Raw genomic sequence first — 57,671 nt, 5'->3', positions numbered from 1 at the left:
TGCACCACCCGAACCTCAGACCAAGGGGGACCCCTGATGACCGCCGCCGGCATCCCGGTGTTCGACGCCGACAACCACCTCTACGAGACCCGTGACGCGCTCACGAAGTTCCTCCCCGACCGCTACAAGGGCGCGGTCGACTACGTCGACGTGCGGGGCCGCACGAAGATCGTCGTGCGGGGCCGGATCAGCGACTACATCCCCAACCCCACCTTCGACGTGGTGGCCCGGCCCGGGGCGATGGAGGACTACTACCGCAAGGGCAACCCCGACGGCCTCAGCCGGCGGGAGCTGTTCGGCGATCCGATCAAGTCCCTCCCCGCCTTCCGGGCACCCGAGCCCCGGATCGAGCTCATGGACGAGCAGGGCCTCGACCGCACCCTCATGTTCCCCACGCTGGCCAGCGTCATCGAGGAGCGCATGCGGGACGCGCCCGAGCTCACCCACGCCGTCATCCACTCGTTGAACGAGTGGCTCTACGAGACGTGGACCTTCGACTACGAGTCGCGCATCTACACGACCCCGGTGATCACGCTCCCGATCGTCGACAAGGCCATCGAGGAGCTCGAGTGGGTGGTCGAGCGCGGCGCCAAGGTCGTCCTGATCCGGCCGGCGCCGGCGTTCGGCCTCAAGGGTCCTCGCTCGTTCGCCCTGCCCGAGTTCGACCCGTTCTGGGAGAAGGTGGTCGAGCACGACCTGCTCGTCGCCCTGCACTCGTCCGACTCCGGCTACGAGCGCTTCGCCAACGAGTGGGTCGGCGGCGACTCCGAGATGCTGCCCTTCAAACCCGAGGCCTTCCGGATGCTGTCGGCGTGGCGCCCCATCGAGGACGCGGTGTCGTCGCTCGTCTGCCACGGGGCGCTGTCGCGCTTCCCCACCCTGAAGATCGCCGCCATCGAGAACGGCGCCAGCTGGATCGGCCCGCTCCTCGACCGCATGCGCGACCTGTACAAGAAGATGCCCCAGGACTTCCCCGAGGACCCGGTGGCGGCGGTGAAGCGCAACATCCACATCTCGCCGTTCTGGGAGGAGGACCTCGGCCACCTCGCCGACGTGCTCGGCCCCACCCAGGTGCTGTTCGGGTCGGACTACCCGCACCCCGAGGGCCTCGGGAACCCGACGAGCTACCTCGACGAGCTCACCCACCTCGACGACGGCCTCGTCCGCCAGATCATGGGCGGCAACCTCGCCCGCCTCATGAACGTCGACCTCACCCCGGCGGCGTGATGCCGTCGGGCGGCGGCGCCGGCGGCGCCACATCTCCGACCGTGTGCCCGCCGCTGTCGGACGTCACTGCGGATCGCTCTGCTCGTCGGACACGGCGGGCTCGAACGGTGGCCACACGGTGAGCGGCGGGACGACCGTGGCGCCCGCCAGCATCCCGGCGCTGCTGGCGGCCACCGTCGCCGCCGGCGGCGACCGTCCCGCGGTGGTCACCGGCGACGGGCCGGTCACGTGGGCCGATCTCGACGCCCGGTCGCGTGAGTTCGCCGGCGCCCTCGTCGCCGCCGGCATCGGCGCCGGCGACCGGGTGGCGATCTGGTCGCCCAACGGCATCGAGTGGATCGTCGCCGTGCTCGGCCTGTTCCGGGCCGGCGCCGTGCTGGTGCCCATCAACACCCGGTTCAAGGGCACCGAGGCGGCGGTCCTGCTCGAGCGCAGCGGCGCCAAGGCGCTCATCACCGCCACCGACTTCCTCGACACCGACTACGTCGCCCTGCTGGCGGCGGCCGACGCGGACCTGCCCGACCTCGAGCTCACGATCGTCGCCCGGGGCCCCGCCCCCGACGGCACCGTCGGCTGGGACGACTTCCTCGCCGGGTCCAACGGGGCGGCGCAGGCCGAGGCCGACGCCCGAGCCGCGGCGCTCACCCGGGACGACCCGTCCGACATCCTCTTCACGTCGGGCACCACCGGCGTCCCCAAGGGCGTGGTGATGACCCACGGACGCACCCTCGGCGTGGCCACCGACTGGGTCGCCATGACCGGGCTCTCCGCCGACGACCGCTACCTGATGGTGAACCCGTACTTCCACATGTTCGGGCTGAAGGCGGGCATCCTCGCCTCGGTCGCGGCCGGCACCACGATGTACCCCGAGGCCGTCTTCGACGTCGACCGCGCCCTGGCCCGGGTCGCCGCCGAGAGCATCACCGTGCTCCCGGGCGCGCCGACGATCTACCAGGCGATCCTCGACCATCCCGACCGCGCCGGCCACGACCTGTCCTCCCTGCGGGTGGCGGTGACCGGCGCCGCCGACATCCCCGTCGAGCTCATCCGCCGGGTCTTCGAGGAACTGCCGTTCTCGGTGGTCGTCACCGGCTACGGGCTCACCGAGGCGGGCACCGCGTCGGCCACCGTCCCCGGCGACGACGCCGAGACGGTCGCCACCACGGTCGGCCGAGCCCGACCCGGGTTCGAGGTGCGCATCCTCGGCGAGGGCGATCGGGAGATGCCCGCCGGCGAGCCCGGCGAGATCGTCCTGCGGGGCCCGACCGTGATGCTCGGCTACCTCGACGACCCCGACGCCACTGCGGCGACCCTGTCGGCGGACGGCTGGCTGCGCACCGGCGACCTGGGCGTGGTCGACGAACGCGGCAACCTCCGCATCGTCGGCCGCTCGAAGGACATGTTCATCGTCGGCGGCTTCAACGCCTATCCCGCCGAGATCGAGAACCTCCTGCTCGCCCACCCGGGCATCGGCCAGGCCGCGGTCATCGGCATCCCCGACGCCCGCCTCGGCGAGGTGGGCATGGCCTTCCTCGTGCCGGCGCCCGGCGCCACCCTCGACCCCGACGAGGTCGTGGCGTGGTCCCGCGAGCACATGGCCAACTACAAGGCGCCCCGCAAGGTCGAGATCGTCGACGCCCTCCCCATCAACGCCACCGGCAAGGTGGTCAAGGACGACCTCCGCGCCCGGGCGGCGTCCGCCGGCGTCACCGGCCCCGGCTGACGCACGGTCAGTGCTTCAGAAGACGCTCGGCATCGGCCCGCAGCTGAGCGAGGAGGACAGGCCTCAGGGATCGAGGGGGCGCCGGCCTGACTGCACGGCATCGACCACCAGCGCCGCCACCCAGGACGCGCCGGCGGCGACGTCGGCGGCGCTCAGGTCCCAGTCGGCGGCGAGGCGCTCGTAGGTGGCGAGGCCCCAGAGGACGTCGAGCACCCCCGCGGCGACGGTGCGGTCCCGGTCGGACCAGCCCTCCGTGTGCGGGGCGAGCGCCGAGCGCAGCGCCTCGTGCTGGCGCCGGCTGGCGTCGGACAGGGTCGGGTCGAGCGGCGCTCTCGGCGGCAGGGGGTGGGCGGCGATGGCTTCGATGGCCCGGGCCACCACCCGCGGGATGTCATCCGCTTCGAGCTGGCCGAGGTCGACCCCGGCCTGCTCCTCGAGTCGACGCATGACCGCGTCGCGCAGACCACGCTCGTTCTCGAAGTGGCGGAACACGGTGCGCTCGCTCACGCCCGCGCGCTCGGCGACGGCGCGCACGGTGAGGCCCTGCCAGTCCCGGATCGACGAGCCCTCGGTCAGCAGGTCGCAGGCGGCGTCGATGATGCGCCGGCGGGTGGCGTTGGCCTGCTCGCGCCGCACCGGGCTGTCGTAGCGGCGCTTCCCCGTGTCCACGCTCGCCTCCACCACCGACTCGACCGACGTCTCCGACGTCGCCGCGGTCACGGCAGTCGGATCGGCAGCCTCTCCCATCCCCGCACCGTAGAGGTCGGGGCGAGGTTGGCTCCCGCCATGTCGACCTCCCACTCGGGGAAGCGCTGGAGCATCTCGTCGAGCACGATCCGGCCCTGGAGGCGGGCCAGCGCGGCGCCGAGGCAGAAGTGGGCGCCGTAGCCGAAGGTGATGTGGGGGCCGTCGTCGCGGCGCACGTCGAAGCGCTCGGCGTCGGGGAAACGGGTGTCGTCGCGGTTGGCGGCGCCGACGAGGCAGAGGATGGCGCTGCCGGCGGGCACGGTCTGGCCGTGGAACTCGGCGTCCTTGGCCACGTAGCGGGCCACGGCCGGGCCCGGCGGCTGGAAGCGGAGCACCTCCTCGATGGTGCTGGTCACGAGCGAGCGGTCCTCGACCACGGCCCGACGCTGGTCGGGGTGGTCGGCCAGGAGCTTGGTGAACCAGCCGATGAGCTTGGTGGTGGTCTCGTTGCCGGCGCCGGCCACGACGGTCAGATAGGTGAGGAGCTCCTCACGGGAGAGGCGGCGATGGACGCCGTGCTCGTCATCGAACTCGACGTTGAGCATCTCGGTCATGATGTCGTCGGAGGGGTGCTCGGCCCGCCAGTCGATGTACTCGCCGAACTGGTTGGACTCGATGAAGTCGTCGCCCACCTCCATGGGCTTGCCCGCCTCCGTGCGCAGGTGGGCGTCGGTGCGGGCCTTCACCGCGGCCTGGTCCTCCTCGGGGATGCCGAGGAGCATGCCGATGACCCGCGTGGGGACGATGGCACCGATCTCGGCGATGACGTCGAAGCCGTCGCTGCCGACGAGCGGGTCCATGCTGCGGGCGCAGAGCTCGCGGATCTGGGGTTCGAGCGACGCCACCTTCTTGGGCGTGAACATCCGGGCCATCAGGCTGCGGTGCATGCCATGGGTGGGTGGGTCCTCGAAGATGACCAGCCCGGGCGGCATCTCCACGCCGGCCTTGATGACCTCGAGGATGCCGCCGCGGCCGGAGATGAAGGTGTCCCTGTCCCGCAGGCCCCGCTCGACGTCGTCGGCCCGGCTCACGGCGTAGAAGTCGTACGGCTCGTTGTAGTAGAGCGGCGCCTCCTCCCGGAGGCGGCGGTACACCGGGTACGGGTCGGCGTTGATCTCGACGTCGTACGGGTCGTAGTAGACGTCGCTGTCGGTCGTGACCGTCACGTGGCGCTCCCCCTGTGCGATTTGATGGCAGCACCGTGACACGAATATCCGCCTCGGTCAATCGGACTGCGGCTCGCGCTCGCCCGGTCCGGGAGGCGCCCTTCGTTGACGGATCGACAGCGCCATGTGCCGTCGATCCGTCATTGAATCGAGCCCAGAGGACGGAGTTGCCCTTCGGCAACCCGTCGCCCGGACGCGGGTCGGCGCCGCACTACCGTCCCGGCGTGCTCTCGCCGGACCGCCGCCGCCCCGCCCGCGTCATCGGGCTCGCTGCCATCGCCGTCGTGCTTGCCCTGGTCGCCGCCTGCAGCGCCGACACGTCGGACGACGCCGCGCCCCGGGAGGAGTCGGCCGCCAACACGTCGACCACCACTGAGGCGCCCCCGGCGGGCACGCCGGCCGAGCTGGTCGAGCACGCCGCCGACTGGCCCACCGCCGGCCAGGACCTGCTCAACACGAGAGCGGCGGCGGCGTCGGGCATCACCGCCGAAAGCGTCGACCAGCTGGAGGAGACCTGGCGGGCCGGACTGGAGGGCGCCGGCGCGCTGACCACCACGCCGATCATCCAGGGCGACACGGCCTACCTCCAGGCCGGCTTCGGCTCGGTGTTCGCCATCGACCGGGCGACCGGCGACCAGCGGTGGGCCAGCGAGGCGCGGGGGCTGAACATCGGGCCCTTCGGCGTGGCCGTGGGCGACGGGCAGGTGTACGGCATGGACGCCGCGACCGGCGTGGTCGCGCTCGATGCCGCCGACGGGGCCGAGGTGTGGGCCACCGACATCACCGCCACCGACACGACCGGCGTCGACATCCAGTCGGTGATCGCCGACGGCACCATCCTCGCCAGCTCGGTCCCCATCAGCATCGGCGGCATCTACGCCCCCGGGGACCGCGGCGTGGTCAGCGCCCTCGACGCCGTCACCGGTGAGGTCCTCTGGACCTTCGACACCGTCAAGGGCGACCTCTGGGGCCACCCGGATGTCAACTCCGGCGGCGGGGTCTGGTACTCCCCGGTCGTCGACCTCGAGCGCCGCATCGTCTACGCCGGCGTGGCCAACCCTGCGCCCTTTCCCGGCACACCCGAGTTCCCCAACGGCACCAGTCGGCCTGGGCCGAACCTGTACACGAACTCGATCGTCGCCTTGGACCTCGACACCGGCGAGCTCCTGTGGTTCCACCAGGTGACCCCGCACGACATCTTCGACCGGGACCAGGTCCACACCCTCATGGCCCGCCTGGACGACGGCACCGACGTGATCGTCAGCGCCGGCAAGTCCGGCGTAGTGGTCGGCCTCGACCCCGACGAAGGCACCGTCCGCTGGACCACCGAGGTCGGCCACCACGAGAACGACGACCTCACCGAACTCGACGGCCCCACCGTCGTCTCCCCCGGCACCTACGGCGGTGTGCTCACCCCGCCCTCGACCGCCGACGGCGTCGTCTACCTCGCCACCGTCGACGCGCCCACCGAGCTGAGGCCCGACGAGACCGCCTACTTCGGAGCGCCCCTCGGCAGCGAGGACGGCGAGGTCACCGCGGTGTCGGCCGACACCGGCGAGGTGCTCTGGGCCACCGAGGTCCCCGGCGATCCCCTCGGCGCCACCACCGTCGTCAACGACCTCGTGTTCACGGCGCTGCTCGACGGCACTCTCTTGGCGCTCGACCGCGACACCGGCGAGATCGTCTGGACCGGCGACGCCGGCGGCGGCGTCAACGGCTGGATGGCCGTCGCCGGCGACGAGCTCTTCGTCCCCGTCGGCAACGCCGACCCGCCGGCGCTCCTCCACCTCTCCCTCGAGTAGCCGCCCACCCTCTCCTGCCACCCACTTCTCGCGTTCTGGGTACTCGTCTGTGTTCTGGAGAACACATACGACTACCCGGAAGCGGCCGATCGCAGGCCCGCCGCCGCCGGCTCAGGTCATGAGCGAGGTGACCGTCGGGAGGTCGGCGTAGGTGGCGATGCCGGGCGCCGCCGCCACCACCGCGGGGATGGCGTTGACCGCCGGCGTGGCGGTGATGCGCATGCCGATGCTGCGGAAGTCGTCGACGTCCATCGTCGTCATGTCCTCGTCGGGCCAGAGGTCGAGCTTGATGCGCAGGTTCGGGTCGCCCTCGACCTCGACCACGTAACCGAACTCGACGGGCAGCGGCGGGTCGATCTTGTCGCCGATGGCCCAGCGCTGGTGGACGCCGATGCGCACCGTCCCGTCGACCACGCCGTCCCAGTTGACGTCCATGCCGGCGACGTGGCCGGCGGGGATGGTCATGCCGGGGATCTCGAGGTCCTCGGTGGCGTGGGCAAAGGTGACGGTGCAGCGGCGCTCGTCGAGGGTGAGGCCCATCAGGCCGGCGAGCTCTTCGAGGGCGTCGCCGAAGACGATGGTGGCCTGCTCGACGTCGGCGGCGTGGCCGGGGTCGCCGCCGGGGCGGTTCCAGCCGACGCCGGTGAAGTTGGGGTCGTTGGCGAAGAGGGTGACGTCGGCGGACTCGCTCAGGGTGAGCTTGCGGATGTTGCGGCTGATACCCGCACCCACGGCGGCGAACAGCTCGGCGAAGCCGGGGTTCACGCCCGTGCCGAGGATGGTGGCGCCGCCCGCCTCCGCCCCGGCGGCGATCTTCGCGGTGGCCTCGGGCCCGGTGCCGTACCCGGTGAGGAATTCGGAGGTGGTCACGACGTTGACGCCGGCGGCCAGGATGCGGGCGACCTCGTCGGCGTCGATGTGGAGGCGGTTGTAGGAGACGCAGTCGGGGGCGAGCGCCAGCAGCGCGGCCTCGTCGTCCGTGGCGAGCACGCCGGTCGGCTCGTCGAGCCCGCAGAGCTCGGCGGCGTCCTGACCGACCTTGCCCGGGTCGTGGGCGAACACGCCGACGAGCTCGAGGTCGGGCCGGCGCACGATCTCCTTCACGGCCTGCTGGCCGACGTACCCGGTCGTCCACTGCACCACGCGAAGCGGCTGGCTCCCCATCGTTCCCCCTCGTTCCCCGGTCCCCCCGGTGCGCCGGCCGTCCCGACGCCAGCCCATCCTAGGCCACGACGGATCGTTGCTCTCGTCCGCGAAGAGCCTCGTTCTCCGAGCACCACGTGGAAACCGATTCCGTGGCCGGCGGGACGGAGCACCTCGACCGAAACGCGTAGTGGACGCGCTCTTGCAGGGACGCCCGGGCCTGGCCGACCAGGAGGCGCAGACCGAGGTCGCGGCGCCGTCGGCTACTCGGCGGGGTCGGGCTCCGCCGGGCGGAAGGCCGACCAGCCGAGCTTCGCCACGAGGGCGACGGCGACGACGTCGTCGGTCAGACCGAGGGGCCCGAGGAGCACCTCGGGGATCACGTCCACCGGGGAGAGGATGTACACCAGCGCGAGGACGAGCGCGACCCACTCCGGGGCGCGCAGCCCGCGGCGCTTGCGGGGGGCGGCGGCGGACTCGGACGCCGCCAGGAAGTCGTCGGATTTCGTGCTCAGGGCCACGATCGCTCCTCGTCCCGCCTCGTCGTGAGGCGTTACCACTCACAACGCTAGCGGCGCGCCTTTCGTGCCCGCCCCGAAGGTGTCACCCGTCACGCCGTGGCGCCCCGGAAGCAACCCATGAAATACGGGAACTCGTAGGTGGCCGAGTAGTGGTAGGTCTCGACGACCTCGCCGTCGAGAAGGATCGAGGAGGTCCGGCCGTGGCACTCGTCGAGGTCGGCGTTGGTGGGAAGGTTCCCGTCGGCGTCGCGCTCGACCACGATCGGGAAGCCGTCGTAGGCGAAGCCGACCACGGTGGACGGGCCGGTCGAGGCGTCCAGCACGCACGACGGGACGTCGTGGTGGTGGTACGTGCTCGTCTGCTGCGGGTGGCCGTCGCACTCGTCCTGCGTCTCGTAGGCCACGGCGTCGCGGTTGCGCTCGTCGACCGGGGCGAAGATGGCGACGCCGTTGCGCAGCACCCCGATGACGCCCTTGCCGAGGCAGGTCGGCGTGTCCGCCACCGTCGGCGACGCCGGCAGGGTGACCGAGAGATCGGTCTCGGCGATCGAGTTCGGGTTGCGGTCGTAGGAGTAGGCCGGGTCGTCGGCCGCCACCGGGAATGTGCCGGTCACCATGTCTACGGGCAGGCCGTTGCTGTTGATGGTGCGGACGTCGCCGTCCACCTGCTCGTCGTACTGGGCCATCGGCCAGGACACCTCGCCCTGCACCGCCACTTTCTCGGTGCGGTCCCACGTGCCGGCGGCCTCGTCGATCCACGGACCGACCGCGAAGGCGCCCCCACCGTTGGGGTTGCCGGCGTCACAGGCGAAGAGGTCGCCTACGGCGGCACCCGTAGTCGAGACGTGCGCCGTGCCGATGGGCAGCGCAGTCAGGTCCGCCGCCGGCCCCTCCCAGACGTTCACGATCTCGTCGCCGGCGGTCGTGGCGGTCGATGCCGCGGTGGTCGAGGTGGTGGCGCCCGCGTCCGACGTCGCGGTCGAGGCGGCGCCGGTCTCCTCCGTCGACGAGCTACCGCAGGCGGCGGCCACCAGCGCCAGCGCCAGCACGGTCACCGCGGTCAACGAGAGCCGACGATGGGTCCGCCGCCTCCGGGGCGTGAGCGAAGCGATGTCAGGTCGAGCAGCTGCGGGGTTCACGCCGGCGAATCTACGAACCCTTCCTGAGGATCTCCTGAGCTGACGGCCCGACCGGCGTCCCACGGCGACTCCCGTGGCGGGCAGGACCACCCGTGTCGGATCAGCACGGGCGAGTCTCAGCGACGCATGCGACTACGGCGCTGTCTGGCGCGTCGGATCCATCCCACCGTCGTGCCCACCGCGGTGAACGAAATGAACAGCCAGGGGACCAGGCACAGCGCAGCCAGCCACCACTGCGCGGGTCGGACGCCAGACCAGACCCACACGCCGAGCAGGAGGCTGAGCCAGAACGCCCAGTCCCGGTGCAACGGCCACCGCATCCCGAGTCGCGTGTACTGCTGCACGGTGTTCGACGCTCCGACGGACCGGGGTCTGCCAACGGCCGCTCAGCCGCGCTTGCGGGCGAGGGTAAGGCCGTCGCCGATGGGCAGGATCAGCGACTCGAGCTCGGGGTGAGCGGCGACGTGGTCGTTGCAGCGGCGGATGGCCTCGGTGTTGTCGTCGGTCATCTCGGCGTTGACGACGTTGCCGCTCCACAGGACGTTGTCGATGAGCAGCAGGCCGCCGGCCCGGAGGCGGGGCACGAGCTCGTCGACGTAGCGGACGTAGCTGGGCTTGTCGGCGTCGACGAAGGCGAGGTCGAACTGCGGCTCGGCCCGCAGCGCCGCCAAGGTGTCGGCGCCGGGCCCGATGCGCAGCTCGATCTTGTCGCCGACGCCGGCCCGGTCCCAGTGCTCACGCCCGATGGCGGTCCACTCCTCGCTGACGTCGCAGCACAGCAGGTGCCCGTCGTCGGGCAACCCCCGGGCGATGCACAGCGCCGAGTAGCCGGTGAACGTGCCGACCTCGATGGCCCGCCGGGCGCCGACGATCCGCACCAGCAGCGTGAGCAGGTTCCCCTGGTCGATGGCGATCTGCATCCCGGAGATGTCCCCGAGCGCCTGGGTGGCGTCGATCAACGACCGCTGCACCTCGTCCGCCGCCGTCGTGTGCGCCAGCAGGTAGTCGTTCAGGACGTCGTCGATGAGGAAGCTCCGCGGGGCCATCCCCCGAGCCTCACACCATCGGGCAGCGCGCGCCACCGCCGCCGTCTGAGGCCGCGTGGCCCGACGAACCAAGCGGAAACGGCGCTCACGCCGACGTGTTGACAGCGATCTCCTCAGGCGAGAACAATGTTTCCGATGCCGGGGGCCATGCACGGGGGGCTGGAGCGGGCCGCGGCGCGCCTCGGTGACCGTCCCGCCGTGCTCGCCGGCGACGAGGTCTGGACGTTCGCCGAGCTCGACGGCCTCAGCAACGCCTTCGCCCATCACCTCGCCGCCGCCGGCGTGGGGCCGGGCGACCGGGTGGCGGTGATGTCCTCCAACCGGGTCGAGCTGGTCCTCGCCGTTCAGGGCGCCAGCCGCCTCGGCGCCGCCGCGGTCATGGTGAGCCCGGCGTGGAAGGCCACCGAGGTCGCGAACGCCGTCGCCCTCACCGAGCCGGTCCACGCCGTGGCCGACGGCGCCGGGGTCGCCCTCCTCGCCGAGGCGATGAGCCCCGACCGGGTCACCGACCTCGACGACCCCGACACCCAGAGGGCCATCACGGCGGGGCCGACCCACCGACCCGGGGCGATTCGACCGGGCACCGATCCCGACGCCAACTCCCGGGTCGCTCCTGGCGCCGCCGCTGCTCGCGCCTCATCGCCGGGGTCTGCCGACGACTCGTCCGACCACCGGGGCGCCGCCGCCCCCGAACCGGGCCCCGACGCCGACGCCGTCCTGGTCTTCTCGTCGGGTACCACGGGCATGCCCAAGGCCGTCCGCCACACGCACGCCTCCATGGGCGTCGCCACCGACCACTGGGTCCACTGCCTCGGCCTCACCGACGCCGACCGCTTCCAGGTCGCCACGCCACCCACCCACATCCTCGGGCTGCTCAACCTGCTCGCCGCCGCCGAGGCCGGCGCCACCGTCCGCCTCCACGCCCGCTTCGACCTCGACGATGTCCTGCGCAGCATCGAGGCCGACCGCCTCACCCTCGAGATGGCCGTCGCACCCATCGCCCTGGCCATGGCCAACCACCCCGACCTCGAGCGCTACGACCTCTCCTCGCTGCGCTACGTCATGTGGGGCGCCACCCCGGTCACCGCCAGCGTGGCCGAGACCGTCACCGCCCGCACCGGCGTGCGCTGGCTGCCCGCCTACGGCGCCAGCGAGCTGCCCGTCATCACCTGCAACCCCGTCGACCGCCCCGACGAGTGGCGCCTCGACTCGGCGGGGCTGCCAGCGCCCGGCGTCGAGCTGCGGGTGGTCGACCTCGACACGGGCGACGTCCTGCCCGCCGGCGCCACCGGCGAGATCCAGGCCCGCAGCGCCTCGGTCATGGCCGGCTACCTCCCCGCCGAGGCCACCGCCGACGCCTTCGACGGCGACTGGTACCGCACCGGCGACATCGGCTGGCTCGAGCCCGACGGCTGGGTCCACCTGACCGACCGCTCCAAGGAGATGATCAAGGTCAAGGGCTTCCAGGTGGCGCCGGCCGAGGTCGAGGCCGTTCTGCTCGGCCACCCGTCGGTGGTCGACTGCGCCGTGTTCGGCGTGCCCGACGAGGCCGCCGGCGAGGTGCCCGTCGCCGCCGTCGTTCTCGACCCGGCCCACCCCGTTGAGCCCGACGCCCTGCGCGCCCTCGTGGCCGACACCCTCGCCACTTACAAGCAGCTCCGCCAGGTCGAGGTCGTCGACACCATCCCCCGCCTCCCCTCGGGCAAGGCCCTCCGTCGGGTCCTCCGCGACCAGTGGCTCGCCGGCGCCGAGGTCCCCGCCTGATGCCCAGCCCCGACGTTGACCTGAACGCCCCCTGCACCACTTACGTCCTGGCTCCCGATTCGACCGTCCTGGCGATCGAATCGGGAGCCAGTTCGGCTCGGCTGGCACGTCCAGCGCAGTCGGACGCTCCTGGTGCGATGGACGGTCGCGGCGTTCAGCTGAACGCTGCCCGCCAAGTCGCGGGTTGCTCCGAGTCGTCATCCGATGGGCCACGCCGGCACAACGGCCGACCCGTCGTCCGCCCCACCTCGGCGGGCGCCGCCCCGATCGCCGCAGGGGTGCGCTGATGGACGTCCGACTCGACGCCGAGCAGAAGGCGCTGCGGGACGCCGCCGCCCAGGTCGTGCGCGACCTCGGGCCCAAGGCGGTCGGCGACCTCGACGACGACGGCCGCGCCGCCAAGCTCGACGCCGCCGTCGCTGCGGCCGGGTGGCGGGAGCTCCGCCTGCCCGCCGAGGACCCGGCCGGCCCGGGCGCCGCCCCCCTCGCCTCCGCGGTCGAGGTCGGGATCGTGGCCGAGGCGCTCGGGTGGGGGGTCGCCGACGCCGCCTTCGTCGGGCCCACCCTCGCCGCCGAGCTGCGCCGCCTCGCCGGCGCCCCACCGGCGGACGTCCACGAGACCGTCGCCCTCGCCCCTGACCTTTCGGCCCTGGCCGTGCTCGCCGTCGGCGGGGTCGCGGCATCCGAACTGGCACCCGATCTCGGTGTCAGGGCACCGAGATCCGGTGCCAGTACCGCGAACGGGGGCGGTCTCGTCGCGATCGACGCCGCCGGCGCCACCCAGGCGCTCGTGCTCTCCCCCGTCGCCAGCGGCCAGGCCCTGGCGACGGTCGAGCTGCCCGACCCGAGCGCGACGAGCAGCGCCGCCGTCGACCTCACCCGGCCGTCCGTCGCCCTCGCCCCCGGCGCCACCGTGGCCCCCGTCGCCGGCGCCGCCCCCCTCGACGACGACGCCCTCGCCCGCTGGACCGCCCTCGCCCTCGCCGTCACCGCCGCCGACCTCGTCGGCACCATGGCGGGCGCCACCGAGCTGGCCCGGGCCTACGCCGCCGAGCGCCAGCAGTACGGCGTGGCGGTTGGCTCGTTCCAGGCCGTCCAGCACCTGCTGGCCGACGCCTTCACCGTCGCCGAGGGCGCCCGGAGCGCGGCCCTCCACGCCGCCTGGGCGGTCGACACCCTCCCGCCCGACGAGGCGGTCGTCGCCGGCGCCGTGGCCAAGGCCTACGCCAGCGCCGCCGCCCGCACGGCCTGCGAGACCGCCATCCAGGTCCACGGCGGCATCGGCAACACGTGGGAGTGCCTGGCCCACGTCCACCTGCGCCGGGCCCTCGTGTCCACCGAGATCGCCGGCGGCGAGGGCCCAAACCTCGACCGGGTCCTCACCCACCTCGGCCTCGGAGCCGACGCATGACCCCGGTCGGCACCCAGATCCCGCGGCGCTCGGCGCTTGTCCCCTGGCTCGACAACCCGGGCCGGGACTCGAGCCATGCCGCCGCCACCCAGCGTGACGAGCACGCCGTTCGACGGACTCGTTGGAGGAAATACCTCGCCCAGAGCGGGGCTATTTCCTCCAACGATCCGCTTCGCGGGGACGTGGACCCACAGCCGGCCACGGTCCGTGGCGAGACGGGTGAAGCGAGCGAACGATCGACGCTGCACCCCCTCCGTTGCGGCAGTTCCTCGAGCAGCGCCGCCCTCGTCGGGTCGACGGCGGTCCCACACCACCGACCCCACGCGCCCAAGAGCCCGCCCGCCGCCGCCGGACACACGAAGGAGCGCCGCCGTGGACTTCGGTGACTCGCCGGCCGAGGCCGAGTTCCGGGCCCGCCTCCGGGCCTGGCTGGTCGACCACAACCCGCACCTGCCCGCCTCCTCCACGTCGGACGAGTACTGGGAGGGCCAGCCCGCCTGGCACCAGGCGCTCTACGACGGCGGGTTCTTCGGACTGTCATGGCCGGAGGAGGTCGGCGGCAAGGGGCTGCCCAGCGTCTACGACGTGATCGTCGACGACGAGCTCGCCGCCGCCGGCGCCCCGCCCCGGCCGAGCCTCGGCTACCTCGTGCTCGGCATCCTCCACCACGGCAACGAGGACGTCCGCCGCCGCTTCCTGCCCGGCATCGTCAACGGCCGGGACCGCTGGTGCCAGGGCTTCAGCGAGCCCGACGCCGGCTCCGACCTCGCCTCCCTCCGCACCCGCGCGGTCCGCGACGGCGACGACCTTGTGATCACCGGCCACAAGGTCTGGACCAGCTACTCCGACCTCGCCGACTGGTGCCTCGTCCTCGCCCGCACCGACGCCGACGTCCCCAAGCACAAGGGCATCTCCGCCTTCGCCATCCGCATGGACCAGCCGGGCATCGAGCAGCGCCCGCTGAAGATGATCAACGGGATCACCCGGGAGTTCGGCGAGGTGATCTTCGACGAGGCGCGGGTGCCCGCCGCCAACATGATCGGCGAGCCCGGCGAGGGCTGGCCCCTCGCCATGACCGTGGTCAGCCACGAGCGCGAGCCCGGCGAGCTGGGCTACGTCGCCCGCTACCGCAAGGTGGTCAAGGAGCTGGCCGGCCGGGTCGCCGCCGACCCCGAGCGCCACGGCGTCGACGCCCGCCGCGACCTGGCCCGGGCCTACGTCGGCGCCGAGATGCTGCGCAGCCACGTGGCCCGCCGCCTGTCCGACCGCTACGACGGCGTCACCCACGGCCCCGAGGGCTCGGTCGACAAGCTGCTGATGACGTGGACCGAGCAGGCCGTCGGCCACGCCGCCCTCGCCGTCGGCGGCCTCCCCACCGGCGGCGCCGCACAGGGACAAGGAGGAGTGGACGACGACACCTGGCTGGCCGTCTACCTCTACTCCCGGGCCCAGTCCGTGATGGGCGGCACGTCCCAGATCCAGCGCAACCTGATCGCCACCCGCATCATGGGCCTCCCCCGGTGACCCGTACCCTCGGCCCGGCACAGCCCGCCCGGCGGGACGATCGCCCCGCCGTCCGCGATCCGGCGCCGGCCTGCAGCACGACAGCCCCGCGGGCCCTACTGCAAAGGTGTCAGACACCGCTGCAGTTGGCTCGCCACCCCGACGCCCGTCCCGCCGCCGCCCTTCCAGCGGCCATCCTGTGATGGCGCCGCCCCCGTCGTACGACCCGCCGCCGACCCGATGAGCGAGACCCCGTGAGCGACTACGACCTGCCCGACGAGATCCAGGTGACGGCCGACGGGCCGCTGCGGATCATCACCCTCAACCGGCCGGACGACCTCAACGCCACCAACCACGCCCTCCACCAGGGCCTGGCCGAGCTGTGGCCCCAGCTCGACGCCGACGCCGACGCCCGGGCGGCGGTGCTCACCGGCGCCGGCCGGGCCTTCTCCGCCGGCGGCGACTTCGCCTACCTCGACGAGCTCACGAAGGACGACGAGCTCCGCCGCATCACCCTGGTCCATGGCCGAGCGATCGTCACCGGGATGATCCGCTGCCGCGTGCCCATCGTCGCCGCGGTGAACGGGCCGGCGGTCGGCCTCGGCTGCAGCCTCGTGGCCCTGTCCGACATCGCCTTCATGGCCGAGAGCGCCCACCTCGCCGACCCCCACGTCCTCATGGGCCTGGTGGCGGCCGACGGCGGCCCCATCACGTGGCCGCTCCTCACCAGCCTCATGCTGGCCAAGGAGTACGCCCTCACCGGCGACCGCATCCCCGCCGAGCGGGCGGCGCAGATCGGCCTGGTCAACCACGTGGTCCCCGACGACGAGGTGCTCGACGCCGCCCTCGCCTGCGCCCAGCGCATCGCCGCCCTCCCCCAGGGCGCGGTCGAGGACACCAAGCGGGTCATCAACCTCCACATGGAGCGGGCCGTGCTCGCCACCCTCGACTACGCGCTGACCGCCGAGCACCGCTCGTTCGACTCCCCCGAGCTCCGTGCCAACCTCGACCGCCTCTTGCCGCGAGACTGAACGCTCACCCACCTTCACCACGACGCCCACCGCCGGCCACCCCACTCCGCCGCACCTGCCCAGAAACCGAGAAGGAGCTTCCGTGGACTTCGAGCTCACCGATGAACAGCACGCGCTGCAGGAGGTCGTCCACGACCTCGTCGAGCGTGACTGCCCCGCCACCCTGCTGCGGGCCGTGTTCGAGGGCAGGGACGACGGCTCGTCGTTCTGGAAGACCCTCGTCGCCAACGACTGGCCCGGCCTGGCCGTCGCCGAGGCCGACGGGGGCAGCGGCGCCTCCGCCGTCGAGCTGATCATCGCCATCGAGCAGCTCGGCTGGGGCGGCGACCCCACCCCCTTCCTGGCCACGACCACGCAGTACGTGCCGCTGGTCCAGGAGTGCGGCACCGAGGCCCAGCGCCAGTCGTTGCTCGGTGCGATCTGCGCCGGCGGGACGGGCGCGGCCGCCTTCAGCGCCGACACCGTCTCGGCCACCGCCGACGGCGACGGCTGGGTGCTCTCGGGCACCGCCGCCCACGTCGTCGACGGCGACCGGGCCGACCGCATCGCCGTGGTGGCGTCCACGGGCGACGGCGGCGGTGACGACGGGCAGGGCGGGCTCGGCGTGTTCGTCGTCCCCACCGACGCCGTGACCGCCACCCGCCAACCCTCGTTCGACCCGGCGCTGCACGTCGCCACCGTCGACTTCGGCGGGGCCCGGGTCGGCGCCGACGGGGCCCTCACCGGCACCGACGACGTGGCTGCCGCCGTGGTCCGGGCCGGCGAGCTCGCCGTCACCGGCCTGTCGGCCCAGATGGTGGGCGCCTGCCAGCGGGCCTTCGAGATCGTGCTCGAGCACATCAAGTCCCGCCACCAGTTCGGCGTGCCCATCGGCTCGTTCCAGGCGGTGAAGCACATGGCCGTCGACGTCTACGTGGTCATCGAGCGGGCCCGGGCCCTCGCCCAGTTCGCCGCCCTGGCCATCGCCGAGGACGACGAGCGCCGCAACCTCGCCCCGTCGCTGGCCAAGGCGGCGGCGGGCGACTGCCAGCGCCTGACCGCCAAGCACGGCATCCAGCTCTTCGGCGGGCTCGGGTACACGTGGGAGAACGACGTGCAGCTCTACGTGAAGCGGGCCAAGGCCGGCGAGCTGCTGTTCGGCACCACCAAGGACCACCGGGCCCAGGCGGGCCGGACCGTGATCGCCCAATCGCTCGCTGCGGCGGGCGCGACCGGGGAGGTCGCCCGATGAAGCTCGCCTTCGACGCCGAGACCGAGGCCTTCCGGGCCGAGTTCGCCGCCTGGCTCGACGCCAACGCCCCCGACCCGTCCGAGGTGACCGAGCCCTCGCTGTCGAGCGCCCACGCCCCCCAGTGGGCGCGGGACTGGCAGCGGAAGCTGTTCGAGGCGGGCTGGCTCGTGCCGGGCAACCCGCCCGAGTACGGCGGCCGCAACGCCACCCTGGTCGAGCAGTTCGTCCACCAGGAGGAGCTGACCAGCCGGGGCATCGACGTCACCCAGAACCCCCAGGGCCTCACCATCATCGGCCCCTCGCTACTCGGGTTCGGCACCGAGGAGCAGAAGCAGAAGTGGGCCGTACCGCTGCTGCGGGGCGACATCACCGCCGCGCTCGGCATGTCCGAGCCCGACGCCGGCTCCGACCTCGCCGGCCTGCGCACCCGCGCCGTGCTCGACGGCGACCACTTCGTGGTCAACGGCCAGAAGGTGTGGACCTCCGGCGCCCACGACGCCGACTTCATCCTCGCCTTCGTGCGCACCGACCCCGACGTCCCCAAGCACAAGGGCATCAGCGTCCTGATCATCCCGACCGACTCCCCCGGCCTCACCCGCCGGCCGTTCGGCTCGTTCATCTCCCCCGACGACCTCGACTTCAACGAGGTGTTCTTCGACGACGTCCACGTCCCCGCCGAGAACCTCGTCGGCGAGCTCAACCGGGGCTGGGGTGTTGCCAACGGCTCCCTCGGCCACGAACGGGCCATGCTCTGGCTCGGCTTCGCCACCCGCCTCGAGTCCATGGTCCAGTGGGGCCCGGTCACCCTCGAGCGGGCCGGCGCCGCCCACGACCCCATCGTCGAGGACTGGTTCGGCAACCTCGTCGTCGACGCCTACGCCATGCGCCTCCTCGGCTACCGCACCCTCGCCAAGGCCCGCAAAGGCATGGAAGCCGCCGAGCAGTCCATCCTCAAACTCATGGGCTCAGAGGCCGGCCAGGCCGCCAACCTCGCCCTCGTCGAGTCCCTCGGCCCCGCCGCCCTTGACCCCGACCTCCCCGGCGCCCCCCGCTCCGCCCTCCAATCCCAGTTCGTCAGCGCCAGCTGGTGGGACCTCTACCTCCGCAGCTTCGCCGGCACCATCGCCGGCGGCACCAGCCAGATCCAACGCAACATCATCGCCGAGCGGGTCCTCGGGTTGCCGAGGTAGCTCAACCCGGCTGACCTCGAGCGCCCACTGGGCGTCCGCCGTCTCGATCGGCCAGATCGACCACCCGTCCGCAGCATGAGTATTGACTCATGATGAGGGATAGCTCATGCTGGGTCGGTGTGGGACGTCGAGGTCACCGACGAGTTCGAGGAGTGGTGGCAGTCGCTCACGTCCGACCAGCAGGAAGCGCTCACGGACCGCGTCGACCTCTTGGCCGAGCGGGGCCCGGATCTCGGACGTCCGGTGGTGGATCGCATCCAGAGCTCCCGTCACCACAACATGAAGGAGCTCCGGGCGGCGCAAGGTGGCGCCCTGCGCGTGTTGTTCATGTTCGATCCTCGTCGGCAGGCCATCCTGCTGCTGGGTGGCGACAAGAGCGGCGAATGGACGGCGTGGTACGAGTGGGCGGTCCCTGCGGCTGACGACCTCTACGACGTCTACCTCGATGAGTTGAAGGAGGAGGGACTGATCTGATGGCACGAACCAAGTTCTCCGAGCTGCGCAAGGAGGTGGAGGCACGCCCCGGCGCCCGAGAGCGTCTCGCCGCGGCACGGGCCGAGACGCTCGAGGAGATCCGGCTCTACGAGCTGCGCCACACCGAGGCCGTGAGCCAGGCCGAGCTCGCCGGCCGGCTCGACGTCACCCAGGGTGCGATCTCGAAGCTCGAGCACTCCGAGGACGTCCGGGTCTCCACCCTTCGCCAGTACCTCGACGCCCTCGGGGCGCGCCTGGAGCTCGTCGCCGTGTTCGACGACGAGGATCGGCGGGTCCCCATCCACCTCGGCAAGGACTCCGCCGCCTGACGCATCGCCGCCGCCAGCCTGACGGCCTCAGTGCCAGTCGTCGAAGGCGGTGAGCTGCTGGTTGCGGAGGTTGGTCTCGAAGTCGCCGGCCTCGAAGGCATCGGGGTCGAAGGGACGGCCGAGCCACTCCAGGCGCTCGGTGTGCTCGGGGTGGGATGGGTCGGCGAGGATGGCCAGCAGCTCCTCGTAGCCCCAGGGGCCGCCGCAGTCCTCGGGCGGGCAGGCCCGGCGGCCGTCGACGCACGCCGGCACCGTGACCGGGGCCCCACCGTCCGCCGGCAGCACCTTCTCGACCACGATCCGGTGGCGCCAGTCGTCACCGAAGTCGTAGGCGTAGTCGAACTTCGATCCCTCGCCGGCAACCGAGTCGAGGCGGACCAGGCCCTCGTCGATCGTCGGCGGGCCGAAGTCGTACTCCGGGTTGTAGTCCTCGTCGGGGACGCCGTAGCGGTCGTCGCCCACCTCGAACTCGTGCAGGTGGTAGTTCCACCACCCGAACGCCGCCTGGATCACCTCGTGGACCTGGTCGAGCGTGCTGGCGCCGTCGACCAGCACCCGACGCCACACGGGCGGCTTGATCCCCAGGAGGGTGACCTTCAGCTGGAACACGTCACCGCGGGCAGCCCCCGTCAGCGGACCGCTCGGAGCCGGCGCCTGGTCCCCAAGGTCCGGGCGGAGCGAGATGACCTCGGCGAGCGGGCCGGCGCCGCCCACGAGCGCCGCCAGCGCCCGGTCCGGCGACCCGGGCCCGTCCCCCTTCATCAGCGGCCCGAGGAGCATGGTCGCCAGGCGCCGCGACAGGTCGTCCAGATCGGTGGGGCGCTTCTCACGGGCCCACCCGGCGTGGAGGCCGAACTCGGTCATGACGCCGACCACGCTGCGATCGTTCGTCGGCGCGATGCGCACCTCGCCCATCGCCGCCCGCTCGGTGGCGATGAACGCCTCGTCGACCCCCTGCCGGCGCAGCGCCGCCTCGACGGCCGCAGGGATCCGGTCGAGCAGCGTCGCCGCCGGCGCCAGCTCCATGAACACCGGCAGGAACGTCCGCTGGTTCACCAGCAACGCGACCTGCGGCTTCCAGAACAGCGCCGTGGCGAACCAGTCCCCCAACGCCGTGGCCGACACCTCGTCGGCGGCGGCCACCGGCCCCTTCACCCGGTCCCGCAGCTTCTTGGTGCCCCGCACGACCAGCATCCCCAGATCCTCGCATCAGTCCCCTGACGGCGGAGGGGATTCGACCGGTGCCGACGTCTCCGCCGAGATCCTCGTCGGCGAGCTCAACCGGGGCTGGGGCGTCGCCAACGGCTCCCTCGGCCACGAACGGGCCATGCTCTGGCTCGGCTTCGCCACCCGCCTCGAGTCCATGGTCCAGTGGGGCCCCGTCACCCTCGAGCGGGCCGGCGCCGCCCACGACCCCATCGTCGAGGACTGGTTCGGCAACCTCGTCGTCGACGCCTACGCCATGCGCCTCCTCGGCTACCGCACCCTGGCCAAGGCCCGTAAGGGCATGGAGGCCGCCGAGCAGTCCATCCTCAAGCTCATGGGATCGGAGGCCGGCCAGGCCGCCAACCTCGCCCTCGTCGAGTCCCTCGGCCCCGCCGCGCTCGACCCCGACCTCCCCGGCGCCCCCAAGTCCGCCCTCCAGTCCCAGTTCGTCAGCGCCAGCTGGTGGGACCTCTACCTCCGCAGCTTCGCCGGCACCATCGCCGGCGGCACCAGCCAGATCCAACGCAACATCATCGCCGAGAGGGTCCTCGGGCTGCCGAGGTAAGCAGAAATCGTTCGCCCACATCGGTGTCGAACCTAGGCGAGGCTGGAGTATCGCTGCAGCTAGAGCGCTCTTCCTCCGTCAACGAGGAATCCGCTGCCAAGAAATGCACCTCGTGCGAGCCGTCGTACACACCCGAGTCGACGTACAGGCTCGTGACCGGACTCGTTGCGCAAGCGCAGGGAGCTAGAGACTCACTCGGTCACTTGGAGTACCTTCTGCGCATGGCCCTGTCCCAGGAGCACGTGTCCGGCTTCACCTCGTTGCCATGGCTCCCCCAGGCATTTATCAACGTCGTCGCTGGCTCAGGCAATGATGTCGCCGCCATCCTTCAACAGTTAGCAGACAGTGACAGTTTCTGGGACAGCTGGGATCAGGTCATTCGAAATGCTGAACCTGTACCGATCGAGATCTTGGACGACAACACTTTCCTCGCGCAGGAAATCGAGCTCGTGCACGATTTGGCGCCGAACCTAAGTCCAGCAGCGACGACGGTATTGCAGATGGTCATCGAGCAAGCGGCTGAGGCAGCTAGCCGCGTGAACCGGTTTCCTGACGGTCAAGCGGTGAGAGCCAGGATCCGAGATCTCGCCGAACAACTGGATGCAGAGCAAGTTGCCGGTGAACCCAACTCACCCAGTTGGCTGCGCAGCTTTGGGCGCGCTGTGTCTGTATTGGCCGGCGCCACCATCGTCATGGCAGACGTACCAGCGGTTGCTGGGGGCGGCATTCCCGCTCTCGCCTCGTTCCCTGTGGGAATGGCCGGAATCGCGGCAGGAACATTCGACGATCCCGCCGCAGCGCGCGATTTCTTGCGCGCCCGGAGACCCAGGTAGACACTCTTTCGAGGCATCTCGTCCCACGGCCGACTGTCGTGGGACGAGTCGCCGAAGGACAACGGAGGGCGACATGGCCGCAGTGGCAGCAGATGTGCATGCGGTCTAGCCAGCGCACCTATGTCGAGGTGGCCATCGCAAGGCAGTCCCGCTGTTCGCGACTATGTTTGGCAAGTTCTTTCCAGAAGCCGACCCTCCCGCCCACCCTTGACCGCGGCACATTCGGTGTGGCCGGCGGCCTTGCGCCATGTCGCCGTGGATACGGTTTGCAGACGATGCAAGCAGCGGAGGCGGCATGGCCCGCCTTGGAAACGATCGCGCGTAGCTGCGCCGGAGGACAGGCGGCCGTGAGGCCGGGGCCGGAGCTATGCGAGAGCAAGCCGGTCCCCGTCGCACCGAGGCCGTCGTAGGACTTCCGTGGCGATCGCGGGGCTCACGCTGCCGGAGCTGTCGGCCTACGACCCGCCGGTCGCCGGAGAGGGAAGCCTCGACCCGATCGGGTTGGCGGCGATCTCGGACCGCCTGGCCGACCGTCTCGTGCCGGGCATCCGATCGCGGATGCAGCGGATGCGGTTCGTCACGGCGACGGCGGTGGGCGCTCTCGCCTGCGACGGGCTGGGTGAGGTCCCAGCGGCCGACCAGGTATCGACGCCACCGATCTGCTTCGAGTGGGTCGTGTTGGAGGCGTTCGTCCGCCGGCTGCGCCCCAATGAGATCCCTCCCGGGGTCCCGGGCGTCAACAAGGCCCGGAACGTCGTCGCCCGGCAGCAGCGACTGTCGGCCCCGACCTATCTGAAGGGCCCGAAGGTGTTCGGCTTCAACGGTGTCTACAAGCCGTTCTCGGTCGACGCCGACATCGTCGATGCGAACCTCGAGCCAGCCGGTCGATGCGCCGAGCTGGTCCGCGAGTGGGAGCGGGAGAACGACGCGGAGGGCTTCACCGACGACGTGCCTCGCAGCAACGGAGCGACGCTCCGCCGGGATATCCGAGACGCCGTGCGCAGCGCGCTCGCCAACGACCACGTCACCACGAAGACGGGCTCCTGGCTCTTCGGGCGCCTGGCCGCCACCTTTCATCCGGACCACGCGCACGCCGCCGAGCGCCACCACCTCCGCATGCTCCTGCTGTCACCCCACCACGAGGGCCGTGCCGAGCTCGCTCGCCTCCTCGCGAACGTCGGCGAGATCGACGACGCTAGAGAGGCAGGCCTGCTGCTCGCGGTCCGACCCCAGTGCTCGCCGTCCCTCGGCGCGGTCGTGGACGCCGTCATCGCCTACGAGCGGTTCGCTGCGCTCGCCGACGCCGTGTTCCGGACGCTCTGCTCGATCTCCTACGCACTCGGCACCAAGCCCATGGCCCCTTCCAACGCGGCCACGCACAGGACGATCGTCCGTGGCGCCAAGGAGCTTCCGTCGCTGTTCGAACGAGCGATCGAGCAGATGGCTGCGATCGACGCCATCGGCCAGATGGAGCAAGACCTCGGAGAGCTCGCCATCCGACGCAGCCCCTCCGAGCTCGTCGAGGTCGTCATGGGCCATCACGAGCAGGTGCAGGCCCACAAGCCCCCCAACGGCAAGCGACCGTGGTTCGAGCCGCTTCGAGACGGGTGGGTCGTGCGTCCGTCTTACGGAACCCCCGACGAACCGGTGCTCGACGGCCGCTTCATCCACCCGGTGCGGGTCGCTGCCGTCCGGCGCTTCCTCTCCGACACCGCCCCATGAGCGCGCCCCGTCTCCTCGACTACTGGTCACCACCGGAAGGCGCTGGCGAACCGGTCGCGGCCCTCGCCACCACCTTCACGTTCCAGGCCGACTTCTTCGACGAGGACTGCCTGTCCCGGTTCTTGTCGCTCTCGTCGGTGCCCAGCGAGGGCGACCGCATCTCGAGCATCGCCGCGGTCCTGGAGATGGAGGATCGACTCAGCGAGGTCCAGGTCAGTGTGCTCGCCGATCGCAGCACCGCCAGCGAGAAGCGGAACCTTCGCTGGGATCTCCTGCCCGTCGCGGCACCGGGCGGGCTACTGCACGCCAAGGTCGCGGTGCTGTTGTGGGAGCGGGCCGGGCGCGTCGTCGTCGGGTCGGCCAACCTCACCCCAGCCGGGTACCGCCAGCAGGTCGAGACGGCGATCGCCATCGACCTCGACTCGAACTGCTCCGTCCCGCGGAGTGTGCTCGACGACCTCGTCAGCGAGCTCCGAGTTCTCGTCGAGCTCGCACCCGACGACCCGGGACTGGCCGGCCCGAAGAGCCGCGCGTCGGCGACGCTCGACCTCCTTACCGAACGAGTGCAGGCGCTGTCGCTACCCATTACCGGTGACCGCAACCTGCGGCTCGCCGTCGCGCCGGCACGACCTGGTCGTAGCCCGCTGGACCAGCTCCGCGCGGTGTGGCGAGGCCCGCAACCCCTGTGGGCGACTGTGCTGTCGCCGTTCTGGGACGACGCCGCGCCTGCTCCCGCGCTCGACGCCATCGGTCAGCTGCTCACCGGACGGCCCGCCAGTCGGCGCGGCCTCGTTGCCGTCGCCGCCGTTGATCCGCGTACGGAGGCGGTCAAGGCGCCGGTGTCGATGGCGCGCCAGCGCGGGCTCGACCTCGTGGCGTTCGAACCCGACGACGCCGAACAGCGCCTGCTCCATGCCAAGGTGCTCGTCGTCGAGAGCGACGAGTGGGTGGCGGCGATGATCGGCTCCTCCAACGCCACCGAGGCCGGCTACAGGCTCCACCCGCGACGTGGGCACCACGAGCTCAACGTCTGGATCGGCTGCCCTGCAGGATCCAAGGAGGCCAAGGCCCTGCGTGCACTCACCCGGGCCGGCGCCCCGATCGATCTCGATGACGCCGTGTGGGACCCGGATCATGACGAGGACGAACCGACAGCGCCGACCCTCCCGCTCGGGTTCCAGTCCTGCGTCGTGCAGCCCGACCCGCCAGCGGTGACGCTCACCTTCTCACGGGACGACCTGCCAGTCCGATGGACGGTCAACACGCCGACCGACATCGAGCTCCTGGACGTCAGTGCATGGCGCGCCGAAGGCTCGCCGGAGACGGTCTCGATCCCGCTGCCGGACGCGATCCTCCCCGCGTTCCTGGCGGTCCGGTGGGCCGATGCCGAGGGGCAGGTGCGTGCCACCTGGACGGCGAACGTCGAGGATCGCGGTGCGCTCCCGCCACCCGAGGAGCTTCGTGACCTGCCCGTGGCGCTGCTGCTCGAGGCGCTTGCCTCCACCCGTCCCCTGCCCGAAGCTGTCGAGCGAGAGCTTCGACGGCAGGAGCGTGCGGCGGAGGCCAACGGTCGAGCCGAGCTCGACCCCCTCAAGCGGTTCGACGATCGGTCGCTCCTGCTGCAGCGCACCCGGCGGGTGTCCCTCGCCCTGATGCGCCTCGAGGAGCGCCTGGCGCGCCCGGCATCCAGCCTGGACGCCCTCCGTTGGCGCCTCCAGGGGCCCTTCGGCCCGCTCGCCATCGCCGACGGGCTGCTCGCCGCCGACGGAGCCGGCGATCTGCTACCCGGCGAGCCGCACTTCCTGCTCGCTGAGCTCGCACTGACCGTCGCCGCCGTCGACTGGGAGGCCGCCGCCCCGAAGCTGCCCAAGACGACAGTCCGAAGAGTCGTGTCGGAGGCGATCCAGGCGATCGATCTCCATCGAGCCGAGCTCTCATCGTCCGCCGATGGCGCCATCGACCGGTACGTGACCGACGCCCTGAAGGCGGCTGCCCGATGAGGTGGCCCATCAGCCCGCGGATCTCGATGCGGAACGACCGCGTCGCCGACACCGACGCCGACCGCCAGACCGCCACAGCCACCGAGATCCTGCGCCGGCTCGACAGCCAGCCCGGGATCGTGCTGGCCGACGAGGTGGGCATGGGCAAGACCTACGTCGCCCTTGCCGTCGCTGTCTCGGTGCTCGAGGCCACACGGAGGCGTCGCCCGGTGGTGATCATGGTGCCTTCTGCCGTGGCGGAGAAGTGGCCGACCGAGTGGGCCGTGTTCTCCGAGCGGTGTCTGACCCCAGGGCACGGCTTGCGCGCCTCCGAGCCGGTCCGCAGCGGCAGCGACTTCCTCAAGCTGCTCGACGACCCGGCGCGCAGCCGGAAGCACCTGATCTTCGTCACCCACGGGGCGCTCACGAGGCAGCTCAACGACCCGTTCATCAAGCTCGCGATCATCCGCCAGGCAACGGCGAACCGGCCTGCGCTCGCCAACCGTCGCCGGGCGATCGCCCGCTACTCCAAGAAGCTGTTCAACGCGCCCTTCGGTCCCGACGTCGTCGAGGCGCTCCTCGCGGTGCCGCCGACCCGCTGGAAGGACACGTGGAACCGGTGGCGTCCCAACCACCCGCTCGATGACGACCCCGTCCCCTTCAGCGCCCTCCGGGCGATGAAGGCCGTGGACCTCGGTCCGGTGCGCGAGGTCGTCGCGTCGATGCCGGTGCACAACAACGCCTCGCTGGACCGCAAGTTGAAGGCGGTTCGGGCGCAGCTCCGGCGGACGATGACCGAGACCTGGAAGGAGTGCCTCGGCCACCTCGACGAGGCCCTGCCGCTGCTCATCCTCGACGAGGCCCACCACGTCAAGAACGCCAACCAGCTCTCGCGCCTGCTGACCAATGACGAGGCCGAGGCAGACGTCGTTGCGCTGCAGGGACCGCTCGGCGGCATGTTCGAGCGGATGTTGTTCCTGACTGCCACCCCCTTCCAGCTCGGCCACCACGAGCTCGTCAGCGTGCTCGACCGCTTTCACGGCATCCGATGGGCGAACAAGACCACGCGTGCCGCGTTCGACGAACAGCTGGACACCCTGCGTATCTCGCTCGACCGGGCGCAGGCGTCGGCGCTCCGCCTCGAACGGGCCTGGGCCCGTATTGCGCCCGAGGACGCGCCGGCGGTCGAGGCGCTCATGTCCTTCGAGCCCACACCCGAGCAGCCCGAGCCGGTTCGCACCGCGCTGGAGGTCGCCGCTCAGGCCGCCACCGAGCTGGACGACGCCGAGCTGCGCCTTCGTCCGTGGGTGATCCGCCATGCCCGGGCCGACAAGGCCCACCGGCGCCGGTACCTGCCAGGCGCCGGCATCACCGACGCGAGCCGCTCCGACAGCGGCCTCGCCGTCGACGGGCCAGCAACGCTTCCGTTCCTCCTGGCAGCGCGGGCGCAGGCCGTGTCGAGCCTGGTCCGCCCTGACGGCGCCGCAGCCGCACGGTCGTACTTCGCGTACGGACTCGCCTCCTCGTTCGAGGCCTACGCCGACACGCGGCGGAACCGTACGGCCGTCCTCGACGACGATGCCGGCGACGCGGTCGCCGACCGCGTTGCCGACTCTCCCCGCCTGCGCTGGTACCTCGATCGGATCAGTGCGGAGCTACCCGACGACACCACCGACGGCTGGGCATCGCATCCGAAGGTGCGGGCGGTGGTCGACCGGGTGACATCGCTCTGGCGGGATGGCGAGAAGGTGCTCGTGTTCTGCTTCTATGTCGAGACCGGCAAGGCGCTGCGAGCACACATCTCGCGCGCGCTCCCGCGCTGAGGTCCTCGAACGGAGCGGGCGTGCGTTCTCCATCGATCCCGCCGATGAGGACGCCGTCGTCGCGCAGCTCGACCGAACTGCTGAACGGCTTCTTCGCTCCGACAGCAGCGGCTTCCAGCGGTTCCGGTCTCGTGTCGCCTCCGTTGCCGGCGTGTCCGACGCCGAGTCGGCCGAAGCTGTCGCCGACGTCGTCATCCGGTTCATGCGAACCCCATCGTTCCTTGTGCGCTTCGTGGACCTCTCGTCGGCCACCACCCCCGACGACCTGCTCGATGGGCTCGAGCATCGTCTCCTCGGTGGGCTGACGCTCGCGGACCGGGTCCGAGCCTTCGCTGAGCTGCTCGCACAGAAGGTGGACACTGAACGCGACGACCTCCTCGACGCGCTCCACCGGATCCAGACCGGCAGCATCACCGCGGTCACCGAGGACTTCGACGAGTCCGAACGCTCGGCCCGGCGCGAGACGCTCCTGCCCAACGTCCGCCTCGCCAATGGTGGCGTGCAGGCGACGACCCGCCGGCGCCTGATGCTCGCGTTCAACACGCCGTTCTTCCCCGAGGTCCTCGTGGCCAGCTCGGTGATGGCGGAGGGAGTCGACCTGCACCGCGACTGCCACCACGTCATCCACCACGACCTGGACTGGAACCCGAGTACGCTGGAGCAGCGCACTGGACGGGTCGACCGCATCGCCTCGCTCGGCGAGCGCCTCGGGAAACCAGTCGTCGTCTACGAGCCGTACCTGGGCGGCACGCACGACGAAAAGATGTTCCGTGTCGTCAAGGACCGCGAGCGCTGGTTCGGCGTCGTGATGGGTGAGACCCCCGACTCAAGCGAGTGGGCGACCGAGCGCCAGGCCGAGCGCGTGCCGCTGCCGGCGAAACTTGCCGAGCAGCTCACGATGGACCTGTCGCTGCACAGTTGACAGGGGCGCCTCAACGTCCGGTCGGTCGGGGAGCTCGTTGGCCGATGAGCGGTCGGCCGCCCTGGGCGGTCCATGCCGTACAGTCGAGCGACCTCAACGACCATCGGGAAGCGCGGTGATGACGAAGGAAGCGCAGCGAGCCGACCTGCACAAGACGATCTGGCGGATCGCCAACGACCTCCGCGGCAGCGTCGACGGCTGGGACTTCAAGCAGTACGTGCTCGGGATGCTCTTCTACCGATATATCTCCGAGAACCTAACCGCGTACATCGACGAGCACGAGCACAGGTCGGGCGCCCCGGACTTCGCCTACACCGACCTCGACGATGAGGCCGCCGAGTCTGGCCGAGCGGACACCGTCGCCGAGAAGGGCTTCTACATCCCGCCGACCGAGCTGTTCGTCAACGTCCGCAAGCGAGCTCGGAACGACGAGAACCTCAACGAGACCCTCGAGCAGGTGTTCAACCACATCGAAGGTTCGGCCCTCGGCACGCCCAGCGAACACGACCTCAAGGGCCTGTTCGACGACCTCGACCTCAACAGCTCCAAGCTCGGCCCGACTGTTGCCAAGCGCAACGAGAAGCTCGTGAAGCTGCTCGACGCGGTCGGAGACCTCGGGCTCGGCTCCTATGCCGACAACTCGATCGACGCGTTCGGCGACGCCTACGAGTACCTGATGACGATGTACGCTTCGGGTGCCGGCAAGTCGGGCGGCGAGTTCTTCACGCCACAGGAAGTGTCCGAGCTGCTCGCCCGGATCACCGTCGTGGGCAAGACCGAGGTGAACAAGGTCTACGACCCCGCCTGCGGGTCCGGCTCGCTCCTGCTCAAGTTCGCCAAGGTGCTCGGCAAGGACAACGTGCACCAGGGCTTCTTCGGTCAGGAGATCAACCTCACGACCTACAACCTGTGCCGGATCAACATGTTCCTACACGACATCAACTTCGAGAAGTTCGACATCGCCCACGGCGATGTACTGACCGATCCGGCCCACATGGACGACGAACCGTTCGAGGCGATCGTGTCGAACCCCCCGTACTCGATTCGATGGGAGGGCGACGCCAACCCGCTCCTGATCAACGACCCGCGCTACGCCCCCGCCGGTGTTCTCGCGCCGAAGAGCAAGGCTGACCTCGCCTTCACGATGCACATGCTCAGCTGGCTCGCGGTGAACGGAACGGCGGCGATCGTCGAGTTCCCCGGCGTGCTTTACCGCAGCGGGGCCGAGCAGAAGATCCGCAAGTACCTAATCGACAACAACTACGTCGACACCGTGATCCAGCTGCCGCCAGACCTCTTCTTCGGCACAACCATCGCAACCTGCGTCATCGTGCTGAAGAAGTCCAAGGCCGACAACAAAACGCTCTTCATCGACGCGTCGACCCAGTTCGTCCGGGGTGGCAACAAGAACAAGCTCACACCGGAGAACCAGGACACCATCCTCGAGGCCTTCATCGAGAGAGGCGACGCAGACCACTTCGCTTGCTTGGTTAACAACTCGGTGATCGCTGAAAACGACTACAACCTGTCGGTCTCCTCCTATGTCGAGGAGCGAGATACTCGCGAGCCGGTTGACATCGTGGTGTTGAACGCCGAGATCGTCCGTATTGTTGCTCGTGAGCAGGAGCTCCGGACCGCTATCGATCAGATCGTCGAAGACCTTGAAGGCTCGTCGTAGTGCGGCTGTCGGAGGTCTTGAACAGAGCCCCAGATACGTCGAGGACTCAGGTCGAAAACTTCCTTGGTTCTCGGAAGGTCTCGTGGGGCGCACAGCGGTTGATAACGGCCGGCAGGGTTGTCAGGAACCACTTCTGTCTGGCGTGTGGAGACACGAGGAGCTTCGTTTCTGGCGAAAAGCTCTCGTGTCTTGTGGCCGGGGAACAGGTGCTGAGCATCGATGTGGCGCTTCGTTGTTCCGGCTGCGGGTCGGGGGCCGAAGCGTGGTTCCTAATTGGTTGTGGCGATGACCTGTACTCCCCGGCGCCCGAGGTGTACTTGCAGCGATTCACTGAGAATCGCCGGGATCTAGCGGGAGCGCAAGGACTGCGCATCGAACAGATCGACGACCTGTTCGAAAGGGCGCAGATTGCTTTCGATGATCGCCTTGGCGCCGGCGCCATGATCTACCTGAGGAAGATCTTCGAATCTCTCACCATGGAGGCTGCCGTGGCCGCTGGAATCGCGACGACACACCCGAACGGTAGGCGGAAGAACTTCAGACTGCTCCTTCAAGAGGTCGATGGCCAAGCGCGGATCATTCCAACCGAATTCGCCGAGAATGGCTACACCTTGTTCGCGGAACTCAGTAATGTCATACATGGCGATGCCGACGAAGCCGAAGCTCTTGAGAAGTACGATCCGTGCCGCAGGCTCATTCTCGGGGTTGTGAGCAACGTTCGAAACCGCAGCGAGTTCGCTGCTGCAATTGCGACGCTGGGTTGGGAAGGCGACGAGCAGTCCCCGATCGCCGATCGGACGCCGTGAGTCGGATAGAAGATCTGCTCCGTGAGCGCTGCCCGAACGGCGTCGAGTTCCGCGCGCTCGGTGACCTGGGTGAGTTCGAACGTGGGAGCGGGATCCAGAAGTCTGACTTCGTCGACGAGGGCGTCGGCTGCATCCACTATGGCCAGATCCATACCCACTACGGAACGTCGGCAACGGAAACGAAGTCGTTCGTGACGCCTGAGCAGGCCGCACGTAGTCGTCGGGCGAAGACCGGTAATGTCGTCATCGCAACGACCAGCGAGGACGACGAGTCTGTTGGAAAGGCAGTCGCGTGGCTCGGTGATGATGAGGTCGCAGTCGGCACCGATGCGGTAATTTACCGCCACTCGCTCGACCCCAGGTACGTCTCGTACTTCTTTCAGTCCGAGCAGTTCCAAACTCAGAAGCGGCGACATGTCACCGGCGCCAAGGTCCGTCGAATCTCGCGCACGGGTCTCGAGAGGATCCGCATCCCAGTACCTCCGCTTGAGGTTCAGGAGGAGGTCGTTCGAGTCCTAGACTCATTCGAGTCGCTGCAGGCGGAGCTGCAGGCGGAGCTGCAGGCGGAGCTGCAGGCGCGACGACGCCAGTACGCGCACTACCGCAAGGCACTGCTGACGTTCGAGAGTGGGATCGAGTGGGTCACGCTGGCTGACATCTGTCGGCTCGTTTCCGCTGGGGGTACGCCTCTCTCCACTCGCGCCGACTTCTACGGGGGCGACATCCCCTGGCTGCGAACCCAGGAGGTTCGTTACGCTGACATCGTCGACACCGAGGTGAAGATCACTAAGGCCGGGCTCGACAACTCCGCAGCCCGCTGGGTTTCTCCGAACAGTGTGATCGTGGCGATCTCGGGAGCCGGTGTGACCCGGGGCCGGGTAGCCGTGAACAGAATCCCCCTCACGACGAACCAGCACTGCTGCGCTCTTGAAATCGAACCGGACGCGGCCCACTACCGATACGTGTACTACTGGCTCGTGCAGCACTATGAAGACCTCCGATCTAGGGGCCAGGGCAATCGTTCCGACCTCAACATGGGGATCGTGAAGAAGTACCCGATCGCCTTGCCGCCGCTCGCGGAGCAGGCGCGCATCGCCCAAGTCCTCGACACGTTCGACGCACTCGTGAACGACCTATCCGTCGGCCTACCTGCTGAGATCGTCGCCCGGCGGACGCAGTACGAGTACTACCGGGATCGGCTCCTCACATTCGAGGAGGCCACGTGAGCGACGGATCGGTTCCGCGCTACGAGCCGATCGCCGTCAGCTCGCAGAGCACCGTCGTCGCTGAGTTCGTCGCCGACGCGACACACGAGAGCGGGTACCAGTCCGAGGCCGACCTCGAGAGCGCCTTCCTCGACCTCCTCCAGGAGCAGGCCTACGAGTACCTCCCGCTCACGAGCGAGGAAGGGCTGATCGCCAACCTTCGAACCCAACTCGAGGCGCTGAACGGGATCGAGTTCTCCGAGGCCGAGTGGGAGCGGTTCTTCTCCGAGCGCATCGCCAGCGCCAAGGACGGCCCCGTCGAGAAGACGACCCGGCTCCAAGAGGACCACGTTCAGCTCCTCCAGCGAGATGACGGAACGACGAAGAACGTCTCGCTGATCGACAAAGCCAGCGTCCACAACAACCGTCTCCAGGTGATCAACCAGTACGAGGTCACCGGCACCTACGCCAATCGGTACGACGTGACCGTCCTCGTCAACGGCCTCCCGATGGTTCACATCGAGATCAAGCGCCGGGGTGTCGACATCCGAGAGGCGTTCAACCAGATCAAGCGTTACCAGCGAGACAGCTTCTGGGCCGGGTCCGGGCTGTTCGAGTACGTACAGCTGTTCGTCATCACCAACGGCACGCTCACGAAGTACTACAGCAACACGGTCCGGGCGCAGCACATCACCGAGCGGTCAGGTGGGAAGCGGGCTCGCAGGACCTCGAACAGCTTCGCCTTCACGAGCTGGTGGGCAGACGCGACCAACAAGCCGATCGAGGATCTTCGGGGCTTCGCCAAGACCTTCTTCGCCAAGCACACGCTGCTGAACATCCTCACCCGCTACTGCGTGCTGACCGCCGATCACACGCTGCTCGTGATGCGTCCATACCAGATCGTCGCGACCGAACAGATCCTGGGTCGCGTGCAGGTCTCGTCCAACTACAAGAAGTGGGGCACGGTCGCGGGCGGCGGGTACGTGTGGCACACGACTGGCTCTGGCAAGACCCTCACGAGCTTCAAAACGGCGCAACTCGCCAGTGCGATGCCGACGATCGACAAAGTGCTTTTCGTCGTGGACCGCAAGGACCTCGACTACCAGACGATGCAGGAGTACGACCGCTTCCAGAAGGGGGCCGCCAACTCAAACACGTCGACTCGGGTCCTCAAGCAGCAGCTTGAGGACCCGGCGGCACGGATCATCATCACCACGATCCAGAAGCTCAGCACCTTCATCGCCGCCAACAAGGGCCACGAGATCTACGACGGCCACGTCGTAATCGTCTTCGACGAGTGCCACCGCTCACAGTTCGGCGACATGCACACCGCGATCACCAAGGCGTTTCGCCGGTACCACCTCTTCGGCTTCACGGGGACGCCGATCTTCGCCGCCAACGCTGGCGCCGGCGGCAATCCGCAGTTGCGCACGACAGAGCAGGCGTTCGGCGACAAGCTGCACACTTACACCATCGTCGACGCCATCACCGACAAGAACGTGCTTCCGTTCCGGATCGACTACGTGAACACCGTCAAAATGCCCGAGTCGATCGCGGACAAGCAGGTAAGCGCTATCGACAAGGAGAACGCGCTGCTCGCACCCAAGCGCATCGAGCAGATCGTCGCCTACATCCGTGAGCACTTTGACCAGAAGACGAAGCGGGCCTCCCACTACAGCCTCCAAGGCAAGCGCGTCCGTGGCTTCAACTCGTTGCTCGCCACGGCATCGATCGAGGCCGCCCGGCGCTACTACAGCAACTTCTACCTCCAGCAGAAGGACCTGCCGTCGGACCAGCAGCTCAAGGTCGGGTTGATCTACAGCTACACCCCCAACGAGGCCGAGCCTGACGATCTACTGCCCGAGGAGGAGTTCGAGACCGACGCCCTCGGCTTCGACGCGCGGGAGTTCCTGGAGCACGCCATCCAGGACTACAACGACATCTTCGGGACCAGCTTTGACACGACCGCCGACAAGTTCCAGAACTACTACAAGGACCTGTCGCTGCGGCTGAAGAACCGCGAGATCGACCTCGTGATTGTGGTCAACATGTTCCTCACCGGTTTCGACGCCACGACGCTAAACACGCTGTGGGTCGACAAAAACCTCAGGTCCCACGGGATGATCCAGGCGTATTCACGGACAAACCGGATCCTTAATTCGGTCAAGACCTTCGGCAACATCGTCAGCTTCCGCGACCTCGAAGAGGCGACCAACGACGCCATCGCCCTGTTCGGCAACAAGGACGCACGAGGGATCGTGCTCCTCAAGCCGTATGCCGAGTACTACGACGAGTACGCCGAGCGTGTCACGGAGCTGCAGACCGACTTCCCGCTCGGCCAACCGATCGTGGGAGAGACTGCGCAGAAGGCGTTCATCACGCTATTCGGTGCGATCCTGCGCCTCCGGAACATCCTCTGCTCCTTCGACGACTTCGCCGGCAACGAGGTCCTCACATTGCGTGCGATGCAGGACTACCAGAGCGTCTACCTCAACTTGTACCAGGACTTCCGCGGCCAGAGCGACGCCGACAAGGAGCCGATCCACGAAGAGGTCGTCTTCGAGATCGAGCTGATCAAGCAGGTCGAGATCAACGTCGACTACATCCTGATGCTCGTCGAGCAGTACCGCGCTGTGAAGGGCGACGGCGACGCCAAGGAGATCCGTGCCGCCATTGACCGAGCCGTGTCCTCGAGCCCCTCGCTGCGCAACAAGAAGGACCTCATCGAAGAGTTCGTGGATTCGCTCTCGGCCAGCGCCGACGTCGACGGAGCCTGGGCCACCTTCGTCGCCGCGAAGCGAACGGAGGAGCTCGACCGCATCATCGCCGAGGAGGATCTCGATCCCGAAGCCACCCGCTCGTTCATCGACGCAGCCTTCCGCGACGGTGCCGTTCAGCCGAGCGGAACCGCGATCACAAAGGTCATTCCGCCGGTCTCCCGGTTCGGGTCGAGCAGCGGGCACGCTGCCAAGAAGCAGACCGTTCTCGGCAGGCTCAGCGAGTTCTTCGACCGATTTTTCGGGCTCAGCTGATAGCGACGGAACATCTCCTTCCGGGCATGCGGCCGTCGACCTCCTGGAGCCCACGGCCACTTCACGCTGAACCGTCGAGGCTGACACGAGTCCGCCCGAGTCCGAGTATCGCAGTTCGGTCGCAAGTCGATCGGTCGAGAAGGCGGTATCGATCGCCGCCTGCTCACAACGGCTGTAGACCCTGCGACTCCCCAACAACAAGAAGTACCGCTCCGATCGCGTGGGCAAGGACCGGAGCGCCAGCGAGCTGTTGATCGCGGACGAGTGCCCGCTTCAGGTGGTGGTGGAAGTCGTGTTCGGCGGTGAAACCGACGCCGGCGAGGACTTGTTGGCAGTGGCGGGCCACGGTGCGGGTGGTGCGGCCGGCGGTGGCCTTGGCGACCATGGCGGTGAAGGGGGTGGCGTCGGCCCAGGCGCCGTCGCAGCTGGCGGCGGCGGCCTCGATGGCGACCAGGGCCTCGGCGAGGCGGTGGCGGACGGCCTGGAACGAGCTGATGGGCACGCCGAACTGGAGGCGCTCGAGGGCGTGGGTGCGGGCCAGCTCGAGCATCGTGCGGCAGGCGCCGATCATCTCGGCGCTCAGGGCCATGCGGCCGAGGGCGACGGCGGCCTCCCAGTCGGCGTCCACCGGCGCCGCCGCCGGCACGACGGTGCCGGACACGCGGGACAGGCCCAGGGCGGGATCCATGCCGGCGATGGGCTCGACGGTGAGGTCGGCGACCCGCACCGTGGCGACGGCGCCGGGGCCCGTCGCCACCAGGGCCAGCGTCGAGCGCTGGATGGCGGCGGTGGCGAGGCCGGCGACCTCGACCCGCTCACCGTCGAACGTCCCCGGTACGGCGTCGGCGCCGGTGCCGAGCCCGGGGAGGATCACCGACGGGGCCCTGGCGACGCTGGTGACCCACTCGTGGGTGAAGATCGAGGAGGCCAGGACGGCGTCGAGGGCCGACGAGGTCGAGTTGGTGGCGCCCTGGACGGCGAAGAGCGTGGCGATGGCGGCCTGGGGGTCGAGCGCGAGGGCGTCGAGCCAGCCGAGGTCGTCGAGGGCGGCGTCGAGCTCCGGGCCGGTCGCCGACTCGGCGGCGTGGGCCAGGCTGCGCTCGAACAGCTCGAGGTCCTCGCCTTCGATGCGGTCGCCGGTCATCGGTCGGCCCCCAGGTCGAGCAGGCGCCTCGCGATGATGTTGCGCTGGATCTCGGCGCTGCCGCCGTAGATCGTCGCCGCCCGCGAGTACAGGAACTCGGAGCGCCAACGGGGGCCCGTGCCGGTGTCGCCGAGGACGAGCTCGTCGGGGATGGCGTCGAGGGCGAGGTCGAACACGGCCTGCTCGACGGTGGCGAGCAGCACCTTGTCGATCGAGGTCTCGGCGCCGAGGGTCTCGCCGGCGTCGAGGCGGTGCTGGGTGGCGAGCGAGCGGGACCGGAAGGCGAACAGCTGGCAGAAGACCTCGCCGACGGCGGCAGGGTCGAGGGCGCCCTCGGGGGCCTGCTCGATGAGCTGGCTGAGGCGGCGGTGCAGGTAGGCGCCCCGGTGCCAGAGGGCGGTACTGCGCTCGTAGGGCAGCAGGTCCATGGCCACCGCCCAGCCCTGGCCGACGTCGCCGAGGGTGCGGTCGAGGGGGACGACCACGTCGTCGAAGAAGACCTCGGAGAACTCCTCGACGCCGTGCATCGTCCGCAGCGGGCGCACGGTGATGCCGGGCGTGTCCATGTCCACGAACATCGCGGTGATGCCCCGGTGGGCGGACTCCGGCGTGCCCGTGCGGGTCAGCAGCACGCACCGCTGGGCGAACTGGGCCAGCGACGTCCACACCTTCTGGCCGTTCACCCGCCAGGCGCCGTCGACCTCGACGGCCCGGCACATCAGCGACCCCAGGTTGCTGCCCGTCCCCGGCTCGGAGAAGCCCTGGCACCACGTCTCGTCCCCCCGCAGCAGCCGCGGCACCATCTCGGCGGCCAGGTCGGGGCGGGCGTAGTCGATCATCGTCGGCGCCAGCACCTCGGTCATCGAGTAGATGCCCGGCTCGACGAGGTCCCGGGTGGTCAGGGCCTCGCCCAGGTAGCCCCGCAGCAGCGGCGACCCGCCCAGCCCGCCCACCCGCTCGGGCCAGCCCCAGCGCATCCAGCCGGCGTCGTAGGCGAGGCGCTTCACCTGGGACAGGTGGGCCATCTGCTGCTCGAGGGTGCCGACGCCCTCGTGCTCGGCCCGTAGCTCGGCGTCGTGCTCGTCGAGCCAGGCGTCGAGCTCGACCCGGAACTCGTCCAGGTTCATGACTGCCCACCTCGTGCCACCCGAGCGGGACGGCGCGGCCAGACCCCGACGTCGAGGCAATGGCGCGCGCTCTGCGCGCGGTATTGCCTCGAGAACGGCTCGGCGCCGCGCATCACTCGCCCTCGCTGGACGGTTGGGGGCGGGTTGGGTCGTGGGCGCGGCCCGAGTCCCGCTCGCCGCTGCGGCGCAGGAAGGTCATGGACCGGGTGGCGAGGCGCCAGCCCTGGTCCGTCCGCCGGTAGGTGTCGGTGTACCAGCCGATGCGCATGGCGTGGTTCGTCTGGTCGACGAAGCACAGGGGCTGCTCGCCCCGGCCGGCGTCGCCGTCGAGCTCGAGCGCCGGCGTCCCCGTCATGAACAGGCCCTTGGGCGCCGCCGCCACCAGCGTGGGGAAGTCGGCCAGGGCGTAGGTGTCGCCGAAGGCCGAGTAGGTGCCGTCGGGGGTGAAGACCTCGACCACCGCCTCGACGTCGTCCTTGGTCATGGCCACGGCGTAGCGGGCCAGGAGCTGCTCGATCTCGATGACGTCCTCGATGGGGGCGGGCACGTCGGGTCCTCCTCGGTCGGGGCTACTCGAAGCCGTAGACGACGTGGACGGTGGGCGTGGTGGGCACCGACTGGCAGGTGAGCACCCACCCCTCGGCCACCTCGTCGTCGGTCAGGGCGTTGTTCACGAACATCTCGACCGCCCCCTCGACCAGCCGCCCCATGCAGGTGGCGCAGCTGCCCGCCTCGCACGACGACGGCGCCGACAGCCCCACCTGGCGGGCGGTCTGGAGCAGCGTCGTGCCGGGGTGGTGGGCGGTGGTCTCGGTGCGGCCGTCGAGCTCGATGGTGACGGTGATGCCGGCGCTCTTGTTGTCGGCGTTGCCTTCGCTGGCTTCGTCGTCGGTGCCGGCGCTCGGGCTCGGGCTCGCGCTCGGGGTGACGGGGTCGCCGCTCGGGGTGAAGCGCTCGATGTGGAAGCGGTCGGCGTCGACGCCGTCGGCCAGCAGCACCCGCTCGACCAGGTCCATGAACGGCGTGGGGCCGCAGACGTAGTGGTCGCCGTCGAGGGCGCCGGCGGCGAAAACCCGGATGGCGGCCTCGTCGAGGTAGCCCGACTCGTCGTCGTGGTGGAAGGCGACGGTGAGCCGGTCGGGGTGGGCGGCGGCCAGCTCGTCCAGCGCCGAGCGGAAGATCACCGAGCCGGCGTCCCGGTTGGCGTAGAGCAGGCGCACCTGCCGGGACGTGGTGGCCAGCGCCACCTTGATCAGCGAGAACACCGGGGTGATGCCGCTGCCGCCGGCGAAGGCGACGAGCGGGCGCTCCCCCGCCGCGGCGTCGTCGGCGTCGTCGGTCAGGCAGAACACACCGGCGGGCAGGGTGACCTCGACCTCGTCGCCGGCGGCGAGCCGGTCGATCATCCAGTTCGACACCCGCCCGCCCGGCACCCGCTTGACGGTCACGGCGAGCTCGGCGTCGACGCCCGGCGCCGACGACATCGAGTAGCACCGCAGCAGCGGCGTATCGTCCACCGGCACCCGGAACGTGCAGAACTGCCCCGCCCGGTAGGCGAAGGCGTCGGCCAGGTCGGCGGGGACGTCGAGCACGAACGTGGCGGCGTCGGCGGTCTCGGCGACCACCCGGGCGAGGCGCAGGGCGTGGAACCCGTGGTCCCGGACAGCCATCGGCCCGATGATAATCGGATTCTCCACAGTACGGATCATCATTCTCGCCAACTGGGAGTTGGCCCGATGCTGGTTCGCGGCGGGGATGCGGGTGATCGCCACGTCGATGGTGGCGCCCCCGGGGTCCGAGGGTCGAGCGGGACGGTGACCGTGCGGCACTCCCGGAAGCCCGAGTCGCACGGCCCCAAGTCGATGGTCGACGGGGCCGGCGCCCCGACGCCGGCGCGCTCCGACCCGTTGCCGGCCGCGAGGCCGACACCGGGTCGGAGGGGGAGGGGGGAACGGTCAGGCGGGCTGCGGCGCCCCGACGAACTCGACGCCGTTGCGGGCCGCCACCTCCATCACCAGGGGGATGATCTCCTCCATGGGGCGGTCCGTGGGGACGGTCCGGTCGAGGTCGGCGAACAGGTGGCCGCTCGCGGCGGTCAGGCTGAACGCCAGGAAGGTCGTGCCCGGCGCGCTGACGGTGAACGTGTGGGCCGCGTTCGGCGGCACCGTCACCGTGCCGCCGGGCGCGAGCTCGATCTGTCGGGCGCCCACCTGCACGGCGAGGGCGCCGGACAGCACGTAGTAGGCCTCGGGCCAGTCGTGGCGGTGGGGCGGGATGCCGCTGCCCATCGGGGCGTCGATCTCGAACAGCTCGTACTCACCGTCGGTGTCGTCGGCGGTGACCTTCACGGTGGCGACGCTGTCGATGGTGTTCAGGCGGGCGCCTTCGCCGGGGTCGGTGTGTCGGATGTGGTGGGCCATGTCGTGCTCCTCGGGGTGGTCGTTCGACGGCCACGGTGGTCGTCTCCCGGACCGTACGAATCGCCGCCGGCGGTGAACATCCCGGGCACCGAGGGTTCCCGCAACGACCCGAATCCCAGGAACCTGGGATGTCGCCGCTCGCCGGCGGCGACGACAATGGGGCGCATGTGGAGCGAGCTGCGCGCCGACGCGGCGACCCGGGACCTCGGCGCCCTCGTCGAGGCGGGCCTCCCCGTCGACGAGGTCCACGCCGCGGCGATCGACATTGTGTCCCGGGTCGTCCCGTCCGACGCCACCTGCTGGGCGACGGTCGACCCGGAGACGATGATGCTCACCGGGTCGCTCACCGTCGCCTTCACCCCGTCCCCCGAGCAGGAGGCCCGGTTCGTCGAGCTCGAGTACCACGGCAACGACGGGAACTCGTTCGCCAGCCTGGCCCGGGGTCCCGTCCCCGCGGCCCGCCTGTCGGACCTGCCCCATCGCCAGGTGGCGGCGAGCCAGCGCCTGCACGAGGTGTACCGACCGCTCGGCCTGGCCCACGAGGCACGCGTGGCGTTCACCACCGACGGCGTCTGCTGGGGCGTCGCCGGCCTGCTGCGGTCCCCGGGCAGCGACGACTTCGAGGACCGCGAGATCCGCTTCCTCGCCGAGACCTCCTCGGTGATCGCCACCGCCACCCGAGCCGCGCTGCGGCGCCCCGGCGAACGCTCGGACGAGGCCCGGCCGCCGGCGGTGATCCTCGTCGACGGCCGGGGCCGCGTGCAGGCGGCCACCGCGGCGGCGCAGGACTGGGCGGACGCCCTCGGTGAGACCCAGGGCGTCTCGGTGGCCCTGCGCACCGTGGCCTCGGCGGCCATGCACGGCGCGCCCGACGCGCACGTCCGGCTCCGGGACGACCGCGGCGGCTGGGTGGTGCTGCGGGCGTCGCCGCTGGCCTTCGCCGGCGCTGACGAGGACGACCGGGTGGCGGTGACAATCGAGACCGCCACCCCCGGCGAGATGCGCCGGCTGCTGCTCGCCGCCTACGGGCTGTCGCCCCGCGAGCAGGACGTCGCGCTCGAGGTGCTCGACGGTCGATCGACAGACGACATCGCCGCCCGCCTGTTCATCTCGCCCAACACCGTGCAGGACCACCTGAAGTCGGTGTTCGCCAAGGTCGGCGTGCGCAGCCGGCGCGAGCTCGTCGGCAACCTCACCTGAGCGGCGGCCGGCGGCGACTCCACCTCGGCGCGTGGCACCCGTGGTCCCGGTGCCCGGCCCCGGGCGCAGCCGTCATCCGTCCCCCCTCGGCGCCACGCCGGCGAAAGCGAGGCCACGCTCCGTGGCCCGGGCCGTCGGCGACGCCGAACTCGAGGCAATGCCCCCCGGATTCCGGCGGCTCTTGCCTCGAGTTCCGTGAGCCCGAGCGGGACGAGCGCGGACGGTGGCGCCGCCGCCTCACACCATGATCAGCCGGCGGGGGCTCGCTGGACGGAGATGGCCTTGACGTCGAGGTAGCCCTCGAGGCCCTCGGGGCCGAGCTCACGGCCGAGGCCGCTGGCCTTCACGCCGCCGAAGGGCGCCGCCGGGTCCATCGAGTAGGGCTGGTTCACGCCGAACGAGCCGGTGCGCACGCCGGCGGCGACGGCCAGGCCGCGCTCCTCGTCGGCGGTCCAGACCGAGCCGGACAGGCCGTAGTCCGAGTCGTTGGCGATGCGCAGCGCGTCGGCGTCGCCCTCGTAGGGGATGACCGACAGCACGGGCCCGAAGATCTCCTCGCGGGCGATGGTCATGGCGTTGTCGACGTCGGCGAAGAGCGTCGGCGCCACGAACCAGCCCTGGTCGAGGCCGGCCGGGCGGGCGGCGCCGCCCACCACCAGGCGGGCGCCCTCGGTGACGCCCGACTCGACGTAGCCCCGCACCCGAGCCTGCTGGCGCTCGGCGACGAGGGGGCCGATCTCGGTCGCCGGGTCGTTGGGGTCGCCCAGCACCAGATCCTCCACCATGGCGGCGAGGGCGTCGACGTGCTCGGCGGCGCGGGCGGCGGGCACGAGCACCCGGGTCTGGGCGACGCAGGCCTGGCCGCTGTTCATGAGGCCGGCGACCTTCACGCCCTGGGCGACCATCGCCGGGTCGGCGTCGTCGAGGACGATGGCGGCGGACTTGCCGCCCAACTCGAGGCTCACCCGCTTGAGGGCGGCACCGCAGGCGGCGGCGACCTGGCGGCCGGCGGCGGTCGAGCCGGTGAAGGCCACCTTGTCCACGCCGGGGTGCTCGACCAGGGCGGCGCCGGTGTCGCGCCCGCCGGGCAAGACGCTGACCACGCCCGGCGGCAGGTCGAGCTGCTCGACCAGCTCGGCGAGGACGAGGGCGTCGAGCGGCGTCTCGGGCGCCGGCTTGATGATGATCGGGCAGCCGGCGATGAGCGCCGGCGCCAGCTTCCCGACGATCAGGAACTGCGGCATGTTCCACGGGACGATGGCGGCGGCCACGCCGGCGGGCTCCTTGCGCAGGACGACCTCGTCGCCGAAGTAGCCGGGGCGGCGCTCCTCCCAGGCGTAGGCGTCGCCGATGGCGGCGAAGGCGCCGAGCATCGTCCACGGCAGGGTCGCCTGGGCGAACTTCGAGAACGAGATCGGGGCGCCCATCTCGTCGGTGATGAGCTGGGCCAGCTCCTTGCGGCGGGGGGCGTAGAGGTCGGCGAGGCGGCGGACGGCGTCGATGCGCTCGGCGGGGTCGAGCCGGGGCCACGGGCCCTCGTCGAACGCGGCCCGGGCGGCGGCGACGGCCTTGTCGACGTCGGCGGGCCCGGCGGTGGCCACCGTGGCGATGGGCTGCTCGCTGACGGGCGAGATCACCTCGACGGTGCCCCCGTCCGCCGGCGCCTCCCAGGCACCCCCGATGAACAGCTCGCCCCGGTTCTCGTACTGGGCCAACGGTGCCCCTCCACTCCGTCTGACTTTCTGGAAACGGTAGTATGCCAGGAGAAGAAGGGCATTCTCATGTCGTACGGTTGCGTAGACATCGCACACGCCCGGACGACGAGGGGGACCCATGGACGACACCGACGGCACTGACGCTCCGGACGGATGGGCGGTGCGCCGGCGGGTGCTCGGCGACGAGTACGTCGACGCCCGGCTGGCCGAGGTCGCCGAGGACCCGGTCGGCGCCGAGTTCCAGACCTACCTCACCGAGATGGCCTGGGGCGTGTGGGCGCGCGGCGGGCCGCTGAGCCTGCGGGACCGCAGCCTGCTCGTACTGGCCATGACCGCGGCGATGGGGCGCATGGACGAGTTCCGCATCCACGCCGCCGCGGCGCCCAACGCCGGCGTGACCGACGAGGAGGTCGACGAGCTGGTCTTCCAGGTCGCCGCCTACTGCGGCGGCCCCGCCGGCCTCTCCGCCCGCAAGGCGGTCAAGGCCACCCGCGCCGAGCGCGACGCCGAGACGTGACCGAGGCGGCCGGCGGGCCCGTCGGCGTTGTCGGGCTGGGGAACATGGGGCAGGTGCTGGCCGCCAACCTGGCGGGCGCCGGGCTCGACGTGGTCGCCCACGACGCCGCCGGGCCCGAGCGGGCGCCGGCGGGCGTCACCTTCGTGGAGAGCGCCGCCGAGGTGGCCGAGCGGGCGACGACCGTCGTGCTGAGCCTGCCGGACGGCGCCGCGTGCGCCGCCGTGGTCGAGGACCTGCTCGCCACCGACGGGCGGCGCACCGACCTGGTGATCGACACGTCGACGGTCGGGGTCCGGGCCGCCGAGACGCTGCACCGCCGCCTCCAGAAAGAAGGCGTGGACCTGGTCGACGCCCCGGTCTCCGGTGGGGTCGCCGGCGCAAGGGCCCGCACGCTGCTGGTGATGTTCGCCGGCACGGACGCCGCCGTCGCCCGGGCCGAGCCCGTGCTGGCCGGGCTCAGCGACCGCCGCCACCGGGTCGGTGACCGGCCCGGGCTGGCCCAGGCCATGAAGCTGGCCAACAACTACTGCTCGGCCGCGGCCCTCGCCGCCACCAGCGAGGCGATCGCCTTCGGGCTCGCCGCCGGCCTCGACCTCGCCACCATGCTCGACGTGCTCAACGCCGCCAGCGGCCAGAGCGCCGCCACGAGCGACAAGTTCCCGAACCACGTCCTGACCGGCCGCTACGCCGCCGGGTTCGCCGGCCGCCTCATGGCCAAGGACGTGGGTCTCTACCTCGACGAGGTCGAGGCCGCCGGCGGCCCCCACGCCCTCGCCGACACCACCGTCGCCCTGTGGCGGGCCTTCGCCGCCGCCGAGCCCGACGCCGACTTCACCCGCATCTTCCCCTTCGTCCAGTCGTCAGAGCGATCGAGGTCGTGATCTCGGCCTGCCGCAGGACGTGCAGGATTTCGCACGTCGTGCGGAGAATCGCACGGGTCGACGCCGCGTCCGGGCGGATCAGCGCTGGACGGCGAGGGTCATGACGCCCTTGTAGCCGTTGTCGTCCTGGGCTCGGGTGAGCGCCAGCTTGGTCTGGGCGCCGCCGGACGAGTTGAAGATGCCGTCCTGGTGGTTGGTCACCTGGTTGCCGAGGTGCCGGTAGCGGGGCTGGGCGTAGACGCGGTCGTTGAAACGCTGCGGGAAGTAGAGCTGGCCGGTGTGCACCACGTCGCCGCCGACGTGCACCTTCACGTGGATGTGCGCCGTGCGGCCGGGGTACCAGCCGGGATAGGTGGTGGTGAAGATCACCCGACCCGCCTCGTCGGAGATCTGGCGGCCCCGAAGGAAGGTGTCGTTCGCGGCGGTGGCGCCGAAGCCCGAGTAGTTCCCCAGCCGGTCGGCGTGCCAGACGTCGACCTTGGCGCCCTCGATCGGATCACAGGTGGTGGCGTCCACCACGGTGAGGACCAGCCGGAGCCGCTCGCCGCCCCGACCCTCACGGATGTCGCTCCGCCGCGGCCCGCCCCGCAGGTAGTACGGCCCCTCCATCGCCTCCGGAGTGAGCGTGCAGACCGGGCCGAGCGACGCGGCGCCGGCGCGGGTCGGCGACGAGCCCAGGTCGGTGAGCCCTGAGCTCCCGACCACGACGGCCGCGCCGCCGACGCCGAGGAGGCCGAGCAGCCGCCGCCGGGACAGCCCGGCGATCTGCTCGTCCCGTGGGTCCGGTCCAGGGTCACGGATCACCGTCGCAGTATGGCGGCGGCGCCCGCCTCGGAACGCCGGAGGACGCCGGAGGACGCCGGAGGACGCCGGCGACGCACACCGAGCGCACGCTGGTGCTCGCCGGCCGTCGCGCTCGACGCGGCCACGGCGCCCGACCGTCCCGTCCACCGGGGCGCCGCATCCGCGCGAGCATCGTCGGCCATGGGGGAACCGACGAACGCTGATCCCGTCCACCGGTGGGCCCGCCGGCCGATCCCGGAGGACGTCACCCAGCGGTGGATCGCCGACGGGTGGTGGCGGGACGAGAGCCTCGGCGACATGGTCGCCGCCGGCCTCGAGCGCCTCGGCGACACCCGCTTCGAGGTGCACTCGAAATTCCGGCCGTGGTCGGGCACGTTCGGCGACGTGGACCGGGCCGCCCGGTCGATGGCCACCGAGCTGCGGGCGCGGGGCGTCGGGGCGGGCGACGTGATCGTCGTCCAGCTCCCGAACTGGGTCGAGGCGGGCATCACCTTCTGGGCGGCCGCCTACCTGGGCGCGGTCGTCGTCCCCATCGTCCACTTCTACGGGGCCAAGGAGGTCGACTACATCCTGCGGTCGACCCAGCCGGCCGCCGTGGTCAGCGCCGACCGCTTCGGCCACGTCGAGCACCTGGCCGTGCACGGCGAGGCCATGGCCAACACGCCCGTCGAGCACTGGTTCGTGGTGGGCGAGACGCCGGCGGCCGACCTGCCCGCCGCGGCGCAACCCTTCGCCACCCTCCTCGACGCCGAGCCGCTCGGCGAGCACGCCGCAGTGAACCCCGACGCCCCCACCATCATCGGCTTCACCTCGGGCACCACCCGCGACCCGAAGGGCGTCGTCCACTCCCACCGCACGATCGCCTGCGAGACCCGCCAGCTCGACTACATGTACCCGCAGGGCGGCCCCTCCCCCATCACCGGCGCGCCGGTCGGGCACTTCATCGGGATGCTCAACGCCTTCCTCACGCCACTGCTGCGCGAGCGCGAGGTCCACCTCGTCGACGTGTGGGACCCGGGCGAGATCCTGCGCCTCATGCTCGCCGAGAACATCGGCGTGTCCGGCGGCGCCACCTACTTCATGACCAGCCTGCTCGACCACCCCGACTTCTCCGACGCCCACCTCGCCCTCATGCCCTACGCCGGCCTCGGCGGCTCGACCGTCCCGATCGCGGTCATGGAGCGCATGGCCGCCATGGGCATCACCGCCTTCCGCTCCTACGGCAGCACCGAGCACCCGTCGATCACCGGCAGCCTGGCCAGCGAGCCGGCCGAGAAGCGCCACACCACCGACGGCCACGCCATGCCCGGCGTCGAGGTGCGCCTCACCGAGGAGGGCGAGATCCTCAGCCGTGGCCCCGACTGCTGCGTGGGCTACACCGACGCCGAGCTCACCGCCCGGGTCTTCGACGAGGACGGCTGGTACCACTCGGGCGACGTCGGGGTCATGGACGACGACGGCTACCTGGCCATCACCGACCGCCTGTCCGACGTGATCATCCGCGGCGGCGAGAACATCAGCGCCCAAGAGGTCGAGGAGCAGCTCATGGGGCTCGACGCGGTCGCCGAGGTGGCGGTGGTGGGGCGGCCCGACGACCGCCTCGGCGAGCGGGCGGCCGCGATCGTCCGCCTGCGCGACGGCCAGGCGACGCCGACGCTCGACGAGGTCCGCGCCCACCTCGAGCAGGTGGGCCTGGCCCGCCAGAAGTGGCCCGAGTCGATCGTCGCGGTCGACGAGTTCCCCCGGACGCCGTCGGGCAAGGTCCAGAAGTACCGCCTCCGCGCCCAGCTGCGCGACGGTTCCGTGGAGGCGCAGCCGTGACCGAACCCACCCCCGGCCCCACCTCCCCCCGGGTCGCTCCGCTGGGGCCGAAGGAGTGGCCGCCGGCGATGCGTGACGCCCTCGCCGCCATCCGGCCGGCCGAGCCCCGCCACCCGTTCCCCAACACCGAGGGGCGCCCCAAGGGGATGAACGTCCTCGGCTCGTTCGCCCACCACCCCCAGCTGACGAAGGCCTACAACACCTTCAACGGACACCTCCTCTTCGCCACCACGCTCGACCTGCGGACCCGCGAGCTCCTGGTCCTGCGGGTGGCCTTCCGCCGCCAGGCCGCCTACGAGTGGGCGCAGCACGTGGTGCTCGCCGGCGACGTCGGCATCTCGGACGACGAGGTCCTGCGCGTCGCCGACGGCCCCGACGCCGACGGCTGGTCCGACGGCGACGCCGCCATCGTGCGGGCGGTCGACGAGCTCCTCGACGACGCGCTCATCAGCGACGCCACCTGGGCGACCCTTGCAGCGACGTTCGACACCCAACAGCTGCTCGACCTGATCTTCACCGTCGGCGCCTACGACGTGCTGGCCATGATGATGCGCACCCTCGGCGTCCCCCTCGACGCCGACCTCGCCGGCATCACCCCCCTCCCGCCGCCGGCGCCCTGACCGGAGCCGTCAGCGGGCGAGGTCCAGGTTGGTCTGCACCAGGAGCACTCGAACGGCGGCGAGGTCGACGGGGTCACTGGGCAGGCGGACCTCCTTCCCCGCTCGCACCTCGTGGAGGTGCTCCGGTCCACGCATCCCCGGGTCGTGCTCGTGACCGAGGTGACGGTCATGGCGCCACAGCAGCCCGCCTTCCCGCCGGCGCACGTCGAACCGGTACTCGAGCACGGTTGCGTCCGCGGTGACGACGAGCGACGCCCGGACCTCGACCGCCGACGAGATCAGCGCGCCGTGCAGGTCGATGGTCGTGGCGTCGTCGTGGTCGACCACGTCGATCGAGAAGTCGCCCGGCAGCGAGTCGGCCCATCCCACGATCTCCTCGAGCGCCTCGTCGATGGTGGTCGACGAGCGGAACATCCTCAGGATGCGGCTTCGTCCGTCAGCCGGCGAGCAGGACCGGCGACACGGCGTCGTGTCATGGACGTCTTGCGCACCCGCGCCTCCTCGACGTGGGCCAGCAGGGCATCGAGATCGCCCGCCGCGATCGCTGCCAGTCGCTCCTCGTCCGACTCGATCCACGAGGCCAGCGCGGCGTCGTCGACGCCGGCGTCCCGAGACGACCGCACCAGGTGCAGCAGACCGGGGACCGGCTCCCCGTCGCGGAACTGCCACATCGGGTAGCGGACACCGTCCGCATCGGCGACGGCGAGGAGCGACCCCCGGCTGGCCCGCTGATGGACCGCCTGCCGGCTCACGCCGAGCAGGCGGGCGACCGCCGAGCCGGTGAGAACCGCTTTCTCGGTGGTCGCTTGCCGGTACGCACGGACCATTGCCTCGACCGCCGATCGAACGTCCGGAACGTCGTGTTCGTCGCGGAGCTCGGCCCGCACACCGTCGAGCACATCGTCGATCCGGCCCATGGACACAGGCTATCGAGATGTCAACTCGTGTCAATGCATCGGCGTTTCTCACTACCGGCGGAGCCAGTCGACGGCCGAGTGATAACGCCCTTCTCATCCTGTGAGATTGCTGCTATCGTTGCCGCCGCACGCGCGATCGGACGCGACCGGAGGGGACCGACACATGGCGCACTTCACCAAGCCCGCCGAGGGCTCCTGGACCGAGCACTTCGGCCTCGACACCGGCCCCGTCAGCTACGACGACTCGATCTCGCCCGAGCACTACGAGCTCGAGCGCGACGCCATCTTCCGCAAGACGTGGCTGAACGTCGGCCGGATGGAGCAGCTCCCGCGCACCGGCGCCTACTTCACCAAGGAGCTCCACGCCGCCCGCACCTCGGTGATCGTCGTGCGCGACCCCGACGGCTCGCCCCGGGCGTTCCACAACGTCTGCCGCCACCGCGGCAACAAGCTGGTGTGGGACGACTACCCCCGCGACGAGACCAGCGGCACGTGCCGCCAGTTCACCTGCAAGTACCACGGCTGGCGCTACGGCCTCGACGGCGGCCTGACCTTCGTCCAGCAGGAAGGCGAGTTCTTCGACCTCGACAAGGACGCCTACGGCCTCGCCCCCGTGCGCTGCGAGGTGTGGGAGGGGTTCGTCTTCGTGAACCTCGATAACGACGCCGCCTCGCTCGAGGAGTCGCTCGGCCAGATGGGCGCCGACCTCGCCGGCTACCCCTTCGGCGAGATGACCCAGGTCTCGAAGTACCGGGCCGAGGTGGGCGCCAACTGGAAGCTCTTCATCGACGCCTTCACCGAGTTCTACCACGCACCTGTTCTGCACGCGAAGCAGGCCACGGCCGAGGAATCCCGCAAGCTGGCCGGCGTCGGCTACGAGGCCCTCGCCTACGAGATCAAGGGCGACCACGCCGTCGTCTCGTCGTGGGGCGGCATGTCCCCGCCGAAGGACCTCGCCATGGTGAAGCCCATCGAGCAGGTCACCCGCAGCGGCCTGTTCGGCCCCTGGGACGGCCCCGACCTCGGCGAGCTGCCCCCCGGCGTCAACCCGTCGGGCCACCCCAAGTGGGGCGTGGACTCGTTCCTGCTGTTCCCCAACTTCATGCTGCTCATCTGGAAGCCGGGCTGGTACCTCACGTACCACTACTGGCCGACGAGCTACAACACCCACATCTTCGAGGGCGGGCTCTACTTCGTGTCCCCGAAGAACGCCCGCGAGCGGGTCGCCCAGGAGCTGGCCGCGGTCACCTTCAAGGAGTACGCCCTCCAGGACGGCAACACCCTCGAGGCCACCCAGGTGATGCTCGAATCGCAGGCGGTGACCGAGTTCCCGCTGAACGACCAGGAGGTGCTCCTGCGCCACCTGCACACCGTGTGCCGGCGCCACATCGCCGAGTACCTCGAGAGCCAGCCCGAGACCGCCGTGCGCATCTCGGCCGCGTCCTGAGCGCCGAGCCGAGCGAGGAGACCCACACCGTGCCGATCCTGCCCGCCGAGTTCGCCGACCTCGAGCCCTTCGCCGACTGGTGCCTGCCCACCGAGGACGAGCGCTACGACAAGCGCATCGCCAGCACCATGGACGAGCTCCAGGCGTTCTACGACGCCGCCTTCCCCCGCCTCGAGGCGGCGCTGGACCACCTCGACGCCCTCGACATCAACGCCCTCCCCGAGGACGCCACCCGCCTGCTGCAGCTCTGCAACTCGCTGATGACGGCGTCGTTCCCCGTCGAGGTGTGGCGCCAGCCCCGCGTCCCCGACAGCGGGCCAGCGTCCATGGACTGCGTCCTCGGCCTCAAGCCCTGAGAGGCTGAGCGGCGGCGCCGCTCCCGATTGAGAAGGCAGTTCTCACCCGATTGCGAGCGTTCACTCACTTGGAGAAGATCGTTCTTCTCGCTGGTGAGTAGTACCTTCTGTGCCCATGAGCGCGGACGAGACGGTGGGCGACGCCGGCGGTGACGAGACCCCCACCTGGCGTGAGCAAGCGGTGGCCCGCTCCCTCGATCCCGCCCGGGTGCGGGCCGAGGCACGCGTGCAGCGCTTCCTCGACGCCGCCATCGAGCTCATGGCCGAGGACCACGACAAGGAGTTCACGGTCCAGGAGGTCGTCGAGCGCTCCGGCCAGTCGCTGCGCAGCTTCTACCAGTACTTCGCCGGCAAGTACGAGTTGCTGCTGGCGCTGTTCGAGGAGTCCGTGCGCAGCACCGCCGTGCTCCTGCGCACCAAGGTCGACGAGGAGACCGAGCCGCTCGCCCGTCTCGAGCGCTTCGTCACCGAGTACTACGACCTGTGCCGTCCGGTGCCCAAAGGCAAAGCGCCGAAGAAGGTGCCCACGCAGGTCCCCGCGCCGGTGATGGCCGAGTTCGCCCAGCAGCTGCTCACCGGCCACCCCAAAGAGGCGTCGCGGGCCTACGTCCCGCTGGTGGGCCTCCTCGAGGAGCTCATGGACGAGGCGGCCGCGGCGGGCAAGCTCCGCGAGGGCATCCCCCACCGCCAGATCGCCGGCATCGTCATCCAGGCCATCAGCTTCACCGCGTTCTCGCTGACCATCAGCGGCACGCCGGTCCGCGAGGACGCCGATGCCGCCGCCGAGGCGTGGGACATGGTCTTCCTCGGCATCCGCGCCTAGCGAGCGGCCCCCGCAGCTCGGCGGGGCGGGCCCGCGCCTTTCCCAAGGTCGGCGAAGCTCACGGCGATCGGTGGTGGTGGGGTCGGCGACCGTGGTGAGGCTGCCAGCCGGGGGTGTATAGTGCCACTCTACCTGGGCGAGAGCGCCGTTCTCACCCAGTCGGGAGGGGACGATGGGCAACGCCACCACCACCAGCGCCAAGCGGCAGATGGCGCTGGTCGGCTTCATGCAGGCGGGCAGCTCGACGGTGTACGCCGGCTCGTGGCGCCACGCCTCCACCGAGCACGGCTTCCTCGACGCGAGCTACTACCAGAAGCTCGGCCGCACCCTCGAAGAGGGCTGCTTCGACGTCATGTTCTTCGACGACCGCCTGGCCATGCCCGGCATCTACGCCGGCTCGGTGGCCGAGGCGGTCCGCGTCGGCGCCCGGCCGGTGAAGCTCGACCTCTCGGTCGTGCTCGGCATCATCGCCGGCGCCACCCGGTCGATCGGCCTCGGCGCCACCTACTCCACGACCTACTACTCCCCCTTCCACGTGGCCCGGACCTTCGCCACCCTCGACCACCTCACCAACGGCCGCGCCGCGTGGAACGTGGTCACCTCGGTCAACGACAGCGAGGCCCAGAACTACGGCCTGCGCGAGCACATCGCCCATGACGAGCGCTACGACCGGGCCGACGAGTTCCTCGAGGCCACCACCGGGCTGTGGGACACCTGGGAGGACGACGCCCTCGTCCTCGACCGAGAGGCCGGCTACTTCGCCGACCCCGACAAGGTCCACGAGCTCGACTACGACGGTACGTGGTACTCCACCCGGGGTCCGCTCACCGTGCCCCGCGGCCCGCAAGGCCGGCCAGTGCTGCTCCAGGCGGGCTCCTCGGGCCGGGGTCGGGACTTCGCCGCCCGCTGGGCCGAGCTCATCTTCATGGGCGACCCCGACATCGACATCGCCAAGGCCCACTACGCCGACCAGAAGGAGCGCATCGGCGCCACGGGGCGCGACCCGCAGTCCGTGAAGATGTGCCCGATGGTGTACACGGTGGTGGGCGAGTCCCACGGCCAGGCCCTCGAGCGCGAGCAGCACTTCCTGAACGACCTCGTCGACCCGATCGCCTCGCTGACACTGCTCTCCGAGCTCATGAACCACGACTTCTCGGACATGGGCCTCGACGATCCCATCACCGACGAGCTCATCGCCTCGGTGTCGGGCATCCGGGGCCTCGTGCAGAACCTGCGCCAGCACATCGGCGGCGACACCATCACCCTCCGCGACCTCGCCGGCCACCGGGCCACTCTGCTCCAGGGCCCCCGCTTCGTGGGCACCGCCACCGAGGTGGCCGATCAGATGCACGAGTGGTTCGACGGCGGCGCCTGCGACGGCTTCGTCATCGCCGCCACCCACACCCCCGGCGCCTACGAGGACATGGTGCGCCTCGTGGTCCCCGAGCTCCAGCGCCGCGGCGTCTTCCGCACCGAGTACACGGGCGCCACGCTCCGCGAGAACCTCGGCATCGCCCGCCCCGACGCCGCCCTCCGAGGCTGAGCGACGCCGAACCCGAGGCAATGACGCGCGCCCACCGCGCGCGATTGCCTCGAGAACGACTCAGGTGGTGGGGGTGCGGACGGCGGCGACCACGCCGCCGTCGACGAGGAGATCCGTGCCGGTGATGAACGACGCCCGCTCGGAGAGCAGGAACTCGGCGGCGGCGGCGATGTCGTCGGGGGTCCCCAGACGGGCGGTGCCCGACATGGCCACCATGGCCCGCATGCCATCGCCGTGGGGGCCGTCGAGCTCGGCCTGGCCCATGGACGTGGCGATCACCCCGGGGCTGATGCTGTTGACCCGGGCGCCACGACGACCCCACGGGACGCTGGCCTTGGCCACGAGGATCTGCACCGCTCGCTTGGCGAAGGCGTAGGCGAAGCCGGGGTCGCCGGCGGCCATCTCCGCCACCGCGGGGATCGCCAGGAGCTCGGCGGTCGGCGTTGTGGCGATGGAGGCCTCGACCTCGGCCCCGAGCGAGCCCACCAGCGCCGCGGACATGGACGAGATCACGACACCGGCGCCGCCCGGCACCATCACCGGGCCGAAGGCGTCGAGGACGAGCGCGGCGCCGAGCAGGTCGACCGCCATGACGCGGTCGGCGGGCGCCTGCACCGGTGAGACGCCGGCGGTGTGGACCAGCGTGCGCACCGGGCCCAGCCCGTCGGCCGCGGCCGCCAGCGCCGCCACGGAGGCGGCGTCGGACACGTCGAGCTCGCGGGTCTCGACGGCGTGCCCCTCCCCCGCCAGCGCCGCCGCCGTGTCGGCGAGCAGCTCAGCGGAGAAGTCGGCCAGGAGCACCGTCCGCCCCAGCCCGAGCCGACGGGCGAGCGGCCCGCCCATCCCGCCGACCCCGACCACCACGATCACGTCACTCGCCATCGATCCTCATTCCTCTCGTTCCACGTCCACATCCCTCGCCCGACCACCACGGAGGTAGCGACCCCGTCATCTCCCACCCGACCACTCGACGTCCGCCTCGGCGGCGGCGTCCGATTGCACCCCGTGCGCGACGGGGCGCCCGCCGGACGCGAGCGGGGCGGCGCCCGAAGGCGCCGCCCCGCTGCATCCGGATCTGCGGCCGGCGGCTACTCGCCGTCGGCGGTGAAGTTGGTGGCCTCCGGGTCGGACCAGTCCCGGTTCTCGCCGGACCAGCACTGCCAGGGCGCCTCGGGGTCGCCCTGCACCTCGAACTCGGCGTCGACCACCTTGACGAAGGCCAGGCAGTCGAGGGCGGGCCCGTGGGTGGCCAGATCGTCCTGGGTGGGAGCGGAGTGCTGGCGGGTCCAGTCGATGTCGGGCACGAGGCCGCCGGCGGTGTAGTCGGTGACCTCGTTGAGGGCGTCGATCACGCTCTCCCGGCTGAAGTCGGCACCGGCCAGCTCGAGGCCGGTGACCGCCTCGTCGGCGTTGATCCAGCCGACCATGGCCAGCTCGGACTCCTCGGCGCCGGTCTCGGCCATCCACTCGTGGTAGAGGTCGAGGTTGGAGCCGGCCGACTCGGCCTCGAAGGGCCGGAACTGGGCCCCGATGAGGTCGCCCTCGAACAGCGGGTCGGCCTCGGCCACGAAGGCCTGGTCGTAGGTGTTGGTGTGGTACATCGTGACGTCGTCGTTGATGCCCTGGCGCTCCATCTCCTGGGCCAGCGACTTCATGCCGTTGAGGTCGATGCAGCCCACGACGAAGTCCACGCCGGCGTTCTTCATCGCCGTGACCTCGGGGCCGATGCCGTTCGGCAGGCCGAAGGCGAGATCGCTGTTCACGTAGGCGACCTCGACGTCCCCGCCGATGTCGTCGGCGTAGAGCTCGATCGTCTCGCCCGCCGCCTCCGCGCACTGGGCGGAGTTCTCGCTCACGCCGTAGCCGAGGGCAGCCACCTGGGTGGCCTCCGCCTCCTGGGCGAGCAGGGCGACCGCGCGCGAGGTGCACTCGATGCACACCGTCTCGCGCTGGCCGAAGATGCCCTCCCGACCCTCGGTCTCGGCCGGGTGGATCTGCCAGACGTAGAGCGGGATGCCGGCCTCGTGGAGGTCACCCCATCCCGAGGCCACCTGGGTGGCGCTGAACGTGGCGAAGGTGTCGTTGTCCGAGATGATCTCGAGGGCGCGCGCCTGGTTGTTGGACAGCTCGTCGTCGAGGATGTCGCCGTCGTCGAGCACGAGGTCGCGGCCGTGGACGCCACCCTCGGCGTTCTTGTACGCGAAGTAGGCCCGGATGCCGTCGGTGTAGCAGTCGAGCACACAGGTGCCGAGCGGGTTGTTGGCCTGGGTGCCGAGGGCGGAGAAGCGGATCTCCTCGTCGGTCACGCCGGGCTGGTCGACCGAGACCGGCTCGTCACCGCCTGCCGCGGTGGTGTCGGTCGAGCCCGAGTCGGCCTCGGTGGTGTCGCTGCTGGACTCGTCGTCGCCCGAGTTGCTGCACGATGCGGCGACCACGAGGGTCCCGGCGCAGAGCAGGGCGATCAGGAAGCGCCAGCGCTTCGTGGACGTGGACCTCATGTGGATTCCTTCCCCCAGTGGAAACGTGGTTCTTCCCCAGTGAGAGCATTGCACTCACTGGGGCCGGAGCGTAGTCGCTCCCCATCCGCGGCGTGCCGCGGCCCTGCTCTCACGCCGACGCCACCGGGATCGCGAGGGTCTTGGTCTCGAGGTACTCCTCGAAGCCGGCCACCCCCATCTCCCGGCCGATGCCGGACTGCTTGTAGCCCCCGAAGGGGCAGTCGGGGGCGTACCACATGCCCCCGTTGACGCTGACCGTGCCGGTGCGCAGGCGCCGGGCCACCGCGGTGGCGTGGTCGTCGTCGCTGCTGACCACGGTGGCAGACAGGCCGAACACCGAGTCGTTGGCGATGGCCACGGCGTCGTCGTCGCCGTCGTACGCCAACACCGTGAGGACCGGCCCGAAGACCTCCTCCTGGTTGATCTTGGCGTCGGGGCCGACGCCGGCGATCAGGGTGGGCTCGTAGAAGAAGCCGTCGGGCAGGTGCTCGGGCACCTTGCCGCCGAGCACGACCCGGCCGCCCTCGGCGACCGCGCTCTGCACGTAGGCGTCGACCTTCTGGCGCTGGGCCTCGCTCACGAGCGGGCCCATCATCATCCCCGGGTCGGTCGGGTCGCCGTAGGGGACGCCGGCCATGATCGCCGCGGTCTGCTCGACCGCCTCGTCGTACTTCGAGGCCGGCACGAGCAGGCGGGTCGTGATGGCACACCCCTGGCCGGCGTGAGAGCAGATGGTGAAGCCGGCGAGCATGGCCGAGAGGCCGAGGTCGGCGTCGTCGAGGACGATGAAGGCGGACTTGCCGCCGAGCTCGAGGAACACCTTCTTCACGGTGGCGCTGGCCGCGGCCATGATGCGCCGGCCGGTCGGGGTGGAGCCGGTGAAGGTGACCATGTCGACCCGGGGGTCGGTGGTGAGCGACTGGGCGACGGCGACGTCGGTGCCCGAGTCGGTGATCATGTTGACGACGCCGGCGGGGATGTCGGTGTGCTCGGCGATGAGGCGGCCCAGGAAGTTCGTGACCAGCGGGGTCTGCGGGGCGCCCTTGCACACCACGGTGCAGCCCGCGGCGAGGGCGGGGACGAGCTTCGCCAGCGTGATCTGCAGCGGGTAGTTGTACGGGACGATCGCGGCGGCCACGCCCACCGGCTCGCGCTCGACCCAGCGGCGGTGGTCGGCGCCCCGGACGAGCGCGGTGCCGAGGTCCTCGGTGAACTCGTAGCGCTCGAGCAGGTCGGCGTACCAGTTGATCATCGCCACCGGGGTGTCCTGCTGGGGCCCGTCGTGGGTGAGCATGACGGGGGCGCCCACGTCGGCGACGATCAGCGGGCGCAGCTCCTCGGCCTGGGCCACGAGGGCCTCGTGGAGCTGGCGCAGGCAACGCAGGCGCAGCTCGCGGTTGCCCGCCCAGTCCGTGTCGTCGAAGGCCCGGCGGGCGGCGCCGATGGCGCGGTCGGCGTCGGCGACCGACGCGTCGGCCGGCTCGCAGATGACCTGGCCGGTCGCCGGGTCCAGGGTGGCGAAGGTGCGGCCGCCCTCGGCCGCCACCAGCTCGCCGTCGATCAGCAGTCGGTCCTCGTAGCCCATCGGGCGTCCCCCTCGGTTCGTGCGTTCGTTCGGTCGGTCGGTGTGCGTGCTGCGGTTCGATCGGTGGTGCTCGTGGCGCCAGGGCCGGGAGCCTCGGCCGCTGCGTCGGGCCGTTTCGGTGGTTCGGTGCTCGTCGGTCGGTCGTGGCTCTGTGGGTCGTGGCTCGGTGGGTCGTGGCTCGGTCGTTGGTGTCGGGTGCGGACGGCGGGTCAGGGCGCGGCGACGTCGAACACGACGGCGCTGCCCATGCCGCCGCCGGCGCACATGGCGGCCACGCCGGTGCCGCCACCCCGGCGGCGCAGCTCGTGGACCATGGTGATGATCATGCGGGCACCGGTCATGGCGATCGGGTGGCCGAGGCTGCAGCCGCTGCCGAGGACGTTGACGATGTCCTCGTCGAGGCCGAGGGCCTTGCAGGTGGCGACGGGAACCGAGGCGAAGGCCTCGTTGATCTCGAAGAGGTCGACGTCGGCGACGGTCAGGCCGGCCCGGTCGAGGGCCTTCGGGATGGCGTCGATGGGGGCCATCCCCGTGCGGGCCGGGGCAACGCCGACCGACGCCCAGGAGCGGATGGTGGCGAGGGCCTCGAGGCCCTCGGCCTCGGCCAGGTCGCCGGCGGCGAGCACGAGAGCGGCGGCGCCGTCGTTCATGCCGGCGGCGTTGCCGGCGGTGATGCTGAAGCCCTCGATCTCGGGGTGCAGCACCTTCAGGCCGGCGAGGCGCTCGGCGCTGGTGTCCCGGCGGGGGTGCTCGTCGACCTCGAAGGTGGAGGTGGTGCCGTCACGCCGGGTCACCTCGATCGGGAAGATCTCCTCCGCGAAGGCGCCGCTGTCGATGCCGGCGACGGCCCGCTGGTGCGAGCGCAGGGCCCAGGCGTCGAGGTCCTCCCGGGTGAGGCCGGCCTCCACCGCGGCGTTCCAGCCCACAGTGATGGACATGTCGAGGTTGGGGGCCTCGGGGGTGTTGCGGTGGGTGGGCGACATCCACTCGTCCCAGTCGTCGGTGCCCGGCACGCGCCGCATGGACCGGGGCGAG

Annotated in this window: 50 protein-coding genes (1 of these 50 only partly in view); 30 read left to right on the top strand and 20 right to left on the bottom strand. The window is 70.7% G+C overall.

Going from position 1 to position 57,671, the window contains the following annotated elements; genetic code table 11:
* Positions 1-36: 36 nt before the first annotated feature.
* Positions 37-1,227, top strand: a complete 1,191-nt coding sequence (locus JNK12_13145) for an amidohydrolase family protein (protein MBL8776880.1) — start codon at positions 37-39, stop codon at positions 1,225-1,227.
* Between the two features lie 136 nt (positions 1,228-1,363).
* Positions 1,364-2,950, top strand: coding sequence for an AMP-binding protein (locus tag JNK12_13140; protein ID MBL8776879.1), 1,587 nt, complete (start codon positions 1,364-1,366; stop codon positions 2,948-2,950).
* A gap of 63 nt (positions 2,951-3,013) precedes the next feature.
* Here JNK12_13140 and JNK12_13135 read toward each other — a convergent pair whose 3' ends face one another.
* Both JNK12_13135 and JNK12_13130 read right to left on the bottom strand, forming a co-directional pair.
* Positions 3,014-3,697 carry a helix-turn-helix transcriptional regulator gene (locus tag JNK12_13135; protein MBL8776878.1) on the bottom strand — a complete coding sequence of 228 codons (684 nt, stop codon included), beginning with the start codon at positions 3,695-3,697 and terminating at the stop codon, positions 3,014-3,016.
* The gene (locus JNK12_13130) at positions 3,667-4,863 is read right to left on the bottom strand and encodes a cytochrome P450 (GenBank protein MBL8776877.1); all 1,197 of its coding nucleotides are present in this window, start codon (positions 4,861-4,863) and stop codon (positions 3,667-3,669) included. Before JNK12_13130 ends, JNK12_13135 begins: the two co-directional genes overlap by 31 nt.
* 224 nt (positions 4,864-5,087) lie before the next feature.
* On the opposite strand from JNK12_13130, the gene JNK12_13125 reads away from it, so the two are divergent.
* Positions 5,088-6,665, top strand: a complete 1,578-nt coding sequence (locus tag JNK12_13125) for a PQQ-binding-like beta-propeller repeat protein (GenBank protein ID MBL8776876.1) — start codon at positions 5,088-5,090, stop codon at positions 6,663-6,665.
* 111 nt (positions 6,666-6,776) lie between these two features.
* Here JNK12_13125 and JNK12_13120 read toward each other — a convergent pair whose 3' ends face one another.
* The 4 genes from JNK12_13120 to JNK12_13105 all read right to left on the bottom strand — a co-directional run bounded on the left by JNK12_13120 (position 6,777) and on the right by JNK12_13105 (position 10,514).
* Positions 6,777-7,829 carry a hypothetical protein gene (locus JNK12_13120; GenBank protein ID MBL8776875.1) on the bottom strand — a complete coding sequence of 351 codons (1,053 nt, stop codon included), beginning with the start codon at positions 7,827-7,829 and terminating at the stop codon, positions 6,777-6,779.
* A gap of 242 nt (positions 7,830-8,071) precedes the next feature.
* A complete protein-coding gene (locus tag JNK12_13115) occupies positions 8,072-8,329 on the bottom strand; it encodes a DUF1232 domain-containing protein (protein ID MBL8776874.1) in 258 nt (85 codons plus the stop codon).
* 89 nt (positions 8,330-8,418) lie between these two features.
* Entirely contained in the window at positions 8,419-9,393 is a 975-nt protein-coding gene (locus tag JNK12_13110) for a YHYH protein (protein ID MBL8776873.1), read from the bottom strand.
* A gap of 461 nt (positions 9,394-9,854) precedes the next feature.
* The gene (locus tag JNK12_13105; GenBank protein ID MBL8776872.1) at positions 9,855-10,514 is read right to left on the bottom strand and encodes a class I SAM-dependent methyltransferase; all 660 of its coding nucleotides are present in this window, start codon (positions 10,512-10,514) and stop codon (positions 9,855-9,857) included.
* 147 nt (positions 10,515-10,661) lie between these two features.
* Between JNK12_13105 and JNK12_13100 the strand changes: the two genes are divergently transcribed.
* The 8 genes from JNK12_13100 (at position 10,662) to JNK12_13065 (ending at position 19,447) form a co-directional block, all read left to right on the top strand.
* Positions 10,662-12,278 (top strand): acyl--CoA ligase, encoded by a 1,617-nt coding sequence (locus tag JNK12_13100; GenBank protein MBL8776871.1) that lies wholly within the window; start codon positions 10,662-10,664, stop codon positions 12,276-12,278.
* 286 nt (positions 12,279-12,564) lie between these two features.
* On the top strand, positions 12,565-13,689 hold the full coding sequence (locus JNK12_13095) for a hypothetical protein (protein ID MBL8776870.1): 1,125 nt from the start codon (positions 12,565-12,567) through the stop codon (positions 13,687-13,689).
* A 372-nt stretch (positions 13,690-14,061) separates the two neighbouring features.
* Positions 14,062-15,213, top strand: a complete 1,152-nt coding sequence (locus JNK12_13090) for an acyl-CoA dehydrogenase family protein (GenBank protein MBL8776869.1) — start codon at positions 14,062-14,064, stop codon at positions 15,211-15,213.
* Between the two features lie 233 nt (positions 15,214-15,446).
* Positions 15,447-16,223, top strand: coding sequence for an enoyl-CoA hydratase/isomerase family protein (locus JNK12_13085; GenBank protein MBL8776868.1), 777 nt, complete (start codon positions 15,447-15,449; stop codon positions 16,221-16,223).
* A gap of 82 nt (positions 16,224-16,305) precedes the next feature.
* Positions 16,306-17,454, top strand: a complete 1,149-nt coding sequence (locus tag JNK12_13080) for an acyl-CoA dehydrogenase family protein (protein ID MBL8776867.1) — start codon at positions 16,306-16,308, stop codon at positions 17,452-17,454.
* A complete protein-coding gene (locus JNK12_13075) occupies positions 17,451-18,644 on the top strand; it encodes an acyl-CoA dehydrogenase family protein (GenBank protein MBL8776866.1) in 1,194 nt (397 codons plus the stop codon). The genes JNK12_13080 and JNK12_13075 overlap by 4 nt, the downstream gene beginning before the upstream one ends.
* Positions 18,645-18,761: 117 nt before the next feature.
* Complete coding sequence (locus JNK12_13070; protein MBL8776865.1) at positions 18,762-19,118, top strand: type II toxin-antitoxin system RelE/ParE family toxin; 357 nt, start codon at positions 18,762-18,764, stop codon at positions 19,116-19,118.
* Positions 19,118-19,447, top strand: a complete 330-nt coding sequence (locus tag JNK12_13065) for a helix-turn-helix transcriptional regulator (GenBank protein ID MBL8776864.1) — start codon at positions 19,118-19,120, stop codon at positions 19,445-19,447. The genes JNK12_13070 and JNK12_13065 overlap by 1 nt, the downstream gene beginning before the upstream one ends.
* A gap of 27 nt (positions 19,448-19,474) precedes the next feature.
* Here the strand turns inward: JNK12_13065 and JNK12_13060 are convergent, their stop codons facing one another.
* A complete protein-coding gene (locus tag JNK12_13060; GenBank protein ID MBL8776863.1) occupies positions 19,475-20,641 on the bottom strand; it encodes a plasmid pRiA4b ORF-3 family protein in 1,167 nt (388 codons plus the stop codon).
* Here JNK12_13060 and JNK12_13055 point away from each other — a divergent pair.
* The 10 genes from JNK12_13055 (at position 20,622) to JNK12_13010 (ending at position 35,218) form a co-directional block, all read left to right on the top strand.
* Positions 20,622-21,218, top strand: a complete 597-nt coding sequence (locus JNK12_13055; GenBank protein ID MBL8776862.1) for a hypothetical protein — start codon at positions 20,622-20,624, stop codon at positions 21,216-21,218. The genes JNK12_13060 and JNK12_13055 overlap by 20 nt on opposite strands.
* Before the next feature lie 221 nt (positions 21,219-21,439).
* On the top strand, positions 21,440-22,051 hold the full coding sequence (locus JNK12_13050) for a hypothetical protein (GenBank protein ID MBL8776861.1): 612 nt from the start codon (positions 21,440-21,442) through the stop codon (positions 22,049-22,051).
* 417 nt (positions 22,052-22,468) lie between these two features.
* The gene (locus tag JNK12_13045; GenBank protein ID MBL8776860.1) at positions 22,469-23,773 is read left to right on the top strand and encodes a hypothetical protein; all 1,305 of its coding nucleotides are present in this window, start codon (positions 22,469-22,471) and stop codon (positions 23,771-23,773) included.
* Positions 23,770-25,773, top strand: a complete 2,004-nt coding sequence (locus JNK12_13040) for a hypothetical protein (protein MBL8776859.1) — start codon at positions 23,770-23,772, stop codon at positions 25,771-25,773. Before JNK12_13045 ends, JNK12_13040 begins: the two co-directional genes overlap by 4 nt.
* The gene (locus JNK12_13035) at positions 25,770-27,575 is read left to right on the top strand and encodes a hypothetical protein (protein MBL8776858.1); all 1,806 of its coding nucleotides are present in this window, start codon (positions 25,770-25,772) and stop codon (positions 27,573-27,575) included. The genes JNK12_13040 and JNK12_13035 overlap by 4 nt, the downstream gene beginning before the upstream one ends.
* 151 nt (positions 27,576-27,726) lie before the next feature.
* Positions 27,727-28,497 carry a hypothetical protein gene (locus tag JNK12_13030; GenBank protein MBL8776857.1) on the top strand — a complete coding sequence of 257 codons (771 nt, stop codon included), beginning with the start codon at positions 27,727-27,729 and terminating at the stop codon, positions 28,495-28,497.
* A gap of 118 nt (positions 28,498-28,615) precedes the next feature.
* Complete coding sequence (locus JNK12_13025) at positions 28,616-30,175, top strand: type I restriction-modification system subunit M (protein MBL8776856.1); 1,560 nt, start codon at positions 28,616-28,618, stop codon at positions 30,173-30,175.
* Entirely contained in the window at positions 30,175-30,981 is an 807-nt protein-coding gene (locus JNK12_13020) for a hypothetical protein (GenBank protein ID MBL8776855.1), read from the top strand. The genes JNK12_13025 and JNK12_13020 overlap by 1 nt, the downstream gene beginning before the upstream one ends.
* Positions 30,978-32,207, top strand: a complete 1,230-nt coding sequence (locus JNK12_13015) for a restriction endonuclease subunit S (protein ID MBL8776854.1) — start codon at positions 30,978-30,980, stop codon at positions 32,205-32,207. Before JNK12_13020 ends, JNK12_13015 begins: the two co-directional genes overlap by 4 nt.
* On the top strand, positions 32,204-35,218 hold the full coding sequence (locus tag JNK12_13010; protein MBL8776853.1) for a type I restriction endonuclease subunit R: 3,015 nt from the start codon (positions 32,204-32,206) through the stop codon (positions 35,216-35,218). Before JNK12_13015 ends, JNK12_13010 begins: the two co-directional genes overlap by 4 nt.
* 163 nt (positions 35,219-35,381) lie before the next feature.
* On the opposite strand, the gene JNK12_13005 is transcribed toward JNK12_13010, so the two are convergent.
* The 5 genes from JNK12_13005 to JNK12_12985 form a co-directional block, all read right to left on the bottom strand.
* A complete protein-coding gene (locus JNK12_13005; GenBank protein MBL8776852.1) occupies positions 35,382-36,362 on the bottom strand; it encodes a hypothetical protein in 981 nt (326 codons plus the stop codon).
* On the bottom strand, positions 36,359-37,489 hold the full coding sequence (locus tag JNK12_13000; protein ID MBL8776851.1) for an acyl-CoA dehydrogenase family protein: 1,131 nt from the start codon (positions 37,487-37,489) through the stop codon (positions 36,359-36,361). The genes JNK12_13005 and JNK12_13000 overlap by 4 nt, the downstream gene beginning before the upstream one ends.
* Before the next feature lie 112 nt (positions 37,490-37,601).
* Positions 37,602-38,036, bottom strand: coding sequence for a nuclear transport factor 2 family protein (locus tag JNK12_12995; GenBank protein ID MBL8776850.1), 435 nt, complete (start codon positions 38,034-38,036; stop codon positions 37,602-37,604).
* A gap of 22 nt (positions 38,037-38,058) precedes the next feature.
* Positions 38,059-39,159: a ferredoxin--NADP reductase gene (locus JNK12_12990; GenBank protein MBL8776849.1), complete on the bottom strand. Its 1,101-nt coding sequence runs from the start codon at positions 39,157-39,159 to the stop codon at positions 38,059-38,061.
* 285 nt (positions 39,160-39,444) lie between these two features.
* Positions 39,445-39,909 (bottom strand): cupin domain-containing protein, encoded by a 465-nt coding sequence (locus JNK12_12985; protein ID MBL8776848.1) that lies wholly within the window; start codon positions 39,907-39,909, stop codon positions 39,445-39,447.
* A gap of 165 nt (positions 39,910-40,074) precedes the next feature.
* Here JNK12_12985 and JNK12_12980 point away from each other — a divergent pair, with 165 nt between their 5' ends.
* Complete coding sequence (locus JNK12_12980) at positions 40,075-41,109, top strand: helix-turn-helix transcriptional regulator (GenBank protein ID MBL8776847.1); 1,035 nt, start codon at positions 40,075-40,077, stop codon at positions 41,107-41,109.
* Positions 41,110-41,357: 248 nt separating this feature from the next.
* Here the strand turns inward: JNK12_12980 and JNK12_12975 are convergent, their stop codons facing one another.
* On the bottom strand, positions 41,358-42,944 hold the full coding sequence (locus JNK12_12975; GenBank protein ID MBL8776846.1) for an aldehyde dehydrogenase: 1,587 nt from the start codon (positions 42,942-42,944) through the stop codon (positions 41,358-41,360).
* On the opposite strand from JNK12_12975, the gene JNK12_12970 reads away from it, so the two are divergent.
* Both JNK12_12970 and JNK12_12965 read left to right on the top strand, forming a co-directional pair.
* On the top strand, positions 42,943-43,341 hold the full coding sequence (locus tag JNK12_12970) for a carboxymuconolactone decarboxylase family protein (GenBank protein MBL8776845.1): 399 nt from the start codon (positions 42,943-42,945) through the stop codon (positions 43,339-43,341). The two genes, JNK12_12975 and JNK12_12970, sit on opposite strands and share 2 nt — an antisense overlap.
* Positions 43,338-44,222, top strand: a complete 885-nt coding sequence (locus JNK12_12965) for an NAD(P)-dependent oxidoreductase (GenBank protein ID MBL8776844.1) — start codon at positions 43,338-43,340, stop codon at positions 44,220-44,222. The genes JNK12_12970 and JNK12_12965 overlap by 4 nt, the downstream gene beginning before the upstream one ends.
* A 78-nt stretch (positions 44,223-44,300) precedes the next feature.
* Here the strand turns inward: JNK12_12965 and JNK12_12960 are convergent, their stop codons facing one another.
* Entirely contained in the window at positions 44,301-45,026 is a 726-nt protein-coding gene (locus JNK12_12960; GenBank protein ID MBL8776843.1) for an intradiol ring-cleavage dioxygenase, read from the bottom strand.
* A gap of 180 nt (positions 45,027-45,206) precedes the next feature.
* On the opposite strand from JNK12_12960, the gene JNK12_12955 reads away from it, so the two are divergent.
* Positions 45,207-46,847: an AMP-binding protein gene (locus JNK12_12955; protein ID MBL8776842.1), complete on the top strand. Its 1,641-nt coding sequence runs from the start codon at positions 45,207-45,209 to the stop codon at positions 46,845-46,847.
* Positions 46,844-47,467 (top strand): carboxymuconolactone decarboxylase family protein, encoded by a 624-nt coding sequence (locus JNK12_12950; GenBank protein ID MBL8776841.1) that lies wholly within the window; start codon positions 46,844-46,846, stop codon positions 47,465-47,467. The genes JNK12_12955 and JNK12_12950 overlap by 4 nt, the downstream gene beginning before the upstream one ends.
* Before the next feature lie 9 nt (positions 47,468-47,476).
* Here the strand turns inward: JNK12_12950 and JNK12_12945 are convergent, their stop codons facing one another.
* Positions 47,477-47,881 (bottom strand): hypothetical protein, encoded by a 405-nt coding sequence (locus JNK12_12945; GenBank protein ID MBL8776840.1) that lies wholly within the window; start codon positions 47,879-47,881, stop codon positions 47,477-47,479.
* A gap of 2 nt (positions 47,882-47,883) precedes the next feature.
* Positions 47,884-48,384 carry a hypothetical protein gene (locus JNK12_12940; protein MBL8776839.1) on the bottom strand — a complete coding sequence of 167 codons (501 nt, stop codon included), beginning with the start codon at positions 48,382-48,384 and terminating at the stop codon, positions 47,884-47,886.
* Positions 48,385-48,547: 163 nt separating this feature from the next.
* Between JNK12_12940 and JNK12_12935 the strand changes: the two genes are divergently transcribed.
* The 4 genes from JNK12_12935 to JNK12_12920 all read left to right on the top strand — a co-directional run bounded on the left by JNK12_12935 (position 48,548) and on the right by JNK12_12920 (position 52,553).
* The gene (locus JNK12_12935; protein ID MBL8776838.1) at positions 48,548-49,831 is read left to right on the top strand and encodes an aromatic ring-hydroxylating dioxygenase subunit alpha; all 1,284 of its coding nucleotides are present in this window, start codon (positions 48,548-48,550) and stop codon (positions 49,829-49,831) included.
* 29 nt (positions 49,832-49,860) lie between these two features.
* Positions 49,861-50,187 (top strand): hypothetical protein, encoded by a 327-nt coding sequence (locus JNK12_12930; protein MBL8776837.1) that lies wholly within the window; start codon positions 49,861-49,863, stop codon positions 50,185-50,187.
* 115 nt (positions 50,188-50,302) lie between these two features.
* Entirely contained in the window at positions 50,303-51,010 is a 708-nt protein-coding gene (locus tag JNK12_12925; GenBank protein ID MBL8776836.1) for a TetR/AcrR family transcriptional regulator, read from the top strand.
* Positions 51,011-51,182: 172 nt separating this feature from the next.
* Positions 51,183-52,553, top strand: coding sequence for an LLM class flavin-dependent oxidoreductase (locus JNK12_12920; protein MBL8776835.1), 1,371 nt, complete (start codon positions 51,183-51,185; stop codon positions 52,551-52,553).
* 60 nt (positions 52,554-52,613) lie between these two features.
* On the opposite strand, the gene JNK12_12915 is transcribed toward JNK12_12920, so the two are convergent.
* The 4 genes from JNK12_12915 to JNK12_12900 all read right to left on the bottom strand — a co-directional run.
* A complete protein-coding gene (locus JNK12_12915; GenBank protein MBL8776834.1) occupies positions 52,614-53,435 on the bottom strand; it encodes an SDR family oxidoreductase in 822 nt (273 codons plus the stop codon).
* A 206-nt stretch (positions 53,436-53,641) separates the two neighbouring features.
* A complete protein-coding gene (locus JNK12_12910) occupies positions 53,642-55,051 on the bottom strand; it encodes an ABC transporter substrate-binding protein (GenBank protein MBL8776833.1) in 1,410 nt (469 codons plus the stop codon).
* A gap of 109 nt (positions 55,052-55,160) precedes the next feature.
* Positions 55,161-56,636, bottom strand: coding sequence for an aldehyde dehydrogenase family protein (locus JNK12_12905; protein ID MBL8776832.1), 1,476 nt, complete (start codon positions 56,634-56,636; stop codon positions 55,161-55,163).
* Positions 56,637-56,845: 209 nt separating this feature from the next.
* On the bottom strand, positions 56,846-57,671 hold the 3' portion of the coding sequence (locus JNK12_12900) for a thiolase family protein (protein MBL8776831.1). 353 nt of this gene lie beyond the right edge of the window; only the last 826 of its 1,179 coding nucleotides appear in the window; its start codon lies off the right edge, out of view; its stop codon occupies positions 56,846-56,848.

The sequence above is a fragment of the Acidimicrobiales bacterium genome (assembly GCA_016794585.1).
Classification (GTDB): Bacteria; Actinomycetota; Acidimicrobiia; order Acidimicrobiales; family DATDAH01; genus JAEUJM01.
This window is presented reverse-complemented; position numbering and strand designations above follow the sequence as displayed.

Excerpts from the sequence above, each read along its gene's own strand:
- JNK12_13135 (MBL8776878.1), bottom strand. The coding sequence starts at position 3,697 with ATGGGAGAGGCTGCCGATCCGACTGCCGTGACCGCGGCGACGTCGGAG.
- JNK12_13050 (MBL8776861.1), top strand. The coding sequence starts at position 21,440 with ATGGCCCTGTCCCAGGAGCACGTGTCCGGCTTCACCTCGTTGCCATGG.
- JNK12_13035 (MBL8776858.1), top strand. The coding sequence starts at position 25,770 with ATGAGGTGGCCCATCAGCCCGCGGATCTCGATGCGGAACGACCGCGTC.
- JNK12_12985 (MBL8776848.1), bottom strand. The coding sequence starts at position 39,909 with ATGGCCCACCACATCCGACACACCGACCCCGGCGAAGGCGCCCGCCTG.
- JNK12_12970 (MBL8776845.1), top strand. The coding sequence starts at position 42,943 with ATGGACGACACCGACGGCACTGACGCTCCGGACGGATGGGCGGTGCGC.
- JNK12_12905 (MBL8776832.1), bottom strand. The coding sequence starts at position 56,636 with ATGGGCTACGAGGACCGACTGCTGATCGACGGCGAGCTGGTGGCGGCC.
- JNK12_12935 (MBL8776838.1), top strand. The coding sequence starts at position 48,548 with ATGGCGCACTTCACCAAGCCCGCCGAGGGCTCCTGGACCGAGCACTTC.
- JNK12_13005 (MBL8776852.1), bottom strand. The coding sequence starts at position 36,362 with ATGACCGGCGACCGCATCGAAGGCGAGGACCTCGAGCTGTTCGAGCGC.
- JNK12_12945 (MBL8776840.1), bottom strand. The coding sequence starts at position 47,881 with ATGTTCCGCTCGTCGACCACCATCGACGAGGCGCTCGAGGAGATCGTG.
- JNK12_12925 (MBL8776836.1), top strand. The coding sequence starts at position 50,303 with ATGAGCGCGGACGAGACGGTGGGCGACGCCGGCGGTGACGAGACCCCC.
- JNK12_12955 (MBL8776842.1), top strand. The coding sequence starts at position 45,207 with ATGGGGGAACCGACGAACGCTGATCCCGTCCACCGGTGGGCCCGCCGG.
- JNK12_13120 (MBL8776875.1), bottom strand. The coding sequence starts at position 7,829 with ATGGGGAGCCAGCCGCTTCGCGTGGTGCAGTGGACGACCGGGTACGTC.
- JNK12_13025 (MBL8776856.1), top strand. The coding sequence starts at position 28,616 with ATGACGAAGGAAGCGCAGCGAGCCGACCTGCACAAGACGATCTGGCGG.
- JNK12_13075 (MBL8776866.1), top strand. The coding sequence starts at position 17,451 with ATGAAGCTCGCCTTCGACGCCGAGACCGAGGCCTTCCGGGCCGAGTTC.
- JNK12_12980 (MBL8776847.1), top strand. The coding sequence starts at position 40,075 with ATGTGGAGCGAGCTGCGCGCCGACGCGGCGACCCGGGACCTCGGCGCC.
- JNK12_13145 (MBL8776880.1), top strand. The coding sequence starts at position 37 with ATGACCGCCGCCGGCATCCCGGTGTTCGACGCCGACAACCACCTCTAC.
- JNK12_13095 (MBL8776870.1), top strand. The coding sequence starts at position 12,565 with ATGGACGTCCGACTCGACGCCGAGCAGAAGGCGCTGCGGGACGCCGCC.
- JNK12_13040 (MBL8776859.1), top strand. The coding sequence starts at position 23,770 with ATGAGCGCGCCCCGTCTCCTCGACTACTGGTCACCACCGGAAGGCGCT.
- JNK12_12910 (MBL8776833.1), bottom strand. The coding sequence starts at position 55,051 with ATGAGGTCCACGTCCACGAAGCGCTGGCGCTTCCTGATCGCCCTGCTC.
- JNK12_13065 (MBL8776864.1), top strand. The coding sequence starts at position 19,118 with ATGGCACGAACCAAGTTCTCCGAGCTGCGCAAGGAGGTGGAGGCACGC.
- JNK12_13000 (MBL8776851.1), bottom strand. The coding sequence starts at position 37,489 with ATGAACCTGGACGAGTTCCGGGTCGAGCTCGACGCCTGGCTCGACGAG.
- JNK12_12915 (MBL8776834.1), bottom strand. The coding sequence starts at position 53,435 with ATGGCGAGTGACGTGATCGTGGTGGTCGGGGTCGGCGGGATGGGCGGG.
- JNK12_13105 (MBL8776872.1), bottom strand. The coding sequence starts at position 10,514 with ATGGCCCCGCGGAGCTTCCTCATCGACGACGTCCTGAACGACTACCTG.
- JNK12_12920 (MBL8776835.1), top strand. The coding sequence starts at position 51,183 with ATGGGCAACGCCACCACCACCAGCGCCAAGCGGCAGATGGCGCTGGTC.
- JNK12_13100 (MBL8776871.1), top strand. The coding sequence starts at position 10,662 with ATGCACGGGGGGCTGGAGCGGGCCGCGGCGCGCCTCGGTGACCGTCCC.
- JNK12_12990 (MBL8776849.1), bottom strand. The coding sequence starts at position 39,159 with ATGGCTGTCCGGGACCACGGGTTCCACGCCCTGCGCCTCGCCCGGGTG.
- JNK12_13060 (MBL8776863.1), bottom strand. The coding sequence starts at position 20,641 with ATGCTGGTCGTGCGGGGCACCAAGAAGCTGCGGGACCGGGTGAAGGGG.
- JNK12_12975 (MBL8776846.1), bottom strand. The coding sequence starts at position 42,944 with ATGGGTCCCCCTCGTCGTCCGGGCGTGTGCGATGTCTACGCAACCGTA.
- JNK12_12940 (MBL8776839.1), bottom strand. The coding sequence starts at position 48,384 with ATGGGCCGGATCGACGATGTGCTCGACGGTGTGCGGGCCGAGCTCCGC.